General features: G+C 49.0%; 51 protein-coding genes and 1 tRNA gene (2 of these 52 running past the window's edge). 23 read left to right on the top strand and 29 right to left on the bottom strand.

What is annotated here, in order from left to right; all coding sequences use genetic code 11:
- From KUA49_RS06765 to holA, 15 genes are all read right to left on the bottom strand, one after another.
- On the bottom strand, positions 1-1251 hold the 5' end (the start) of the coding sequence (locus tag KUA49_RS06765; RefSeq protein WP_256624844.1) for an alpha-L-arabinofuranosidase C-terminal domain-containing protein. The gene continues 1398 nt to the left of window position 1, outside the view; 1251 of the gene's 2649 nt are visible here — the first part of the coding sequence; its start codon is at positions 1249-1251; its stop codon lies beyond the left edge, outside the window.
- A gap of 231 nt (positions 1252-1482) precedes the next feature.
- Positions 1483-2361, bottom strand: coding sequence for a bifunctional methylenetetrahydrofolate dehydrogenase/methenyltetrahydrofolate cyclohydrolase FolD (gene folD / locus KUA49_RS06760; RefSeq protein ID WP_218412736.1), 879 nt, complete (start codon positions 2359-2361; stop codon positions 1483-1485).
- 107 nt (positions 2362-2468) lie between these two features.
- Entirely contained in the window at positions 2469-3821 is a 1353-nt protein-coding gene (ffh, locus tag KUA49_RS06755) for a signal recognition particle protein (protein WP_218412735.1), read from the bottom strand.
- A gap of 77 nt (positions 3822-3898) precedes the next feature.
- Positions 3899-4450, bottom strand: a complete 552-nt coding sequence (locus tag KUA49_RS06750) for a hypothetical protein (RefSeq protein ID WP_203039892.1) — start codon at positions 4448-4450, stop codon at positions 3899-3901.
- A gap of 152 nt (positions 4451-4602) precedes the next feature.
- Complete coding sequence (locus KUA49_RS06745) at positions 4603-5976, bottom strand: NAD(P)-dependent oxidoreductase (protein WP_203051200.1); 1374 nt, start codon at positions 5974-5976, stop codon at positions 4603-4605.
- A gap of 104 nt (positions 5977-6080) precedes the next feature.
- The gene (locus KUA49_RS06740; RefSeq protein ID WP_218412734.1) at positions 6081-6875 is read right to left on the bottom strand and encodes a prephenate dehydrogenase/arogenate dehydrogenase family protein; all 795 of its coding nucleotides are present in this window, start codon (positions 6873-6875) and stop codon (positions 6081-6083) included.
- Positions 6876-6895: 20 nt separating this feature from the next.
- Entirely contained in the window at positions 6896-7963 is a 1068-nt protein-coding gene (locus KUA49_RS06735; protein WP_218412733.1) for a bifunctional 3-deoxy-7-phosphoheptulonate synthase/chorismate mutase type II, read from the bottom strand.
- A 22-nt stretch (positions 7964-7985) separates the two neighbouring features.
- Complete coding sequence (locus tag KUA49_RS06730; RefSeq protein ID WP_203039896.1) at positions 7986-9155, bottom strand: pyridoxal phosphate-dependent aminotransferase; 1170 nt, start codon at positions 9153-9155, stop codon at positions 7986-7988.
- 57 nt (positions 9156-9212) lie between these two features.
- Positions 9213-10046, bottom strand: a complete 834-nt coding sequence (locus KUA49_RS06725) for a prephenate dehydratase (RefSeq protein ID WP_218412732.1) — start codon at positions 10044-10046, stop codon at positions 9213-9215.
- A gap of 396 nt (positions 10047-10442) precedes the next feature.
- Positions 10443-10715: a hypothetical protein gene (locus KUA49_RS06720; protein WP_203051204.1), complete on the bottom strand. Its 273-nt coding sequence runs from the start codon at positions 10713-10715 to the stop codon at positions 10443-10445.
- 60 nt (positions 10716-10775) lie between these two features.
- On the bottom strand, positions 10776-11684 hold the full coding sequence (locus KUA49_RS06715; protein ID WP_218412731.1) for a dihydroorotate dehydrogenase: 909 nt from the start codon (positions 11682-11684) through the stop codon (positions 10776-10778).
- 55 nt (positions 11685-11739) lie between these two features.
- A complete protein-coding gene (locus KUA49_RS06710; protein WP_203039900.1) occupies positions 11740-12516 on the bottom strand; it encodes a dihydroorotate dehydrogenase electron transfer subunit in 777 nt (258 codons plus the stop codon).
- 417 nt (positions 12517-12933) lie between these two features.
- Positions 12934-14391, bottom strand: a complete 1458-nt coding sequence (locus KUA49_RS06705) for an IS1182 family transposase (protein WP_218413607.1) — start codon at positions 14389-14391, stop codon at positions 12934-12936.
- A gap of 279 nt (positions 14392-14670) precedes the next feature.
- A complete protein-coding gene (locus tag KUA49_RS06700) occupies positions 14671-15258 on the bottom strand; it encodes a helix-turn-helix domain-containing protein (protein ID WP_218413517.1) in 588 nt (195 codons plus the stop codon).
- Positions 15259-16281: 1023 nt separating this feature from the next.
- The gene (holA, locus tag KUA49_RS06695) at positions 16282-17310 is read right to left on the bottom strand and encodes a DNA polymerase III subunit delta (protein WP_218413518.1); all 1029 of its coding nucleotides are present in this window, start codon (positions 17308-17310) and stop codon (positions 16282-16284) included.
- Positions 17311-17474: 164 nt separating this feature from the next.
- Between holA and KUA49_RS06690 the strand changes: the two genes are divergently transcribed.
- From KUA49_RS06690 to KUA49_RS06675, 4 genes are all read left to right on the top strand, one after another.
- On the top strand, positions 17475-17933 hold the full coding sequence (locus KUA49_RS06690) for a type I restriction enzyme HsdR N-terminal domain-containing protein (RefSeq protein ID WP_218413519.1): 459 nt from the start codon (positions 17475-17477) through the stop codon (positions 17931-17933).
- Positions 17934-18182: 249 nt separating this feature from the next.
- Positions 18183-19436 carry a nucleotide sugar dehydrogenase gene (locus tag KUA49_RS06685; RefSeq protein ID WP_301331617.1) on the top strand — a complete coding sequence of 418 codons (1254 nt, stop codon included), beginning with the start codon at positions 18183-18185 and terminating at the stop codon, positions 19434-19436.
- 74 nt (positions 19437-19510) lie between these two features.
- Positions 19511-19978, top strand: coding sequence for a MaoC family dehydratase (locus KUA49_RS06680; protein ID WP_203051207.1), 468 nt, complete (start codon positions 19511-19513; stop codon positions 19976-19978).
- Between the two features lie 6 nt (positions 19979-19984).
- Complete coding sequence (locus KUA49_RS06675; RefSeq protein WP_218413520.1) at positions 19985-20845, top strand: DnaJ domain-containing protein; 861 nt, start codon at positions 19985-19987, stop codon at positions 20843-20845.
- Positions 20846-20965: 120 nt separating this feature from the next.
- On the opposite strand, the gene KUA49_RS06670 is transcribed toward KUA49_RS06675, so the two are convergent.
- The 10 genes from KUA49_RS06670 to KUA49_RS06625 all read right to left on the bottom strand — a co-directional run bounded on the left by KUA49_RS06670 (position 20966) and on the right by KUA49_RS06625 (position 31619).
- The gene (locus KUA49_RS06670) at positions 20966-21526 is read right to left on the bottom strand and encodes a DUF5675 family protein (protein ID WP_218413521.1); all 561 of its coding nucleotides are present in this window, start codon (positions 21524-21526) and stop codon (positions 20966-20968) included.
- Between the two features lie 36 nt (positions 21527-21562).
- A complete protein-coding gene (locus KUA49_RS06665) occupies positions 21563-24283 on the bottom strand; it encodes a hypothetical protein (RefSeq protein WP_256624937.1) in 2721 nt (906 codons plus the stop codon).
- On the bottom strand, positions 24265-24726 hold the full coding sequence (locus KUA49_RS06660; protein ID WP_256624938.1) for a hypothetical protein: 462 nt from the start codon (positions 24724-24726) through the stop codon (positions 24265-24267). The genes KUA49_RS06665 and KUA49_RS06660 overlap by 19 nt, the downstream gene beginning before the upstream one ends.
- A gap of 43 nt (positions 24727-24769) precedes the next feature.
- Entirely contained in the window at positions 24770-25303 is a 534-nt protein-coding gene (locus KUA49_RS06655) for a spore coat protein (RefSeq protein WP_218413522.1), read from the bottom strand.
- Positions 25304-25474: 171 nt separating this feature from the next.
- Positions 25475-25927, bottom strand: coding sequence for a hypothetical protein (locus KUA49_RS06650; protein WP_218413523.1), 453 nt, complete (start codon positions 25925-25927; stop codon positions 25475-25477).
- Positions 25928-26099: 172 nt separating this feature from the next.
- Positions 26100-27635, bottom strand: coding sequence for an ISL3 family transposase (locus tag KUA49_RS06645; RefSeq protein WP_318331687.1), 1536 nt, complete (start codon positions 27633-27635; stop codon positions 26100-26102).
- A 348-nt stretch (positions 27636-27983) separates the two neighbouring features.
- Positions 27984-28979 (bottom strand): hypothetical protein, encoded by a 996-nt coding sequence (locus KUA49_RS06640; protein WP_218412658.1) that lies wholly within the window; start codon positions 28977-28979, stop codon positions 27984-27986.
- Positions 28980-29414: 435 nt separating this feature from the next.
- Positions 29415-29873 (bottom strand): transposase, encoded by a 459-nt coding sequence (locus KUA49_RS06635; protein WP_118313496.1) that lies wholly within the window; start codon positions 29871-29873, stop codon positions 29415-29417.
- 140 nt (positions 29874-30013) lie between these two features.
- Entirely contained in the window at positions 30014-30394 is a 381-nt protein-coding gene (locus KUA49_RS06630) for a PD-(D/E)XK nuclease family transposase (protein ID WP_218412662.1), read from the bottom strand.
- A gap of 313 nt (positions 30395-30707) precedes the next feature.
- Positions 30708-31619 (bottom strand): Rpn family recombination-promoting nuclease/putative transposase, encoded by a 912-nt coding sequence (locus KUA49_RS06625; RefSeq protein ID WP_218412657.1) that lies wholly within the window; start codon positions 31617-31619, stop codon positions 30708-30710.
- A gap of 669 nt (positions 31620-32288) precedes the next feature.
- Between KUA49_RS06625 and KUA49_RS06620 the strand changes: the two genes are divergently transcribed.
- Entirely contained in the window at positions 32289-32909 is a 621-nt protein-coding gene (locus KUA49_RS06620; RefSeq protein WP_218412656.1) for an HU family DNA-binding protein, read from the top strand.
- Positions 32910-33019: 110 nt separating this feature from the next.
- A complete protein-coding gene (locus tag KUA49_RS06615; protein ID WP_203041174.1) occupies positions 33020-33115 on the top strand; it encodes a smalltalk protein in 96 nt (31 codons plus the stop codon).
- 91 nt (positions 33116-33206) lie between these two features.
- Here the strand turns inward: KUA49_RS06615 and KUA49_RS06610 are convergent, their stop codons facing one another.
- Together KUA49_RS06610 and KUA49_RS06605 are read right to left on the bottom strand one after the other, a co-directional pair.
- Positions 33207-34034 carry a zinc ribbon domain-containing protein gene (locus tag KUA49_RS06610; protein ID WP_218412655.1) on the bottom strand — a complete coding sequence of 276 codons (828 nt, stop codon included), beginning with the start codon at positions 34032-34034 and terminating at the stop codon, positions 33207-33209.
- 389 nt (positions 34035-34423) lie between these two features.
- The gene (locus tag KUA49_RS06605) at positions 34424-35281 is read right to left on the bottom strand and encodes a Nif3-like dinuclear metal center hexameric protein (RefSeq protein WP_218412654.1); all 858 of its coding nucleotides are present in this window, start codon (positions 35279-35281) and stop codon (positions 34424-34426) included.
- A 231-nt stretch (positions 35282-35512) separates the two neighbouring features.
- Here KUA49_RS06605 and KUA49_RS06600 point away from each other — a divergent pair, with 231 nt between their 5' ends.
- The 4 genes from KUA49_RS06600 to KUA49_RS06585 all read left to right on the top strand — a co-directional run bounded on the left by KUA49_RS06600 (position 35513) and on the right by KUA49_RS06585 (position 40620).
- A complete protein-coding gene (locus tag KUA49_RS06600) occupies positions 35513-36619 on the top strand; it encodes an agmatine deiminase family protein (protein ID WP_218412653.1) in 1107 nt (368 codons plus the stop codon).
- Between the two features lie 309 nt (positions 36620-36928).
- The gene (locus tag KUA49_RS06595) at positions 36929-37804 is read left to right on the top strand and encodes a carbon-nitrogen hydrolase (protein ID WP_203039921.1); all 876 of its coding nucleotides are present in this window, start codon (positions 36929-36931) and stop codon (positions 37802-37804) included.
- A 77-nt stretch (positions 37805-37881) separates the two neighbouring features.
- Positions 37882-38790 carry an AEC family transporter gene (locus KUA49_RS06590; protein ID WP_203051142.1) on the top strand — a complete coding sequence of 303 codons (909 nt, stop codon included), beginning with the start codon at positions 37882-37884 and terminating at the stop codon, positions 38788-38790.
- A 54-nt stretch (positions 38791-38844) separates the two neighbouring features.
- Positions 38845-40620, top strand: coding sequence for an outer membrane beta-barrel family protein (locus KUA49_RS06585; protein ID WP_218412652.1), 1776 nt, complete (start codon positions 38845-38847; stop codon positions 40618-40620).
- A 121-nt stretch (positions 40621-40741) separates the two neighbouring features.
- Here the strand turns inward: KUA49_RS06585 and asnA are convergent, their stop codons facing one another.
- The gene (gene asnA / locus KUA49_RS06580; protein ID WP_218412651.1) at positions 40742-41779 is read right to left on the bottom strand and encodes an aspartate--ammonia ligase; all 1038 of its coding nucleotides are present in this window, start codon (positions 41777-41779) and stop codon (positions 40742-40744) included.
- Between the two features lie 429 nt (positions 41780-42208).
- Between asnA and KUA49_RS06575 the strand changes: the two genes are divergently transcribed.
- The 3 genes from KUA49_RS06575 to KUA49_RS06565 all read left to right on the top strand — a co-directional run bounded on the left by KUA49_RS06575 (position 42209) and on the right by KUA49_RS06565 (position 46251).
- Positions 42209-42282: transfer RNA gene (locus KUA49_RS06575), tRNA-Arg, on the top strand.
- Between the two features lie 28 nt (positions 42283-42310).
- The gene (pepT, locus tag KUA49_RS06570) at positions 42311-43534 is read left to right on the top strand and encodes a peptidase T (protein WP_218412650.1); all 1224 of its coding nucleotides are present in this window, start codon (positions 42311-42313) and stop codon (positions 43532-43534) included.
- 455 nt (positions 43535-43989) lie between these two features.
- Positions 43990-46251 (top strand): cation:proton antiporter, encoded by a 2262-nt coding sequence (locus KUA49_RS06565; protein WP_218412649.1) that lies wholly within the window; start codon positions 43990-43992, stop codon positions 46249-46251.
- 253 nt (positions 46252-46504) lie between these two features.
- Here KUA49_RS06565 and KUA49_RS06560 read toward each other — a convergent pair whose 3' ends face one another.
- Complete coding sequence (locus tag KUA49_RS06560) at positions 46505-47311, bottom strand: DUF5715 family protein (RefSeq protein WP_218412648.1); 807 nt, start codon at positions 47309-47311, stop codon at positions 46505-46507.
- A gap of 136 nt (positions 47312-47447) precedes the next feature.
- On the opposite strand from KUA49_RS06560, the gene KUA49_RS06555 reads away from it, so the two are divergent.
- The 10 genes from KUA49_RS06555 to lpxA form a co-directional block, all read left to right on the top strand.
- A complete protein-coding gene (locus tag KUA49_RS06555) occupies positions 47448-48419 on the top strand; it encodes a PhoH family protein (protein ID WP_218412647.1) in 972 nt (323 codons plus the stop codon).
- Positions 48420-48435: 16 nt separating this feature from the next.
- Positions 48436-49386, top strand: coding sequence for a phosphoribosylaminoimidazolesuccinocarboxamide synthase (locus tag KUA49_RS06550; protein ID WP_119249312.1), 951 nt, complete (start codon positions 48436-48438; stop codon positions 49384-49386).
- A 10-nt stretch (positions 49387-49396) separates the two neighbouring features.
- The gene (ubiE, locus tag KUA49_RS06545; RefSeq protein ID WP_217764421.1) at positions 49397-50131 is read left to right on the top strand and encodes a bifunctional demethylmenaquinone methyltransferase/2-methoxy-6-polyprenyl-1,4-benzoquinol methylase UbiE; all 735 of its coding nucleotides are present in this window, start codon (positions 49397-49399) and stop codon (positions 50129-50131) included.
- A 12-nt stretch (positions 50132-50143) separates the two neighbouring features.
- On the top strand, positions 50144-50890 hold the full coding sequence (locus KUA49_RS06540) for a shikimate dehydrogenase family protein (protein WP_218412646.1): 747 nt from the start codon (positions 50144-50146) through the stop codon (positions 50888-50890).
- 59 nt (positions 50891-50949) lie between these two features.
- Positions 50950-52098, top strand: coding sequence for an AIR synthase-related protein (locus KUA49_RS06535; protein ID WP_089543523.1), 1149 nt, complete (start codon positions 50950-50952; stop codon positions 52096-52098).
- A gap of 17 nt (positions 52099-52115) precedes the next feature.
- Positions 52116-53225 (top strand): peptide chain release factor 1, encoded by a 1110-nt coding sequence (gene prfA / locus KUA49_RS06530; RefSeq protein WP_119249309.1) that lies wholly within the window; start codon positions 52116-52118, stop codon positions 53223-53225.
- Between the two features lie 56 nt (positions 53226-53281).
- Entirely contained in the window at positions 53282-54124 is an 843-nt protein-coding gene (gene pyrF / locus KUA49_RS06525) for an orotidine-5'-phosphate decarboxylase (protein WP_218412645.1), read from the top strand.
- Positions 54125-54482: 358 nt separating this feature from the next.
- Positions 54483-55517 carry a UDP-3-O-(3-hydroxymyristoyl)glucosamine N-acyltransferase gene (gene lpxD / locus KUA49_RS06520; RefSeq protein WP_218412644.1) on the top strand — a complete coding sequence of 345 codons (1035 nt, stop codon included), beginning with the start codon at positions 54483-54485 and terminating at the stop codon, positions 55515-55517.
- A 14-nt stretch (positions 55518-55531) separates the two neighbouring features.
- On the top strand, positions 55532-56914 hold the full coding sequence (locus tag KUA49_RS06515; protein WP_245398454.1) for a bifunctional UDP-3-O-[3-hydroxymyristoyl] N-acetylglucosamine deacetylase/3-hydroxyacyl-ACP dehydratase: 1383 nt from the start codon (positions 55532-55534) through the stop codon (positions 56912-56914).
- 159 nt (positions 56915-57073) lie between these two features.
- Positions 57074-57671, top strand: the 5' portion of a protein-coding gene (lpxA, locus tag KUA49_RS06510) for an acyl-ACP--UDP-N-acetylglucosamine O-acyltransferase (RefSeq protein WP_089543518.1). The gene runs 173 nt beyond the window's last position; only the first 598 of its 771 coding nucleotides appear in the window; it begins with the start codon at positions 57074-57076; its stop codon lies off the right edge, out of view.

The following is a 57671-nucleotide window of genomic DNA, read 5'->3' as shown; positions in this document are numbered from 1 at the left end:
TTTCTTGCCATCCATGCAGCGGGCATAGAGACTCACATCGTAGGCAGCACGCTTCACGGTGATGCCCTCCCAGCCTATATTATAAATAGGTGTCTCGCTCAGGATGGCATAATGTGGATTGTTCTGGCTCACACCATTCTCTGAAGAAACGACAGAGGCTGAATTCCCGGAAGAAGTGGCAGATGATGAACCCGCCTGCAAATTCAATCCCTGCCATGCCGTGATGGCATTCCAGCCTTTTCTTTCTCCGTTATACTCAAAGTCGCCATTCTGCAGCAGCTCGGCACAAAGACCACCATCGGCAGCACGACTGATATCCTCGAAGAAGATACCGATAAGCTTGTCTGAGATGCGATGCGATTTCTGAGCCTTGATCTGGAGCTGGGCAGAAACCTCGTTGCCGGCAGCCAGTTCCACATTCTTTTCTTTCAGATATGCCTGAAGCTCAGCTTCATTATGAGGCAGGAGTCTGCTGTTCTCTCTGTTTTCCTCAACAAGTGCCTTATGCCAGGCACGAATATAGTTGAGATGGATGGCAGGAATCTCGAAATCGTTGCCTTCCATCAACTTACCATTGATGGTAGCCGTATCACGCTGCCAGAGAATATCATCAGCGGTAGCTTCCAGCGAATCCTCCTCAAAGATACGGAAATCCTTGTCGGCATGCACATATCGCTTGCCCTTGGCTGTTTTCAGATAGATATCGAAAGAGCCGTCATCCATCTGATAGGCAGCCACATCCTTGATACCCTTCTCCTTCATGATAGGATAATCCTGAGGGCGCCAGGTAACCAAATCCTCTGAATAAGCCACGGCAAACTGAGGCGAACGGGTATTCACACTCCAGAGCGCACGCCAGGTGCCATCGTTCGCCTTCATCACAAACGGGCGATACATCTTCTTCTCGCTGCCCCACGGACCGTAGTCGCTGGCACAGAGCTGACCTACATCCACCCAGCGATCATCGTCGGTAAGATAAGCCAGATGCAAGCCCTGGTCTGCCGCAGGAGAATAAACAAAGATTTGGCAAGTGGAATCCTTACCCACGATTCTATAAGCCGGTACATCCTTATCTATAGGCGCACTAGCCACACTCGCAGCAGAAACATTCGCTCTAGCCGCATTCGCAGCAGCCGCAACCTTGTTTCGAGCAGCCACCTTACTGATTTGCTTCTTTACCGGAGTCAGCGCCACAGCTTGCGTCATAGCTAGCAATGCCGCCGAGAAGAGTAGATACTTTGGTTTCATCATATTTTCTAATTTAAATTATCAGATTTGTTTTTAGATTTCTATTGTTTCACCTTAATTATATATACATATTTATATATAGAGGATATGATATATATACGATTAAATATACATAAATACATACGCTTAATAAATAAACTATGCAAATATATGAAAAAAGGCAGGCTGCTTAACAGTAGCCTACCCCCACGAATCGCATAACAGTCTTTTCTACACTTTTGGGGCAGAATAGACCTATTTATAAACCTCTTTTTTTCCGGCGGCAAGGGTATTCTTCATCAAAGAACAGATAGTCATCGGTCCTACACCTCCAGGTACAGGAGTGATGAAAGAGCACTTCTCTGCCACCTCATCAAATTTCACGTCGCCATTCAGGCGGAATCCGCTTTTCTTCGATGCATCAGGCACACGGGTGGTACCCACATCGATAACCACGGCTCCCGGCTTCACCATGTCGGCAGTAACGAAATCAGGCTTGCCGATAGCAGCGATGATGATGTCTGCTTCGCGGCATTCCTCCTTCAGATGAGCCGAATGAGAATGGCACACGGTGACAGTGGCGTCGCCATACTGCTTCTGCATCATCAGCTGGGCCATAGGTTTGCCCACGATGTTGCTTCTGCCCAGGATAACGCATTTCTTGCCACTGGTCGGGATGTTGTAATGCTGCAAGAGGGTAAGGATGCCCAGCGGCGTGGCAGAGATGAAGCTAGGCATGCCCAGCGCCATGCGACCCACGTTTACGGGATGGAAACCATCCACATCCTTGCGATAGTCTATCGCCATGGTCACCTTCTGCTCGTCAATATGCTTAGGCAGAGGAAGCTGCACGATGAATCCGTCCACATCCTCATCCTTGTTCAGCCTGTCAACGCAGGCCAGGAGTTCCTCTTCTGTCACATCATCCTCATATCGAATGAGTGTCGACTTAAAGCCACATTTCTCGCAAGCCAAGACCTTGTTCTTCACATAGGTCTCGCTTCCTCCGTCGTGTCCCACGAGCACAGCAACCAGATGAGGTTGCTTTCCGCCCTGTGCCACAATCTGTGCCACCTCTTGGGCTATCTGTTCCTTGATGGCGGCTGCTGTCGCCTTTCCGTCGATTAACTTCATTTTTTCTTTAGTTTATAATTTATAGTTTATAGTTTATAGGGCATTCTTGCCTATCGCAAGTTTGCTATACGGCGAAACCGCTATAAACTATTAACTATCAACTGTTTCTACATTCCTGGCATCTTAGGCATGCCTGGCATACCCTTCATGCGGCTCATCATCTGGGCCATCTTGTTGCCTGTCATCATCTGCATCATCTTGCGGGTCTGGTCAAACTGCTTGATGAGCTTGTTCACCTCCTGGATATCAGTGCCCGAACCCTTAGCGATACGCTGGCGGCGGCTGGTATTGAGGATTCCAGGATTAGAGCGCTCCTTTGGAGTCATACTCTGGATGATAGCCTCTACACTCTTGAAGGCATCCTCAGGAATATCAACGTCGCGGATAGCCTTGCCCACACCAGGAATCATGGCAGCCAGGTCCTTGATGTTACCCATCTTCTTGATCTGCTGAATCTGATTGTAGAAATCGTTGAAGTCGAACTGGTTCTTGCGAATCTTCTTCTCCAGCTTCTTAGCCTCCTCCAGGTCAAACTGCTCCTGCGCACGCTCTACCAGGGAAACCACGTCACCCATACCCAGAATACGGTCGGCCATACGGGCTGGATGGAACACGTCGATGGCCTCCATCTTCTCGCCAGTACCGATAAACTTGATAGGCTTGGTAACCACGGTGCGGATACTGAGGGCAGCACCACCACGGGTATCACCATCGAGCTTGGTGAGAACAACGCCGTTAAAATCGAGGCGGTCGTTGAACTCCTTGGCTGTATTCACGGCATCCTGACCGGTCATGGAGTCAACCACGAAGAGGGTCTCGTCAGGATTCAGATGATTCTTCAGATTGCTGATCTCGTTCATCATCTGCTCGTCGATGGCGAGACGACCGGCTGTATCCACGATAACCACGTCGTTGCCGTTGGTCTTAGCCTGCTGCAAGGCATGGTCGGCGATAACGCAGACATCCTTGTTGTCTGGCTCGCTATACACAGGAACGCCCACCTGCTCGCCCACTACATGGAGCTGCTGGATAGCAGCAGGACGGTAAACGTCGCAGGCTACGAGCAATGGTTTCTTGCCCTTCTTGGTCTTGAGCAGATTAGCAAGCTTACCGCTGAAGGTAGTCTTACCAGAACCCTGCAAACCACTCATCAGGATGATTGCCGGGCGGTTCTCCAACTTCAAAGGAGCTTCCTCGCCACCCATCAGTTCAGCCAGCTCGTCGTGAACCAGCTTCACCATCAGCTGTCCAGGCTTCACGGCAGTGAGCACGTTCATGCCCAGCGCCTTCTCCTTCACCTTGTTGGTGAATTCCTTAGCCACCTTATAGTTAACGTCGGCATCGAGGAGTGCACGGCGCACATCCTTCATGGTTTCAGCCACGTTGATTTCTGTAATCTTACCTTCACCCTTCAAGATTTTGAAGGAACGTTCTAATCTATCACTTAAATTTTCAAACATTTCTTATTATTTCTTTTTATTTCGGCGACAAAGATACTACTTTTTTCTGAGAAAGCCAACAAGTTACCCGATTTTTTCTACTTTTCGGGCTCTTTCAGCTTGTAGTTCTTGCCCGTAGCCTTCTCGTAGGCAGAGACAATAGGGTCTTTGCGGTCCATTTCCTTAAAGATTCCCTTCGCTTTTTCCAGATGCTTCCTGTCGCGCTTGCCCTGCTTGTCCATCCAGCCGAAGGCGTCGAATCCGATGCCGCCTGGCGAGGTAGGAATGGAGTTCACCTGCTCCTGAATCAAGCCTTCCATGTCGTCGATATGCTGCTGGTTCTTACCCCACACGGTCACCTCGCCTATCTGCTTGGCTTCCGGCAGCAGGAACACGGTATCAGGCAGTTCCTTGTAGCGGATGGTAGCCTTCACGTAGCCGGGTTTCGACACGGTGGCCGAATCAAACTGATAGCGCATGTTCCAATAGCCGCGGTAATCGGTGCGTGCCCACTGGTTCTTGTCGGTATGAATCAGTGCTTCGCGGATAGGCACATGGTCTTCGGCGCTGGCGATGACGCAGGTTTTCTGCGCCTGTGCCATAGATGCCACCGACATCAGGCAGATGATAAAAAATATAATCTTCTTCATAATCTTTGCTTATTTTTGAGAAGGCAAAAATAACAAGAATCCTGCATTCTGCAAAATATTGCAATAGATATTAACCTGATTAAGCAGATATTAACCTCAGGAAGGATATCTGCATCATGAGATATCCTCCTGATTCATGTAATTACATGTAATTATACGCCTTCTTTTTCGATTCGTTTAGCTTCTTCAAGCAGCTTGATGGCATCCACATACTGGGCGATGCCCTGTGCCACTTCCTTGGCTGCCTTCATCGCCAAGACCACGGTCTGCGGACGGTGAACCACATCTCCTCCAGCAAAGACACCACGGCGGGTAGTCATACCGAACGGACGCTCCACCACCTTTACGTAGCCCTTCTCATCCACCTCGATACCTGCGGTGGTAGAAACGATGCGGTTGGCAGGACGGGAACCGATGGCGAGATAGATTCTGTCGAAGTTCTCAACTCTCTCTCCATCAGGAGTGTTCAGCACGCAGCTTCCCAGTCGGCCGTTCTTGCCCTTGAGGAAAGCCTCCACGGTGGTCTTCCACTCAAACTTGACGCCCTCTTTCACGGCATCCTCGTATTCACTCTGGATGGCAGGCATCTCTTCCTGGGTCTTGCGATAGAGCACGGTGACATCGGCACCCAGGCGGATGGCAGTACGCGCCGCATCCATCGCCACGTTGCCGCCGCCGATTACGCCCACCTTCTCTCCATCTCTCAGCGGCACCATGTCGCGGGTCAAGGCACCCTCGTTATAGGCACTCACGTTGTGCAGGAAATAGGTGCTCTGGCTCACACCATGCAGCGTAGAACCAGGGGTAGAATCCATGTTCTGAGGCACATTGGTACCCGTGCCCATAAAAATGGCATCGTAACCCGCACGGAAGAGGCTGTCGATGGTGACATTGTTCTCACCCACCATGCAGTTGGTGATAAACTGTACACCCAGCGCCTCAATCTTGCTTATCTCGTCGCGCACCACGCTCTTAGGCAGTCTGTATTCCGGAATACCGTACATCAGCACGCCGCCCGGCTCAGCCTGTCCCTCGAAGATGGTGACATTGAAACCCTGGCGGGCGAGATCACCAGCCACGGTAAGACCAGCAGGTCCCGAACCGATAACCGCCACGCGGCCACGCGTCTTCTGAGGCAACTTCTCTCTGGAAAGGTTCATCTTGGTATCGAAGTCAGCGATAAACTGCTCCAGCTTACCAATCTGCACCGGTTTTCCCTTCTTTCCCAGCACACAGTGTCCCTGGCACTGCTTCTCGTGCGGACAAACACGTCCGCAGATGGCAGGCAGGTTGCTCTTGGCGTTGATGATGCTCATCGCAGCACCCATGTTACCCATCGAGAGCTCGTGTACGAAGTCCGGAATATCGTTTTCGATAGGGCATCCCTTCTTGCACTGAGGAATCTTGCAATGCAGGCATCTCTTGGCTTCCTCAATCGCCTCGCGGGTAGTGAATCCCTCGTTTACCACCTGAAACATGCTAGGCTGTTCAGCTGTGTTATTCTGTTGATCAATCTGTTCACTCATAATCTACTACTCTTCTGTTGTCTTCCTGTATTTTCTTGTATCTTCTTGTATCTTTCCGGTACATTTCTTCTATCTTTCAGTATCTTTCCTGTACCTTCTTATTTCTACTGTCTAATCTCGATGTCTTCCTTCACGTGGTTTCTGATTTTGGTGAGGAAGAGTTTCATGCGCTTGGCATCCTTGTGGTCGATGATATCGATGAGTTCAGCCAGCTCTTCACGAATCTGTGCCACCTGTCCCGATGTATACGGGTTGAAGAGGATTTCCTGCAGCAGGTAGTCGTCTTCGTTCAGCACGCCCTTGGCTATCTGCATGTGGCGCTTGAAGGTGGTGCCCGGAGCATCCTGATGCTTCATCACGGCGGCGAAGGCAAAGGTGCTCACGAATGGGATACTCAGCGAGTAAGCCACCGTCTGGTCGTGCTCGTCGAAGGTATATTCATGAAGGCTCAGTCCCAGTTTCTGGTAGAGATCCTTGAAGAATATCTTGCCCATATAGTCGCCCTCCTGGATAATCACCGCATTCTCCTCGGAGAGCTGGTTCAGGTTGGCAAAGGTAGGACCAAACATCGGGTGGGTGCTCACGAATCTGAATCCACATTTGTCGTAAAATTCATGCAAGCCGGTCTTCACGGATGCGATGTCGCTGATGATGCAGTCGTTGGAAAGATGTGGCAGCAACTCCTCGAACGCCGGGATGGTGTATTTCACGGTCACGGCATTGATAACGAGTTCCGGACGGAACATCTCCACTTCCTCCATCTTGGTAAAACGATAGCAGTTGTAGGTGAAGCGCAGACGCTTGGCATCCTTTTCGTAAACTGCCACCTCGTGGTCGAAGCTGAGCAGGTCGATGAAAAAGCTTCCCATCTTACCTGCTCCCATGATTAATATTCTCATTTCTTCACTCTTCACTTAATTTATTTCTGATTCAGGATTTCCAACTGCTGGCGGACACTCTCCTCGTGGATGTGCTCGAAAATCTGAGCAGCGAAATCTGCACTCATGCCGCAGAGGGCAGCCTGTGCACCACGCTTGTCGAGAATCTCGTTATAGCGGTTGGTCTGCACGATGGTCATGTTGTGCTCTTTCTTGTAGGTACCAATCTCACGGCACACGCGCATACGCTTTGCCAGGAGATCCATCAGCTGGTTGTCGAGCTCATCAATCTGGCCACGCAACTGGTGCAGGCCCTCGGTAGAATAGTGCTCGTCACGAACCACGAGGAGACTCAGGATGTAATCTAAGACCTCTGGAGTAACCTGCTGCTTGGCATCGCTCCATGCATCGTCTGGATTGCAGTGGCTCTCTACGATGAGTCCGTCGAAGCCCAGGTCCATTGCCTGCTGGCAGAGAGGAGCAATCAGGTCGCGGCGGCCACCGATATGGCTAGGGTCGCAGATGATAGGCAACTGTGGTATGCGGCGATGCAGCTCGATAGGAATCTGCCACATTGGGAGGTTGCGGTAAATCTTCTTGTCGAAGCTTGAGAAACCGCGATGGATGGCACCCAGTTTCTTGATACCAGCCTGGTTGATGCGCTGCAGGGCACCAATCCAGAGCTCCAGGTCTGGGTTCACAGGGTTCTTCACCAGCACAGGCACGTCAACACCCTTCAGGCTGTCGGCCAATGACTGCATGGCGAATGGGTTGGCAGAAGTACGCGCACCCACCCAAAGAATGTCGATACCATACTTCAAGGCGAGTTCCACGTGCTCAGGAGTAGCCACCTCGGTAGCGGTGAGCATACCGGTTTCCTCCTTCACCTGCTTCATCCAAGGCAAGGCAGTCTCGCCATTTCCCTCAAAGCCTCCTGGCTTGGTGCGAGGCTTCCACACACCCGCACGGAACATGTGGCAGCCCTTGGCAGCAAGCTGCTTGGCCGTTGTCATAACTTGCTCCTCAGTCTCGGCAGAGCATGGGCCTGCGATGATACAAGGGCGTTCCTGGTCACTAGGAAAATTCAATGGTTCTAATTCTAATTCCATAGTCGTATATTTTTAAATTTCTTTATTTGTCAAATACCTTCTTGATTCTCTCCAGAGCCTCCTTCATCTTCTCATCCTTGGCGCAGAGGCTGATGCGGATATATCGCTTGCCGTTGCTTCCGAAGATGAAGCCTGGGGTGATGAAGACGCGTGCCTCGTGCAGAATCTTCTCTGTCAGGTCCTCCACATCGGCATATTTCTCAGGAATCTTGCCCCAGAGGAACATGCCCACCTGGTTAGGGTCAAACTGGCAGTCTAACACCTTCATGATTTCCTCGGCTATGTCGCGGCGGCGGCGATAGTTCTGGATGTTGTTCTCGCGGTGCCACTCGTCGGTGTTGTTGAGCATCGCCTCGGCAGCAGCCAGCTGAATGCCTCTGAAGCTTCCGTTGTCGATGTTGCTCTTCACCTTCAAAATCCAAGAGATGAAGGTCTTGTTGCTCGAAATCATCGCCACACGCCAGCCCGGCATGTTGTGGCTCTTGCTCAGCGAATTGAATTCGATGCAGCAGTCCTTGGCTCCAGGCACCTGCATGATGCTCATCGGATGTTCGTTGAGGATGAGCGAATATGGATTGTCGTTCACCACCACGATGTTGTGCTTCTGGGCGAAGGCTACCAGCTTTTCGTAGGTCTCGCGCTTCGCCACTCCGCCTGTAGGCATGTTCGGATAGTTGGTCCACATCAGCTTCACGTGGCTCAGGTCCATCTTCTCCAGGGCATCGAAGTCGGGCTGCCATCCGTTGTCCTCACGCAGGTCGTAGTAGGTAATCTTGGTACCCAGAATCTTGTTGATGGCGGTGTAGGTGGGATAGCCCGGATTCGGGATGAGCACCTCGTCGCCAGGATTGCAGAAGGCGAGCGTTACGTGCAGGATTCCTTCCTTGCTACCTATGAGCGGCTGTATCTCCGTAGCCCAGTCAAGGTCTACATCATACCATCTCTTGTAGAAACCAGCCATAGCCTTGCGCAGTTCCGGGATGCCCACCGTAGGCTGATATCCGTGTGCGTTTGGATTGTTGGCTACCTCGCAGAGCTTGTCGATGGTCTGCTTAGAAGGCGGCATGTCTGGACTTCCGATGGCAAGGCTGATGATGTCCATGCCCTCGGCATTAAGCTTAGCCACTTCCTTCAGCTTGCGGCTGAAGTAGTATTCCTGTATTTCCGTTACTCTATTGGCTGGTTGTATCATAATTCTTATTTTTAATTCTTATCTATTAACTATCAACTGTTAACTATCAACTATCAATTATTCTTTCTCCTCATATTCTCCCAACACCTTGATCTTCTTCACCAGCGGCGTGATGGCGTCGATGCTCTGGCGGTAGCGGGTCAGGTTGTCGAAGGTGAGATCCACGTAGAAGAGATATTCCCACTCATGTCCGATGTTCGGCAGCGACTGAATCTTGGTAAGATTGATGTCGTAGAAACTCAGGATGGTGAGCACCTTGGAGAGCGACCCCTTGTCGTGAGGCAGACTGAAGACGATGCTCGCCTTGTTTGCCTTCTCGATAGGACGGAGAAGAGCGGCCTTCTGCGGATTGCAGACCACGAGGAATCGGGTGTAGTTGTGCGGATTGTCGTGGATGTCCTCCTGCAATACCTTCATGCCGTACATCTGGGCGGCATACGAAGAGCAGATGGCAGCCCACCCATGCACTTTGTGCTGTGCGATGTAAGCCGCCGAACCGGCAGTATCCTCTGCCTCCACCGCCTTAAGGTCGGGATGGTTTGCCAGGAACTTGCCACACTGCATCAGGGCCACCGGATGGGAGTGAACCTCCTGCAGGGTGTTCCAGTCGTCATCAGGCAAGCAGCAGATGCTGTGCTCGATGTGAAGCTTGTGCTCGCCCACCACGGTGGTACCGCTCTGTCGGAGCAGCTCGTAGTTGTGGAGCAGGCTTCCAGCTATGGTATTTTCGATGGCGCAGATGCCGACCACCGTAGGGTCTCGCTTGATGTTCTCGAACACCTCCTCGAAGGTGGCGCAGCAAATCAGCTCTATCTGTTCGCCCTCAAAATACTGATGGGCAGTGATGTCGTGGAACGATCCCAACTCTCCTTGTATTGCTATTCTCTTCATTGCCGTATCTCTCTTTTTTTACGAAAAACGGTCCAACTCTTGATAGAGCGGGACCGTTTCGATGATTTCAAAGAATCTAATATCCTAAGTTGAAATTTACACGCAACTTCCCGCTTTACAATTGCTTGCAAAGTAAAAGTAATAGCTAAAAAAGTAAGCGTTCAACTTCTTCATAATTCTTATTTGTTTAATTTGTTATTCACTCATTGCTTCGAGTTTCGACCCCTAGAAGTCTCTACTCGTTTGCAAAAGTAATACTTTTCTTTGATACCGCCAAACAATTTGTCACTTTTTTCTTGAATTTCCTTATATTTTATGCTTTTCAGCAGTTTTTCAGCAAATTTTTAATAGAAAATCCCAAAAATCGGCAGAATTTTATCAGCATTCCTTCTGCAATTATCGGCAGTGCTCTCTTCCTTCAGCCTTAAACTCGCCGCTGAGTTCCCCTATTTTCTCGGGGTTCAGCTGCAGGTATCGCTGCATATCCTTCTGGGCTCCATCCTTGTCGCCCATCTGCATCAGCAGGTTTCCCCGCTTTAGCAGATGTTCGCTCAGAGCAGCCTTGATTTCGGCATTCTCGCCGTCGGCCTCCAGCTTCTTCTCCAGCTCCACCACCTGCTGCGTGAGGGTAGCCACCAGAAGAACGGGATTCATTTCATTCAAATCCATAACTTCTATCCTATTTATATTGATATATATGTCTTATTACTTATATATAATAATGTGGATTTACTTGATGGCTCCGATGATTTCCGTCACCGATTTGCAGCCGTGGGCATCCAGCCACTCGTTCATGCCGTCCTTCACCTTCTTGGTTACGGCAGGATCCAGGAAGTTGGCAGTACCGATTTCGATAGCTGTGGCACCACACATCAGGAACTCGATGGCATCCTTGGCGTTCGAGATACCGCCCAAGCCCACCACTGGGATGTTGACGGCATGAGCCACATCATACACCATGCGCAGGGCTACAGGCTTCACACAAGGACCGCTCAAGCCACCCGTGCGGATGCTCAGCAGCGGCTGGCGCTTCTCTATATCCACCGCCATACCCATCAGCGTATTGATGAGCGAAACGGAATCGGCACCCTCTGCCTCTACGGCACGGGCTATGTCGGCAATGCTGGTAACGTTAGGCGAAAGCTTCACGATAAGCGTCTTGTCGTACACCTTGCGCACAGCCTTCACTACGCTTGCCGCACCCTCGCAGGTAACGCCGAAGGCCATACCGCCATCCTTTACGTTAGGACAAGAGATGTTCAGCTCGATGGCAGGAATCTTCTCCAGCTCGTTTATGCGCGCCGCACACTCGGCATAGCTCTCAGGCGAATGTCCGCTCACGTTTACAATCATGTTGGTATCGATGTCCTTAATCTGAGGATAGATGTGCTCGCAGAAGTACTCCACGCCCTTGTTCTGAAGACCCACGCAGTTGAGCATACCCTGAGGCGTTTCAGCCATTCTAGGATAGTCATTTCCCTCGCGTGGTTCCAGGGTTGTACCCTTCACGATGATGCCTCCTATTTCCTCCAGAGGAACGAAATCCGCAAACTCCAATCCGTAGCCGAAAGTACCCGATGCTGTCATCACAGGGTTCTTCAGTTTCAAATCCTTTATATTTACACTTAAATCAGCCATAATCTTTCTAACTCAAATAATATTCTATTACATTTTTAGAGCATAAATGCTCGGATTAGATATCCCAGGTGAGCTGCTTGATGTTGATGACAGGGCCATCGGTGCAAACGCACTTGTGTCCCTCGGTGGTCTTCTCCACGCAGCAGAGGCAGGCACCCACGCCACACGCCATCTTGTTCTCCAGCGATACCTCGCACTCCACGCCAGCCTTCTTGGCAAAGCGCGCCACGCTCACCATCATCGGCTTAGGACCGCAGGTGGAAATCATATCAAACTGCTCGTTCTCCAGCACAGAGTGGTTGGTTACGAAACCCACCTCGCCGGCAGAGCCATCCTCGGTGGTGATGCATACCTTGCCTATCTTGGCAAACTCGTCGAGCTCCAGCAGGTCGGTATCCTTTCGGGCACCCAGCAGGAAGGTGACTTCAGCACCGAAATCCTTAATCATCTTACCAAAATAGAGGAGCGGAGCCACGCCTACGCCACCACCCACAAGCAGGTATTTCTGCTCCTTCCGGGTAGGCATCGTGAAGCCGTTGCCCAATGGCAGCATACAGTTGAGCGTATCGCCCGCCTGCAGTTTTCCGAGCTGCTTTGTGCCGTCGCCCACCATGGCAACGAGCAGCCAGAGCTGGTTCTTCTCGCGGTCTACGAAGTTGATAGAGATAGGTCGGCGAAGCATTGTCGTAGCCGAATGATCTACTCTTACTTCCACAAACTGGCCAGGCTTCATTTCTGGCAAAGGTTTCTCGTCGGTAAGCTTAATCAACACATGCTTGTCGCTAAGGCTTTCCACAGAAACCACCTTGAGGTCGAGAACATACTTTTTCATCTTTTCGATATTATTATTATTATAATGTTATTTACTCAAGTTTCGCAAGTGAGCTCCACACGCCCTGAAAGGGCAGAAGCTCCTAGCCCAGGGCAGCGCCCTGGGTAATCATGGACGCAAGTTTGTCGCCCTGTAAGGGCAAAAGCTTCAAAAGAATCAGGCAATTTACAAAGCTTTTGCCCTTACAGGGCGCCTTGTTGATTGCTATTATACCCAGGGCGATGCCCTGGGAGGGCACTGAAAAAGGTACCCAATTTTAAGTTGCATAGCTTGTTTTTGAACTTTAATTCTTGTCCAAGAAGCATTTCATCTTTTAAAAGTGGAATACTTTTTTGGACAGGAATATAGCCCCAAATAGCTTTCTATAGCCTTTCTGGCGCTTAATTCGGCAATATATAGAGGAATCTACTTCCCCCCTTATGCATTTTGCATCAATTTGATGATTCTTTTCACATTTGCAGCGAAAATAGTCAAAGCACCCTGCATTTCCATGCACGACAAACCGTATGACAGGGCTCTGTCATATCCTAAGACATTCTTAAGTTCGGAGTTCTTGGCTTCTATCTTGTATCGTTTCCTCTGAAGATTTATAAACTCTTCTGTTTTTTGATATTCGATTTGCTCCAACTGTTCATCCGATTTGATGGTAACCGCATATGTTTTTGTCTTGGCTCCTTCCTTGTAGCAACCTTCACGCAATGGACAGACCTTGCATTTGTCCACATCAAAATAATAGGTAATGCTGGAGTTTCTGTGACGCTTGTCATTTTTGCGATTATTCATCTCTTTCCATTTCGCCAGATGCCCTGCTGGGCAGACGTACAGATCTGCATCCTTGTTGTATTCAAAAGGGAGTTTGTTTGTTCGATTACCGTCAATTACAGAGCTTAAACGAGCAGAGAGGCGCATATTGTTTTCCTTTGCCATTTTGAGATTCTCCTTGCTGGAATATGCCTTATCTGCTACTATGGAATCAACTTCCATTCCTGCTTCCTCTGTCTTTTTTATCAATTCCGGCAATTGCTGTCCATCACCCTTCTCGCCGGAGGTGACGGTAGCTGCGGTGATAATTCTCTCATCGCTCATAGCTATATGCGTCTTATAGCCAAAGAATGAAGAATGCGCTGTTTTATGTCCTGTACGGGCATCTTCATCTTTTGATATTACGCCTCGGGTCTCTGCATCGGAAATGGTTTCTTTCAGCATGTTAAGACGTTCCTTGACTGCAGGCATATTGGCAGTTGCAGCGTCAGCTTCTACTGTTGCAACTATTGTTTTGGCAGCAGTCATGATAGAAGAATACTTCTTTTCTTTTGGAAGCTCAGGCAATTCCATGCTGTCATCTACAGAATCAACGACCTTGATTACGTCCTTGCAATAATACTCCAAACTCTTTGCTGCACTGATAGGGTTGGAACGAGAATGCGTATGGGTTGCATCAACAATGATGGTTCTAGACTTGAGGACACCAGCTTCTATAGCAATAGAAACAGTCTTCTTGATGAGAAGATCCAACAGGTCCATATCCTTCAGGCGAAGTCGACGGAATTTGGTCAAGGAACTAGGATTAATCAGATTAGTCTCCTCAGGAGTTAATCCCAAGAAGTACTTAAACGACATATCATAGCGAGTACGTTCAACAACATCAACATCCGATATGTTATAGATTACCTTTAAAAGAAGATACTTAAACATACGGATAGGACTCTCTGCTGTACGACCATTGTCATGACAATACTTGTCCTGCAATTCCTGGTATACGAAACTAAAGTCCACCAGGTCAGTAATCTGGCGGAGCAGGTTGTCTTTTGGGATAATCAAGTCATACAAACTTGAATAATCACTGAATGATATGGTCTGTTGTTGCTCTAGCATAATCCTTGTATTTTCCTACAAAGATACAAAAAATATTGCACATATGCAACTTTTGGGTACACTATTTCAAAGATCGAATGTTAAACTAACATAACCAATGAAGGGACTTTTTCAGTGCCCTCCCTGGGCTAGGAGCTTTTGGGCCTTCAGCCCGTACTTGAACCACTTGCGAAACTTCAATTATTTACTCATGTTATTGCAACCTTATTATATATTAGGTGCAAAGGTACTGCAAAAAATCGAATTTCACAAATCCGAGAGGAAGTTTTTTGCCCCGCCTTACTTCTTCGGCACAAAGGTCTCCCAGGTCTGGTCGTCGTAGAAGATGCGGATTTCCGTTATCCTGCGCTGCGGTTTGTCCACTATTTTAACCGCTGCATTGGCGATATTTTTAGGTGTCCTTTTTACACCGTGCATCTGAGGCTGGTCGAAGAGCGAGGGAGAAGCAGGAGAGGAATCCTGTCCGTCTGCCCCGAAATCGAGCGAAGGTTCCATGGTGCCGCCTGCCACGCCGCCTGCCCCCGGCATGCCGCCCTGAGCACCCATACCCGCTGATGCAGAAGCACCTCCATACATATCCAGCGAATCCTCGGTGCCCATGCCGCCAGCCCCCGCAGAAGCCCCGGATGATGATGCCGCGACACCGCCTTCCACCTTATTAATATACATAGGAGGAGTACCGAAAAGCAACCACTCGGTGTTCACCTGAGGGAACTTTTTCTTGATTGCATCCACGATGTCGAGCGTAGGTTTGGTACGGTCGTTGAAGATGTTGCTCAGGGTTGCTGTCGACTTTCCGATGAGCTGAGCGAAACTCTGCTGGTTGAGTTTCTGGTCCTCCATAATCTGTCTAATTCTATCTTTCATGCCACTCAAAATTTTCAGTTTATACGATGTTTCAATCGATGTTTTATTTCCGAACAGGGCGTTTTTTGCCCCATTTTTCTAAGATTTTACAAAGGTAAAGCAAAAATTTGGTTATACCAAACTTTTCTGCAAAAATTTAGTTTTTTAAACTTTACGTTTATGTTTTCAAATTTATAAACTACCATTTATAAATGTAAGTTTTCTGATTCGGATTTATATATCTGATTTTACTATTCTAAATTAGTTACAAAGCTTTTCTTGATGCAAAAGAAGTAAATCGCTGATTTCCAAAGCCTATTTTAGCCAAAAAGTAGGTATTTTAGGGGCGTATGCACTTTGATATGTCTATTTTTGAGAAAACAGATTGAAACTTGAAATAACTAAAATATATAACTCACTGGGGTTCACATACTTCCAAGTTTAAAATCATCAATGTATATTTATACATTTATACAACCAAATCATGATATTCACGTTTATGCTTATAAATCTGAACATCATTTACCTACATAAAGTTTTCTCTAATTTACTTTTATAAACTAAATCACCGATTTATATTTATTCTATTTATAATCATAAATTATAGATATATAAACCTTAAAGAATGCAAACGCTAAATTTTAGGGGTCAAACGATGGCAAATTTTTCCATTTTGAGCGTTTTCAAGCCCGCAGGCCGAGTTTTGGGCAAATTTGCGAGTATTGAAGGGAGTTATTTTCGATAACCCGTTGATATACACTATAGTTAGGTATGATTTCACCGAAATCAGGAAAATCGCCATCTAGATGAGAAAACCACGAAAACGAGACTCGACACGAGAGAAAAACAAAAAAAATAGCGCCAGTTTTCTCGTCAACGAACGCTATTTCCATCTCTTTTTGGAGGCTAAACGCCCTCCCCGATTCCAGATCATTTCATTTTCCAAACAAAAGGGAGAAGGAGCAAAAATCGCTCCCCCTCCCACCCTTCTTCGCCGACTCGTCAATAGCCGCAAACCGAGCCGGAAATGAAGTTGTTTTTTCACTAATGAAGGATGAAAAAGATGAGTTCCTTCATCAGTTCGCCAGCCGAAGTAAACGGATTATCGATGCCCTTGCTCTTCGCATCCACCTCCTTCATCTTCTCGATAATCTGCATCACCTTCACGCCGGAATAGTTTCTCATTCCCGTCAGATAATCGCGCACGCCCCAGGTTCCTTTCAAATCCAGGAATTTTGCGAACTCATTTTCGTTCTGCTTGTTGGGTGCATAATAGGCTATCATCAGATTCTGGAAGTAAGAAAAGAGCAACGGGAGAATCGCATAGAGCGAACCCGTCTTCGGGTTACTGTCAAAATACTTTATTATCTGATTTGCCTTGAAAACGTCGCGCTGGATGATGGCATTGCGAAGCTCGAAGGCATTGAAGTCTTTGCTCACGCCGATTTCCTTCTCCACCACGTCGGGGGTAACCCTGCGGTCGGAATCGCTCAGCGAGATGAGCAGCTTGTCGAGCTCCGATGTGAGACGGTGGAGATCGGCTCCGATGTGGTCGGCTATCATCTGCACTGCCTTCGGCTCTATCGTAGCCTTCCTTGCCTTCAGATAGGTCTCGATGAAGCCAGGCAGCTGCCGGTCGTAGAGTTTCTTGCTTTCAAAGACCACGCCCGCCTTTTCTGCTCGGGGCAGGAATTTCTTTCTTCTGTCTATCGTGCCGTTTTTATGACAAATCACGAGCACGGTAGACTTCACCGGCTTTTCCAGATACCGCTCCAGCGCCTCCAGGCTCTTCAGGTTCTGAGCCTCCTTCACTATCACCACTCTATACTCGGCCATCATCGGATAGCCCTTACACTGGTCCACTATCTGAACCGCCGTGGTATCCGCGCCGAAGAGCACCGTCTGGTTGAAATCACGCTCCTCGGGCTGCAGCACCGACTCCGCAATATAGTCGCAGATCTTGTCGATATAGAAAGGTTCGTCGCCCATTAGCACGTATACGGGCGCAAACTCGCGAGCCTTCAGCGATTTCATCACCGACTCGTAACTTATTGCACTTTTCTTTTCTGCCATTGATTTATTTTTTGTATCTTTGCAATGTTATTCAGATGCAGCCCCGGAGTCAGCCCATGAGTTTGCCCATGGCATGCCCCAGGAGGCCTGCATTTCCACCTGCAAAGGTACAAAAATAAATCGAACTATATATATAATAAGGTAGAGAAATTTAAAAAAGAGATATGATTCGCTTAAACTTGCCAACTTTCGACATCAAGGTTTCGGGCACCCGACAGCAGCCCAGAATCCTGGATGTGCTGCGCAGAAAATACGTGGCGCTCACTCCCGAGGAGTGGGTGCGCCAGCATTTCGTTCACTTCCTCATAGAGCACAAGGGCTATCCTGCCGGACTGCTTGCCAACGAGATTCAACTCAAAAGCGGCGACAAGGTGCTGCGTGCCGACAGCGTGCTCTATAGCCGCGACCTGAGCCCCCGGATGATCATCGAGTACAAGGCACCCCACATCCCCATCACTCAGAAGGTGTTCGACCAGATATCGGTATACAATCTTCTGCTCCACGTAGACTTCCTGGTGGTGAGCAACGGGCTGGAGCATTACATCTGCAAGATGGACTATGAAGGTAAAAAATATGTATTCCTTGAAGACATCCCCGAATACTCCGATTTATTGACAATATAAGAAAAATGGGCAGCAGGGCATCCCCTCCGTTTCCATCCCATTTTTCCATCATTATCGCCAAAACACCCCATTTATCCCCCTTCAAAATTCGCATATTTCCGGGCAACTGTACGGCTGCTCAGAAATACGCAAATTTTGGAGGGGCTTTTTTGCTGCAAATACAGTTATTTTTTAATAAAAATCAGCCCTACATTTTGTTTTCTACCTATTTATTATTATCTTTGCAGAAATTTTAAATTCAAAAAAGTAATGGCAACAGACAATATGAAAATAGCCGTAGCCGGAACAGGCTATGTAGGACTCAGCATCGCTACGTTGCTAAGCCAGCACCACCAGGTAGTGGCTGTGGATGTGGTTCCGGAAAAAGTGGAACTCATCAACAACAGAAAGTCACCTATCCAGGACGACTATATAGAGAAGTACCTGACAGAAAAGGAACTCAACCTCAAGGCTACCACCGATGGAGCAGAAGCCTACAGGGACGCCGACTACGTGGTAATCGCCACACCTACTAACTACGACCCCGTGAGAAACTACTTCGACACATCACACGTAGAAGAGGTGATAGAACTCGTAAAAGAGGTGAATCCCGATGCCATCATGGTTATCAAGAGCACCATACCAGTGGGCTACACCGAGAACATCCGCAAGAAGATGAACTGCGACAACATCATCTTCGCACCCGAATTCCTCCGCGAAAGCAAGGCCCTCTACGACAACCTCTACCCTAGCCGCATCATCGTGGGAAGACCCGAGGGCGACGAACGCCTCGACAAGGCAGCCCACATCTTCGCAGCCCTGCTGCAGGAGGGAGCCATCAAGGAGAACATCGACACCCTCTTCATGGGACTCACCGAGGCTGAGGCAGTGAAGCTCTTCGCCAACACCTACCTCGCCCTGAGAGTAAGCTACTTCAACGAGCTGGATACATACGCCGAAATGAAGGGACTCGACACCAAGGCTATCATCGACGGCGTGGGACTCGACCCGAGAATCGGCACCTTCTACAACAACCCATCCTTCGGCTATGGCGGCTACTGCCTGCCAAAGGATACCAAGCAGCTGCTCGCCAACTATGCCGACGTGCCTGAGAACCTGATCCAGGCCATCGTGGAGAGCAACCGCACCCGCAAGGATTTCATCGCCGACCGAGTGCTCAACATGGCTGGCTACTACGACTACGCCAACCAGAACAACTACAACGAGGCAGAAGAGAAGCCTTGCACCATCGGCGTTTACCGCCTCACGATGAAGAGCAACAGCGACAACTTCCGCCAGAGCAGCATCCAGGGCGTGATGAAGCGCATCAAGGCAAAGGGTGCCCAGGTGATTATCTACGAGCCGACGCTGAAGAACGGAAGCACCTTCTTCGGAAGTCTCGTGGTGAACAACCTGGAGGATTTCAAGCGCCAGAGCCATGCCATCATCGCCAACCGCTACGACAAGTGCCTGGACGATGTGAAGGAGAAGGTATACACCCGCGACATCTTCAGAAGAGACTGATTTGAGTTAATAGTTTATAGTTTATAGTTAAAAGCAGAAGACTGAAAATAACAAATTATTAAAATAGATAAAAAATGGCAAAGTTAGTTATCAATTCCTATGAGGAATTTGCTTCTCACCTGGGTGAGAAATTAGGAGAGTCAGAATGGTTGCAGATCGACCAGGATCGTATCAACAAGTTTGCAGACGCTACCCTCGACCCACAGTGGATCCACGTAGACGTAGAGCGCGCCAAGGTAGAAAGCCCTTACCACAGCACCATCGCCCACGGCTACCTCACCCTCTCGGTGTTGCCTTACCTCTGGCAGCAGATCATCGAGGTGAACAACATCAAGATGCTCGTTAACTACGGCATGGACGAGATGCGCTTCGGCCAGCCGGTAATCACCGGTTCACGCGTTCGCCTCGTGGCAACACTCCATGAGATTCAGAACCTGCGCGGCATCTGCAAGACCAGCATCAAGTTTACCATCGAGATTGAAGGCCAGCGCAAGCCAGCCCTTTCTGGCATCGCCCAGTTCCTCTATTATTTCGAGAACTAAACCGACATGGCGGCAGGAAAATGGATAGGAGGTTTCCTCGGTTTCATCACCGGCGGACCTCTTGGCGCCCTTGCCGGCTTTGCCCTGGGCTCACTCTTCGACCACGGCATGGACGAGGTGAACAAGCCGGGCAATGGCGGGGGCGAGGGCAATGAATACTCCAACGCCTACGAAGCCTACAGCGGCTACGGAAGAAGCCAGCAGGGCTACGGCCAGCAGCATGCCTACGAGGGCCAGCGCAACAGCTTCATGTTCTCGCTTCTGGTATTGTCTTCGTATATCATTGCCGTGGATGGCAAGATTATGCATTCTGAGATGGAGCTGGTGCGCCGGTTCCTGCTCCAGAACTTCGGCGAATCGGCCAAGAAGCAGGGCGAGGAGATACTTCTCAAGCTCTTTGAGCAGCAGAAGCGCATGGGCATGCAGCAATATCGCAGCGTGATACACGACAGCTGCCATCAGATTCGTGCCAACATGATGTACGAGCAGCGCCTGCAGCTGCTCAACTTCCTGGTGATGATAGCCCAGGCCGACAACGTGGTTTCTCCAGAAGAGGTTCAGGCCCTGAAGGAGATAGCCATCCACATGGGTCTGGAGCCATCGGATGTAGACCAGATGCTGGGCATGCATGGCGACAGCAGTTCATCGGCATCATCCGACACATCGCTTGATGATGCCTACCGCATTCTGGGCATCACGCCCGATGCCTCTAACGACGAGGTGAAGGCTGCCTATCGCAAGATGGCGCTGAAGCATCACCCGGACAAGGTGGCAGCCCTGGGCGAGGATGTGCGCCGTGCCGCAGAGAAGAAGTTCCAGGAAATCAACGATGCCAAGGATAAAATCTACAAGGCAAGGGGGATTTAACCTGGGATTTTTGTCAGCAAGTCAGTAGCCTGTTAAGGGCAAAAAGCATAAAAAACTAGAGGGTGTGTCAAAAGTACATGACACACCCTCTTTTTTATACCAGATGATTCTTCCAGAAATCTAGATGATGGTAATCCAGATGGATTCCTCCTTCTGCTGCGCCTCCTCCATCAGCTTCATCAGTCGGTGAAGCCAGATGCGGGAGTTCACCACCATACCCTTCAGCTTGTTCTCGCCCACCAGGATGCAACCCTGGGTATCGTCGGGATAGTTGCCGGCATGGATACGGATGCCCTCGAAATTCGGCACGCCCTGCAGATAGGGCAGCCACTGCCTGAACCTCGGCGACATCGTGACGAGCACCCGATAGGATCCTTCGGGGATGGCGGTGTGGCCCGGAATCTTTCTCGCCACCTTGCCACTCTCCCTGCCATACTTGCCCTTCTCCTCCTCGGGCTTCAATTCCACACCCTTCAGGTTGCGCCACGTAGGCTCCAGGGTGTCGCAGAAGTAAGCGTCCTTCGACAACTTCTGCAAGTCAAACTGATGAAGAAAACTTCTCTTGTCGCCCGCCTTCTTGCCCGAAAGCGCCTTGCGCTTCACGTCGGCATCGGGCAAGATATAGAGGCGGCCGATGGTATAAGAATTCTTCTTCGCTATACGCTCTAAAACTATTTCCATAAGCATTATGTTTTTATGTGTAATAAACCCAGTAAGCTAACTCAAATCCAGCCCGTCGCGTCTGTACTTAAGCTTCGTAAAACTGTGATAACTGTTATTGTGACTGTCATTGCTGCCACGTCTTATATATTTTCTGTATACCCAGGTAGCCAGCAGATGAGCCGTACCCTCTTTCGGCAGCCCCAAGGCATTACGTGCATCCACCACCTGCTGCTCGGTAAACATATCCGGCAGCGCCTGGAGAAGATTGGAAGGTCCGCGCTTGTTGGAATGCTCACCCCTGTTGGCAGAATTGCGGATATCCTCCTCGAAGAACCGCATCTTGCACCACAAGTCATAACGCTCGCTCCAGCGGACGAAATCCTCAATCTCCTCCTCCCATCTGTAGCCATTTGCCACATAAAGCACACAAGCCTTCAGATAGGCAATCACATTGGCACGGAAGGTGAAATTCTCGTAGATTCTGTTCTGCATAACCTGCGAAAAATCAGCATTCTCCTCACTCAGTTTATCTGCCAAGGCGTATGCTTCCGGGCATTCTATCAACCCCGTGGCAGCACAGAGGTTCTCGATATACGGCTTCAGCTTCTTTCTAAACTGATCGTCGTAGTTGCCATACACAGGAACTCTCTCGCCGATTTCTCTTTCGGGAATCGTACAGAAATTGATTCTGCTCAGCGGTCCGTCGGTCAGCACTTTTGAAAAGTAACGCTGTCCCTTCTCGATGGTGGTGGAAGCATTCCAGTTGAAGCGGATGGTAACACGCTCGGTAACACTCTGAAGTCCGACTCTTGTTTGTCCATAGATATTACCCGGGTCAAAAGCAAGACACATAATTCGGAAGTGCTGATTTCCAATACCCCTCAAGGCATCAAACTGATCTATTTCGTTAAGCGAAGTATAGAGGAAGTGCTCTTTAGCCTCTGCTGTACGCATCACGAAAGCCGGATTAGTCATGTCGGCATCAATCTCTTGAATAATGAGATTGTCTGGACGCTTGCGTTTATCCTTGTTGGATCCCTTGCGCATCATCTCTTCCTTCCACTCCTTTTCACGCTGCAGGTTTTCCATGTCGCGCTTACGGATATCCTCCATAATCATCGAAATCGGCATCTGCACGCAGCTTTTACCAGCACCTGTACCAGCTAACAGACAGCACATTAGGGTAGCTTCATGCTCCACATTATCAATGTATCTGAATCTTGTTTTCCAGAGGTGCGTGGCCAGAGGAGGGAAGATGGCGCAAGCCACGGCAGGCTTGTAGATATCAGGAGACTGGGATACCAGGAGCTCTACGAGCTTGGGAAGTTTCTTGGGCATGGGTGGAGCTGGTGGATATTCATCTTCGCCATCATTACCTTGAGCATTGAGGTTTGAGCTTTTAACTTTAAACTGTAAACTGTCAACTTGCTGAATGGCCTGTTTCTCTGCCGTGGCATTGATGCGGATCACATCACGAGAGAACGGCTTCGAACTGTCACCATATTTTGCATAGAAATCATGAATCAGCTGATGGCAGTCACGCTCCTCGTAATAGCTAGGCATCTTCTTTGCCACCACCTTCATCAGCTCATCCTCTCCCATTACTCTAGAAGCTCCTGCGCTCATAATAGCGAGCAGGGAAGAATGACGGGAACCGATGGTATCGATATCCATTCCCTGCAATCCCGCCGCCTCCTTGAAGAGTTCGAAAGCTATGAGATTCTTCTCACTAGCTTCTTGGATTGCCACTCCGCCAGCATTCTGATTATCTCCAGCAGGGCTGAGATGAGAATCATTAACACGATGGCTATCACCAGGTTGGGCAGGCTGAACAGCAGTGCCAGCATAAACAGCGTTATCGCCGTTAGTGCCCTGAAATCGATTGTATTCACTTTGAACATGGTCATTACTTTGAACTTTGAGATTTGAACTTTGAACTTTATGATTATTATTAACTTTTAACTCTAAATTATTAACTTTCTGAAGGCTATTAACTTTTAACTCTAAATTATTAACTTTCTGAAGGCTATTAACTTTTAACTCTAAACTATTAACTGCGTTAGCCACACCCCTGCCATCAATCGTCAGCCCCCTCTTCAGGAAAGCCTCTCTTCTCAACGAAATCTCCTCTGCGGGCAGCACCCCATACCACTCCTTAGAGCGGTAAATCTCGGAATCCTTATCCGTGATAAAGATGATTCTCTCGGGCGTGATGCAGCTCTTGTCATAGGGAATCCCCGAAGCCTCGCAATACGCACGCTGCGTCTCCTCGATGGTCATCCCCACCGGCATTCGGATATCAATATGCAGCTTCTTTCTGGCCGAATACTCCAGATGCAGCAGCATGCCTTTCCAGATGGTGTCGCTGCAGTTCAGCTCACGAGCCTTCTCCAGCGCCTTCTCCACATACTCCGCATCATCCACATCCACGGTGGTCTGAAACAGGAAACTCTCGGGATCAGCATCGCCCTGCGAACGGTGGTTGTTTCTGAAGCAGGAGTAGTGGATGGCTCTGAAAGGCAACTGCTTCTTCAGTTCCTCCCTAGCCTTCGCCAGCGCCTTCTCATACTTCTCATCCGATGCCTTCGAAGCATCCTGAGCATTCTGAGCATTCACACCAGCTATCGGTTTCTCGCCACGAATCTGCCCTATCACCCCCTTCAACCACGGCTGGGCTATCAGCTGGTCGTACACCGCCAGGGGCTGGGAAGAGTTGATTCTTCCCATGTTGCCCTTGCGTGCAGGGTTCAGCGCCATTACTTGTACTCTTCCCATGCAATGTCCTCCTTAAACTTCTTAACCTTACCTCTCATCTCCAGCACCTCTTTGTAAAGGTACTTCATGATGTCTGCCTTGTTCATCTCCTTCGGGAAGGAGAAGGAGGCAAACACACGCTGCGGCGAAGTTCTCAGGGCGCCATGCGAGGTATGGAAAATCTCCGTATACTTCTTCTCGCCCGTCTGAGCATACGGCTTGAAATCGAGCTGGTCGCCGAAATCACCACCGCTGCACACCAGTCTGCCCGGAATCACCTTCGGATTATCCGAGATAATCTCCGCATCGTTCCATGGCGACTTGCGGATAGCAATTTTACCACTCTCGTCAGTAATAATACTGGCATCCACCTTCTGGGCGTTCAAAAGCGCCTGCTTTGCAGCCTTGGCTGCATCCTTAGCCATTGCAGCCTGAGCTGCAGCGTCAAAACTAGTCTTACTCATAATAAATATATTCAAAAGTTTAGAAAGTATATATATAAAAGTTTTAGAAAGCATGTATTAATCCAAAAAGCTGGTCGTTGATGATGAGCATCCCCGTCACATCCATATAGATGTTGATAGGCTCCAGGATGGTGTTGTCTGAAATCATCACCACGCCTTGTGCCGCATGAGTCATCGACATCACAGGGTCGTTCACACACTTCTTCACATACCCCAGCACCCACTTGGCAGCCAGTTTTTCTGTGGCGCATTCAGCATCCACCATGTCGGCAACCAACTTCTCGTCGCAGAAGTTGAAATTAGCAGCCACGTTCTTCTTTCTGTGTGCGGCTTCCACACCCATGACCTCATCGCTGTAGAAGAGGTTGTGCTGGTTCTTCTTCGCAGGCTTCATCACCACATTGAAGTTTTTCAGTTCTCCCTCTGAGTCGGCAATAACCTCGAAGAGTTGCTGCGCCGTCTTCACGAAGATTTTCTTCACATCGAAGAGGTCGTAGTAAATTCTGTCCTCTTCCACCACCACTCTGAGCTTTCCGTACTGCGGATGCTCAAAAATATAAGGAATCAGTTCTTTCATATCTGATACTTATTTTATATGATTGAGGCTGCGACCATTCGCCAAATTCCATACACCAGAAGTGGTACCAGGTTTCCGGATACAGAAAAGCCCCGCAACCAGCTTTATCAACTGATTGCGGGGCAAAGGTACGGCGAATTTTTGGTTCCTGCTTGGTAGTCGGTTGGTAGGCTACCAACTGGTATTACCCAATACTTCGCTCCAATTTCTTATAATAAAGCTTTGCAGCTTTAGTATCACAATGCTTCTGGTAAGCACTCTCCATTGCACCTTTGTCACAATGCCACAAGTCTGCAAAAGGCTTCCACATGCACTTTCTCTGTACTTTTCCAGACAGAAATGCAACAATTCGCTACGCTCAGTCCACGACTGGTTCTTCAAGGCATAGGATGCCTTCAGGATACCAGCTTCTGCAAGCTTATCCAGCAAGTCCTTCATCTCTTGAAAGTCTAAGGACTTTGGCAATACGGGCTCATCAGTACAAGTTACATTAGTATCTTCACTATCAAGAGAATTCTCCATTTCTCCTACCACATTCTCCAAGGCATAAACCTCGGTCTTTAATCTTTTTATCTGCATTTTCAGGTTTTTGATACCTGTCAAGATTGTTTCCTTGTTGTTCATTATCGAAATTCTATATTAATAAATTCCGACTTTGATGTTTTGTTCCGCATAAGGCCTCACACCGAAATAATACATTTATATCGGGCACCCCCTTCGTAGGAATGCGCTGCAAATATACGACTATTCGGCGAAAGCATTGTTTTAGTTTGGTTCTTCTCAAATTTTGGTACATTTATGTATCTAAGTTTGAGGAGACCTTTATCTGCAAAAGAGAAATCGATGCTCTTCCACCCATAATTCGCTTTGCGGTCTTTATCTTGTTGACCGAACCTTCAAGGATTCCATTGTTCAATTTGCTAGCAATAGAATTATTGATGGCGGAATAGTCCTTAATCAGTCCTTTGGCAAACTTTTCCATTTTCTCATTACCACATCCTATGACCATGTTAATCCATTTGTACAAGTTCATTTTGACCTCTCCGCTCAAAATGCCTTGAAATGTTGTTATATAATAGGCTAAATCGGTAATATGCAAGTCCTGCAGAAACAATCTGACTGTATCAGTCTTGGTTTTCCAGTTGAAGTGAACTATTGAATTCCAAAGGTCATACTCTTCGCTCCTGATAGTTGCCTTTGCAAGAAATGCCTTGTAGGCATCATCGTATGCCTTCCAGTCTTCCTTCCATTTTTCTCTCAGTAGAAAAAGAAGTCTTTTCAGTATTTCTTTCTTCTCTGTAGAATGTAACCCCTTGGTAACCACAGAGTAATCCAATGACTTTTTACAGAGAATCCTGTTTGTAATAGATTCTATGGCTTTGTAAGCCCTTAGTTGCGTTGGGTTGAGCAAGTCCTCATATTTGGTGTTCCTTAGCTTTCCCATCTTAAATCCATCAAACCCTGTTTTGTCATGGATTTCACTCAAAGTCAGTCCTTGCCTTGCATAAAGATCCATGAAAGTGTTCCATTCAGCCATTTTCTTGATTCTTCTTGTATCCTTGCACATCGATTCCAAGACTGCATATATGCTGGTATAAAGCCAACCTCTACTTATTTGTGGCTTAATGGGACCAACTAGACCTTGAGTCAGCAACTCCATTCTCTTATGCAAAAACTCCTGCAGAATCTTTGGAAAGACTGCGCTCGTCAAGTCTTCAATGACATGGAATTTGTCTGTGATAGCATGTGCTGATGGGGCTCCTTGCTTGATAGCCTTAATGAAGCATCGTCCCCTATCACGAGTGATAGTATCGACTTTCTTGTATTGTTTCAAGACATTTGCCACAATCGAAGAATCTCTAGAGTCTATCAGTTCCAAAATCTCGCCTGTGTCATGGTCTACGATAACACTGCCATAGGTATGTCCCTTTCTCTTGGCAAAGTCATCTATGCCTATATTCCTGGCAGTCCTGTCTGGAAGTCTTTGGATCTTTTTCAAATGATTTATGCAAGTATTTGGACAGCAGGTGATTCCCATCTTTCTCATGACCTTGGAGGTCGACACAGATGACATATGTATATGAAGCTGGTTCATCAACTCTATGCATCTTACACTGAATCTTGCATATTTGTTTAGCCACTTCGTCTGTTGCTCTACAAATATATGTTTATCAGACTGGCAGTAAAAACGGCGCATGTAAAGGGTGAGAACAAACCGTTTACACCCTAAAGGACACATCGTGACCGTTCTCTTTTGCCAGCCACGGGTATGAGTGGTTTTCTGGCCACAACGGTCGCAGAAGGCATGGGTAGCCGTACTCACGAGAACCATTTTGAGTTCCGTGGAAGAGAAGTCACAACTTGTGATAAAAAAGCCATCTATGGCAGGAAAAATGTCCATAAGAAGTTTTTCTCCGGCCATAGAAGCATTTATATCGGATTTTATTTGGTTGTTCCTTATCTTTTTTATAATTTTGCATCTGTTAGCGATTGTATCCATTGTAAGTCATATTTTATGATCACTTTAAACTTACATATTTTTGGAGACAATCGCTAATTTTTTATATTAAACTTTCTCAAAAATATTGCTCCTTCATATAAAAATTGGGGCTTTGTACTAAAATTTGAGAAGAACCTTTAGTTTTACTTGCAGAATTTATGGACTTTTCAATAGTATCCTTTAACTGCCTGGAAATGAACGCTTTATTTCATCGATAAAATGCGTAATATCTGCCAATCCCACATTTTTGGCATGAGACAACAGTTGCGCCTCATTTTTTGGGTTTTTATCATTAAACAATTTTTCAAGAATCAACTCAACACTATCACCAATATTTGTGATCTTGTCACCTCTATGATCTACCAGCCAGCCAGCTTTCGCCATACCTTCCAGCACAACAACAATTCCCGTCTTCTTACCATCTTTAATATAAATATTGGAGTGATTGATGCGGGCGTTACGACCGCTCATTTTATGGTCATCTATGATTTTCGAAATGCGTTTTTTCGGGGATAGTCTATTGTATGTTTTTCTCATATAATTCTTAATCTCTGTATTTTGTTGAGAACAGTCCAGGTCACCCACTGCAACAATAAAACGAAAATCATCTCCTGTTAAACCATACTCATTTGGAAAATAAGGATTATACGAGAGAGAGTCAAAAACGGCACAACTAAAATTTTCCGTAAAATAAACATAGCTTAGTACAATATAAATAGTTTCGGTAGCTGCCAGTATTCTGTTCTTGCATAGAATAGAGTTCTTGTCATATTTATCAGATTCATCTTTTCCCCATATCTCTTCATATAAGTTGCAAAGTTGTAAGGGTACCTTTCGCATGCAGAACACAATAGAATCCGAATTCTTTTCTCCCTTTGGTATCATACCTAATATTTTATCAATAAATTTCATGATAAAATAGAAAGCTACTTCAGAACAGTCATCTTCACTCATAGATACAGCATCTATAGATATATACCCGCTTTTGGCAACATTAGCACAACGAAGTACCTTTTCGTAGTACTTGAATATAGGGTTGACCTCAAAATACTCATTATGAATAAAGAAGAGATCCTCCTTGCTCAGTCCCAATCTAAGCTTCTCTTCTACTTCCTCTCCAAATTCCTCCATCAATTTTTCTGCTGATTCTTCGTCGTTCAATTTACTTGCTTTCATAAGTTATTTGTTTTTACGTTAATATTTTATTTGTTAATTCTATATTTTCAGACATAAAAAAGTCCCGTCTCCAACAAGTGAAAACTCGTCAGAGGCGGGACCTTCATTTATCTTTTGAATGCAAAGGTATAACAAAAATCTTAAATCTCCAAATGTTTTTAAGTAAAATATCACCAAAACAGCATTTCTTCTTTTTAAATGTATACCAGCTACTCTCCGTATTTTCTTCCGCCAACACGTTTCAGCAAGCCTTTCTTTGCCGACAAAGATAGGCTATTTTATTGAAATTGACAAATATTTAACTCAAGTTTCGCATGTGGTTCAAGAACGGGCTGAAGGCCCAAAAGCTCCTAGCCCAGGGCATCGCCCTGGGTATAATGGCAGCCAACAAGGCGCCCTGTAAGGGCAAAAGCTTTACAATATCACGCAGCCTGCCTAATCCCGGAATACGAAATTCTCATCATATTCCACATTATATAATTGCAAGAACGCTCTATATTCCTCTGCAAACGAATGCTTTGTGTGATGCTCTTTCTGATTGGCAATGTATTGTAATGTTTTATCCACAACTGATTGGCTGATGGAATAGGCAGCATAACCACCCTGCCATGCGAAAAAATGATAATACGCAGGGTCGAGATTCTTAATCCATCTGCTGCTATTTCGCTTAATCTCCTCCACTATCTGGGAAATCGTGACGTCTTTGGATAAAATGAACAAGACATGAACATGATCTCCTACACCACCTGCCTTTATCTCGGCACATCCCGTAGTCTTAACAAGTTTACCGATATAATTATGAAGTCGCTCCAAATCATTTTCACGGATTTTGGGGCTCGTGGTTTTGATGTGGAAAATCAAATGGATATAAATTTTTGATAATGATTGTGCCATAATTGTAAAGCTTTTGCCCTTTCAGGGCGTTGGTTTATATATCATTAATACCCAGGGCGATGCCCTGGGCTACGAGCTTCTGCCCCTTCAGGGCGTGTGGGGCAAGCCGAAAGGGTGCAGCCGAATTTCAATGCCAGTTCTTATTTCCTCATTTTCTGAATTTCCTCCAGAGGAAGCTCGGTGGCCGTTGATACTTGCGCTTCAGAAAGACCCATTGACAAAAGGCGGTAAGCTGTGTCTATCTTTTCTTTAGCAATACCATTTTCCTCGCCTTCAACATAAGAGCCATAAAGGCCAGAGTAGTAATCATCGGCAGCCTTAATACTCTCATCGTATTTTTCCTGCTCCTCACTACTCAAGCAACGAACATCTGCCAATTTTGCAAGATGATCGAATATCTTCTTCTGCGCCGTAAACGGCAATCTTTCCAATACTTCCATATATTTCAATACATAAATCCATTTTTCAAAACCAGTCTCGCATTCTTCCTCACTCTTATCAAAGAAGGGAAGAGAAAGAATGTTACGTCCTTGATTTGAAACTCGCCTTCAAACAAGTCGTTCAAAAAATTAGCAAGTTTTCTTGCTCCTGTTCGCCCCCTTTGGGGACGATTGGAGAGAGTATTGCAGCTATCCGCAGGTTCCATTCCCTTCGGTCATTCCACCAGCGGTTATTGAAAGTTGGCCCCCTTCGGGGACCGGAGGTTATTTGCGAAACTTGAGTACTTTATAAAGCTTTTGCCCCTTCAGGGCGCAGGGCGAAATGCGATGATACCCAGGGCGATGCCCTGGGCTACGAGCTTCTGCCCCTTCAGGGCGTGTGGGGCAATAGAAATTACATCAACTGCTGCATCTGGCTCTCCGTCAACCCCGTTATCTCCATGACCGTTGCTGCATCCATGCCTTTTGCCAGCATATTCTTAGCAATCTCAATACTTCTTTGGCTTTTGCCTACTTCTTCGCCTTTTGCCATGCCCTTTTCCATGCCTTTTGCCATGCCTTCTTCCATGCCTTGCTTTATGCCTTTTTCCATGCCTTGCTGATAGCTGTCGTACTGAAGGGTTCTCTCCACACTTACCGCATCCCAAAACTTATCATAGGCTCTGAGTTCGGCATCTGTAAAGCCGGAAGTTTTCAACTCCTCTACGGCTTTTCCTATCTCCGGGTCACGAAGCAGATCGGAAGGAACCTCCTGCGTATTGGCATTGATTTCCGTCAGGAAACGGAGCCACAATACCATCATGCGCTTGTCGGAGATGGAATGAGGAGTGAACTTAGGAAGCTCTATGAAGGTGAAATGCAAGCCTTCGATTACCTTGTTGCTATCCTTGTCGTGCACGATGCGATAGTTGTGGATGAATTCAGGAGTATCACGCTCGAAGATGTCATTCACAAGATTCAGAGAATAAACAGGCTGTAGAGCACAGTATCTTTCTCCCTTTTTAGCCTGACTCACGTAGAGCTTGGAGGCATTGAACAGTACTCGCTGCTTGAAAGCGTTAGACCATTCCATCTGCATCTCTACGCAAAATTTCCTTTCTCTGGCATCAGTGCAGAGCACATCTACTATCGTATTCTTGTGGCCTTCCAGTTCGGGCACAAGTTCCGTTGGCAGATACTCTATCTCGTGTATCTGCTCTTCTTCGCTGAGTGGCAGAAGGGCGTTCAGGAGGCTGATCAGTCTTTTAGGATGATTGCCGAATATCTTCTTGAACGTAAGGTCTGCCTTAGGGTCTAAGTACTTCATAACCTTTCTGTTTTAAAATGATACGGTTCTATTTTTAAATGCTACCGCAAAATTACGCTTTTATTTTGAAACATGCAAGAAAAAAGGGAGAAAAAATCCCATTAAAAATATCACGAGCCAAAGCAAATTATCAAAAAGAGTTTTACAATCTTATTTTTCATTCGTATTCTGGAAAAATCAGATGCAAGCAAAAACAAGCTATCACAATAACAGTTATCACAGTTTTTTAAAGGGCATTCTATACCGAAGGTAGAATTGTTAATTATTTTAACTATAGATATAATATATAATATAAATATTATATATTATATCTATAGTTAGTTTTTGGTTGAGATTTGGAAAAGTGGTTTGAAAAACTGTGATAACTGTTATTGTGATTGTTTGAGGTGAGAACTCATAGTTTTTCCCTCAGCAAAACTATGTTCTCTTTCTTGCTAAAATATGAGTTAGCTTTATTAACGAAATTCGGAATCAGGGGCTGCTGAAAATCAGTCCTTATCGCCACCCGAAATTTGGTGGTATCAGAAAAAAGCCGTATCTTTGCACCGTCATTCAGAAGAAAGGCGCCTGATGACCAGTTAAGGGAGCCATAGGATTCTTTCGGGGATTCTGCTGATGACAAAGAGAACAATAATCATTAATCACTAATCATTAATCACTAAAAAGCTTATGGGACAAGGAAACATTAAGTATCGTAAAGTAAAGCGTACCCCTCAGACGGGTGAGAACGCTGGTAAGGAACTCTGGTATGCCACCGTGGTGACCGACAGAGAGATGAACTTCGAGGAGTTCGTGGATCACATTTCATCCCACAACTCGCCTTACAGCCGCGGCACCGTGCACGGCGTGATGATGGATATGCTCGACTGCCTGAAAGAGCTTATCCTCGACGGCAAGAGCGTGCGTCTGGGCGACCTGGGCCTCTTCTCCATCGGCATGAGTTCGCGTGGTGAGGTGAGCAGAGACAAGGTTACTTCGGCTAGCGTGGAGGGCATCCATCTGCTAGTGAAAAATACCAAGAACTGGAGTAACAGTGAGCTGAAGAAACTCTGCAAGATTACTGCCTACGACGCCCGTGGCGGCGAAGAGACCGATGGAGGAACCACTGGTGGTGGAACCAACGGCGGTGGCAGCGGCAACACCCAGGGAGGCGGCAGCGACAACACTCAGGGTGGCGGCGGAACCTCGGGCGGCAACACCAGCCAGGGTGGCGGAACCGACAAGGGTACTACTGGCGGAGGCGACAAGGGCGACAAAGGCGACGGCGATTCTGCTGACGTAACTATCTAGAGCAAGCCCCTTCGGGGGCTACTCTTTCATCCTATCACATCTCGAAAAAAAATTAACCACCAATCACTAATCATTAATCACTAATCATTAATCACTAAAAAGAACTGCCTATGAAGAAAGAAACATGGAAGACTGTTATTCAGATTTTAATCTCTATCCTGACTGCCGTAGCCACTTCGCTCGGAGTCACGAGTTGCATGAGTTAAAAAAGTTGTAGAAAAAACGAAAAAAAGAGGGTGTGTCATAAGTTCATGACTCACCCTCTTTTTTTATATATTTATCTTCTTATCCAGAATATTATTCTCCATCCTCAGCCTTCTTGCGGCGAGAGATGCGCTTGCGCTTTGGCTTCTCCTCTGCGGCTGGAGTCTCAATCTTTACACCTGCCAACTCTGGGTCGATGAGGATACGGCCGCAATACTCACAAGGGATAATCTTCTTGTGCATCTTGATATCCAACTGGCGCTGAGGTGGAATCTTGTTGAAGCAACCACCACAGGCATCACGCTGCACGTATACGATGCCCAGTCCGTTGCGGGCACCCTTGCGGATGCGCTTGAAGCTGGCGAGCAGACGTGGCTCAATCTTCTTCTCAAGCTCAAGAGCCTTCTCTGTAAGGCGCTCCTCCTCCTCACGGGTCTCTGCCATGATGTCCTCAAGCTCAGAACGCTTCTCAACCAATCCGTGCTCACGGTCGGCCTTCTGCTCCTCAGCCTTGTGAAGGTCGTACTCACGCTCACGCATCTTTGCCAAGCCCTCGCGAATCTTCTTGTTGCAAAGCTCGATTTCCAGCTCCTGGAACTCGATCTCCTTGCTCAGAGTGTCGTACTCACGGTTGTTGCTCACGGTCTCCAGCTGGCTGTGATAGCGCTCCAGGCTAGCCTGGGCGTCAGCAATCTCTGCCTGCTTCTGAGCCACTGCGTGGTCGAACTGCTCAATCTCACGCTGGATGTTCTCGATGCGGGTGGTGAGACCTGCGATGTCGTCTTCCAAGTCCTGAACCTCGAGAGGAAGCTCACCTCTCAACTCACGATTCTCGTCAATGCCTGACAAGGTTACCTGAAGCTGGTAGAGAGTCTTCAACTTCTCTTCTACCGTCAAATCTGTAGGATCTTTCTTTGCCATAATTTCTTGATTTTATCTTTAAACCTTTATTTTCTTTTTTACTGAAGTTTCGCAAGTAGCATTCTACCGTCCCCGAAGGGGGCGAATGTGAATAACCGCGGGTGGAATGCCCGAAGGGAATGGAACCTGCGGATAGTTACAGATACTCTCTTATCGTCCCCGAAGGGGGCGAACAGGAGCAAGACTGGATGTGGTTCGCCCCCTTTGGGGACGCTTTCTCCCTACTATTGGTTGTCCGCAGGTTCCATGACCTTTGGTCATTCCACCAGCGGTTATTGAAAGTTGGCCCCCTTCGGGGACCGGAGGTTACTTGCGAAACTTGAATTTTTTATTATTATTTTGATGCATTTTGTGCGCACCGGGGTTTAGGCACGGCCAAGCATCCCATCCTATAAATAGATGATAGGATTGGTGTTGATTTCCGAGATGCAGCATTTGGCATCGGGAAAATTCTCGAGGATGATGCTGCGGAAGATTTCGCTGGTAAACTGCTCACTCTGATAGTGACCGATGACGCAGATCTGAATCTCCTGATCGTGCCCGAAATACTCATGATAGCTCATCTCGCCCGTGATGAAGGCATCCGCCCCGGCGGCTATCGCATCGCCCAGAAGGAACGAACCCGAACCGCCACAGAGTGCCACCTTGCGGATAGGACGGCGCAAGAGCTGGTTGCACTGCACGCACTCCACGCCGAAACGCTGGCGCAAGAGCAGCACCAGGTCGTCGGCAGCAATGCCCTCGGCAAAATGATTCTTCACCTCTTCCGAAAGCTTGCCAGCCCGGGCAGCCTCCTGGATATCCTGGTCTGAGATTTCTCCCATCACACCGTTTCCACCCTTCACACCATCCACTTCCTTCTCGCCGCCGAAGAACTGGAGGTTCTTCAATCCCAGCTTCTCGGCTATCTTGAAGTTCACGCCGCCCTGGGCAGCATCCATGTTGGTGTGCATGGAAACTATCGTTATATCATTCTTGATGGCCTTCACCACCGTGCGCTGCACGTAGTTCTCGTCCGAGATTCTCTGCAGCTTGCGGAATATCAGCGGATGGTGGCTCACGATGAGATTGCAGCCCTTCCGGAGGGCCTCATCCACCACCGCCTCGGTGACGTCAAGACACAACAATGCCCCTGACATTTCTACCGCCTCTGTCAATCCAACTTGCAGGCCGGCATTATCATATCCTTCCTGCAAGGGCAGAGGCGCGTAATGTTCAAGGGCATCAACTACTTGTTTTATTTTCACGCTCCTAATATGTCTTATTCTTAAATTTAGGCTGCAAAGTTAAGCATTTCTCATGAAATTAGCAAGAGTTTCACTAAAAAATTTCAAAAAATTATGGAAGTTGCCGTTTTTTTTATTATTTTTGCACCTATAATTCGCTAACTCTTCTTCCAGAAGGGAGAAAGAACGGACTAAACTATGCAACCCACACAAGGGCTGGCTATATAAATAAATAATAAAAATTGAAAGCTTATGTATCAATCAGCATTACCTTGCGATTTCGCACTTCCGGCAGAATGGGAGCCTCAGAGCGCCATTATGCTGACCTGGCCACATGGTGGTACAGACTGGAAACCCTATCTCAGGCAGATAACCAACACTTATCTGGAACTTGCCGACATCATCACCCGCTACGAGCAGCTGCTTGTGGTTACTCCCATCGTGGAGAGTACACGCAGAATGCTCGCCGAACGGCTCTCGGAGGGCCAGATGAACCGCGTACACCTCTACGAGATGGACACCAATGATACATGGGCGCGCGACCACGGTCCTATCAGCATGGTATCGAGAGGCAGGCGCAACTCGCATGTCATCCCTATCCATCTGCTCGACTTCAAGTTTAACGGATGGGGCGAGAAATTCGCCTGGCAGAAGGACAACGCCATCAACCTGCAGCTCTACTACCAGGGTGCCTTTGATGCGGCGATGGAGAACCACCAGGGATTCGTACTTGAGGGCGGAAGCATCGAGAGCGACGGAAAGGGCACCATCTTCACCACCTCGCAATGCCTGCTGGCACCCCACAGAAACCAGCCTTTCACCAGGGAGAATATCGAAAGTCTGCTCAAGACGTTCTTCTTCGCCAAGCAGGTGGTATGGCTCGACCATGGCAACCTGGTGGGCGATGATACCGACGGGCATATCGACACCATCGTGAGGGTGGCTCCGCACGACACCTTATTATATGTGGGCTGCGACGACCCTGAGGATGAGCAGTATGAGGATTTCCAGGCGCTGGAGAAGCAGCTGAAGAAGCTGTTCAACTACGAGGGATATCCTTACCGCCTGCTGAAGCTGCCGATGCCGGATGCCATCTACGACGAGGGCGACCGGCTGACTACGGAGAAGGGCAGCAAGGGCGACCGACTGCCTGCCACCTACGCCAACTTCCTGATTCTGAACGGTGCGGTGATTTACCCTACGTATAACCAGCCGGAGAAGGACGAGGAGGCGAAGCGCCAGATTCAGCTTGCCTTCCCGGACAGAGAGGTGATAGGCGTGGATTCGCTCACCATCATCCGCCAGCACGGCAGCATCCACTGTCTCACCATGCAGCTGCCTGCGGGGGCTATCAAATAAAGTATTCAAGTTTCGCAAGTAACCTCCGGTCCCCGAAGGGGGCCAACTTTCAATAACCGCTGGTGGAATGACCGAAGGTCATGGAACCTGCGGACAACCAATAGTAGGGAGAAAGCGTCCCCAAAGGGGGCGAACCTCATCCAGTCTTGCTCCTGTTCGCCCCCTTCGGGGACGATAAGAGAGTTTCTGTCACTATCCGCAGGTTCCATTCCCTTCGGTCATTCCACCCGCGGTTATTCACATTCGCCCCCTTCGGGGACGGTAGAATGCTACTTGCGAAACTTCAATAAAATAAAAAAACAAAATTTCATGAAATTAGGATTATTACAACTACACATCACGGCGGATATCGCCGATAACAAGACGCGCCTCGCCGAGGGCATCATCGACCTGGCTAAGCGTGGCGCTGAACTCATCGTTTTGCAGGAACTCCACAACTCGCTCTACTTCTGCCAGGTAGAGGATGTGGAGAACTTCAACCTTGCCGAACCCATCCCGGGGCCATCTACCGAATTCTACGGCAAACTGGCGAAGGATCTGGGCGTGGTAATCGTTACATCGCTCTTCGAGCGCCGTGCGCCGGGCCTCTATCACAACACGGCGGTGGTGATTGAGAAGGATGGAACCATCGCCGGAAAATATCGCAAGATGCATATTCCGGATGATCCTGCCTACTACGAAAAATTCTACTTCACCCCTGGCGACCTGGGCTTCAACCCGATACAGACTTCAGTGGGCAAGCTGGGCGTGCTGGTTTGCTGGGACCAGTGGTATCCCGAGGCTGCCCGCCTGATGGCACTGCAGGGTGCGGATATCCTCATCTATCCTACTGCCATCGGCTATGCCACCTACGACACCGAGGAGGAGCAGCAGCGCCAGCGTGAGGCGTGGACCACGGTGATGCGTGGTCATGCCGTGGCTAACGGTTTGCCTGTGGTGGCGGTGAACAGGGTTGGCTTCGAGCCGGACCCTAGCGGTCAGACCGAGGGCATCCAGTTCTGGGGCAGCAGTTTCGTGGCAGGTCCTCAGGGCGAGCTCCACTATCGTGCGAGCGACAAGGAGGAAGAGAGCCTGGTGGTGGATATCGACCTGAAGCACAGCGAGGATGTGCGCCGCTGGTGGCCATTCCTGCGCGACCGCCGCATAGAAAACTACGGCGATATCACCAGGAGATTCATTGATTAAGATAGATGGAGATTGATTGAGATTTTCGATAAAAAAGGTATACCTTTAAGGTATAAGAGATTAGAATTTCAGGATAGATGGAAAATTTAGAGGTGATGGTGGTGTTATTCATCATCGTGATTTTGGGTTACGTCGCCTGCAAGCTGGGCTATATGGGCGACAAGTTTGACAAGAAGCTTTCCAGCATCGTGGTAGATATCACCTGCCCCCTGCTGGTGCTCTCGTCGGTGATGGGAGAAGAACTGCCCGACCGCACGCTCATCCTCCCGCTTCTGGGCATAGGTTTTCTAACCTATATCCTGCTGCTGGTGTTCGGTTTCGGGGTGCCCCGCCTCATCAGCAAGAACCATGATGACCAGGGAATGATAGGTTTCGCCCTGATGTTTGCCAACGTGGGCTTCATCGGATACCCGATAGTTTCGAGCATCTTCGGTCCGAAGGCGATATTCTATGCTGCCCTGCTCAACATGCCTAACACGTTTTTCATCTTCACGGCTGGCGTGATGCTCATCAAGGGCGAATACAGTGTGAAGCAGTTTAACCCCAAGGTGTTGCTGAGTCCGGCGCTGATAGCGGCAGCCGTGGCGGCTCTGCTGGTGGCTCTGGGGGTTCATACGCCCGATGTCATCGCCCGTCCTATTACGATGGTGGGCAACGTGACGGTGCCTGCTGCGCTGATGATTATAGGAAGCAGTATGGCGAAGCTGCCCGTGAGGGAGATTATCGGAAGTCCGAAGGTTTACGTGGCTTCTGTGCTCCGCCTCGTGGTGGTTCCGCTTAGCCTTTACTTCTTCTTCAAGGTGTGCGGCGTGAGCGACGTGGTGAATAATATCAACACGGTGGTGATAGCGATGCCTGTGGCAAGCTTCGGCACGATGTTCTGCCTGAAATACGGCAGGAACCCGTCGCTGATTACGGAAATGACTTTCATCACTACCCTGGGAAGCATCATCACCATCCCCCTGATAACGCAGCTTTTCAGCTAGGAAAGGAAGATAGGAATAAACAATCAATATAAAGAAAAGAATAGAATGAAAAGAATGAAGAGAAAAAACATAATGAAAACCAGCCGCCTGTTACTACTAGCCTTGGCACTAGGAGGTGCCAACCAGCAACTGGCGGCAGCACCGATAGAACATATCGGCGACCGATATATGATTCATGTTCCGGAACTGGAACTCACGGGCGAGGAATCGCTGCTCGACGTGCTGATGATGTGTCCCGAGGTGATGACCCTGGATGGCAACAACATCATCGGCGGTGACCCCTTTGCCAATCTATATGGAAAATTCGTAATCCGTATCGACAACCAGGAATACGGACTGGATTACGCTACCCTGCTCCATCATTTCAAGGCGAGAGAAATAGAAACCATCAAGGTTTGCCAGAACGCTGAAGTGATGAAGGGCTGCAGCAGTCTGAAAAAGGTGATTGACATCACGCTGAGAAAAGGCGAGAATGGCGTGAGCGGAAGAGTGGGATTCTTCGGCGATACCTACGGCGGAGGCAAGGGCATCGTGAGCGTGCTGAGCCAGCAGCAGAAGCTGCGCATCCTGAGCCACGTGGAGGGCAGCATGCAGCGGTCTTCTTTTCATCCTCAGGGGGCTTATGCGGGCGATAACGGCAGCACTTCCATCAACCATTATTCGCACGAGGGTGCCAAGCTGAATATCCTCTGGACTCCTACAGAGAAGGATGTGCTGGAGGTGGATGCGATGCAGACCTATACCCGCAATCATTTCTCGGGCGATGCAGCCGATTTCGTGCGTGCCTACCATCTCCAGGCGGATTATACCCGAACCCTGGGCGAAAACGGGTCGAGCATCCTCTTTACTCTGGGTGCTGAGAATATCAGCGACCAAGGGGGAGGCAGTGCATCTCCCTACCGCAATCATTCCACCTATCCCTTCATGGTGGTGGAATATGCCACGCCTGTATTCTCGCAGAATCTCTGGATTACAGCCGGTTTCGAGGGCGGACTTTCCATAGAGAAGAATTGCGTGAAGGGTTATACCAACCATTCCAACTATCAGGATCTCTATGGTCAGATAGACTATCACATCGGTAAATGGGGATTCATGGTGGGCGACCGCTATCGCACCATCCACTTCCATCCTAAGCAGCTAAAGACGGAAGAGAAGTGGAAGAACACCACGCACAACCACAGCTACACGCTGAGCATCTACCACCAGTTTACCCCTGGCAACACGCTGCAGGGCACCTTCTGCCGCCGCATCTTCAACCCCGACTTCGGCGATTTCATTACGGCGGGCGACATGGAGGGGGCGTGGAAGCCTGCATATACGGCGGATATCAGCGAGCGCCTGGCTTATGTGGCGGAGCTGAAATATACCTACAGCAAGCCGAATCTGGTGGTGAGCACCTCGGTGAAGAACATCCATCAGGATTTGCCGGGCGTGGATAGAGACAACACGCTGGGCATAGGTACCACTGCCTTCTGGCACAAGGGTATTCTGCGACTGACGGCTGGCTTCAACTATTTCTGGGAAAAGGCTGAGGTGTTTGAAACGGATATCAAGCCGCAGGGAAAGACTCAGGAATACAGCCACTTTGCGGTTTTCAAGCTGGCTCCCCAGCTTTCGCTGCCTTCGGGCTGGCGCCTTGCATCGAACATGATATGGTGTACCCGCAGGCATACCATCACGCCAAACTATACTCCTGCCAACCTATATGCTGAGATGGGGGTATACAAGACGATTAACAGGCACTGGACGCTGGAGGCCAGATATCATGATATAGCAGGGCAGCATTTCGGCAACAGAGCTGCTATGCTTGGAGGCACTTATTATTTCTAAACAAATTATTTCTATACAAAACAATAATCCCGGTTTTCCTATTGCTAGGAGAACCGGGATTCTTCAATATAAATTGAAGCTGTTATACTGATACAACCTCATTATGCTGATATGACTCAAATCAAATTAAAGGCATTCCTGCCTCTTCGCACTCCTGGCGCATCTCCTCAGGCCAGATACTAGCCTGAATCTCGCCGATGTGCGCCTTGTGGAGCATCACCATGCACAAGCGGCTCTGACCGATACCGCCGCCAATGCTCAATGGCAATTTATCATTCAGGAGCTGCTGGTGGAAATAGAGCTTCTCTCTATCTTCCTTGCCCTCCAGCTTCAGCTGGCGCAGCAGGCTCTCCTTATCCACACGGATACCCATGGAACTCAGCTCGAAGCTTCTGCCCAGCACAGGATACCAGATAAGAATATCACCATTCAAACCCACCTTGCCGTTCTCTGCCATGGTGCTCCAGTCGTCATAGTCGGGGGCACGGCCGTCGTGCTTCTTTCCGTCGCTCAGCTTTCCGCCGATGCCCTCAACGAATACGGCGCCATATTTCTCGCAGATGGCATCCTCGCGCTCCTTCGGAGTCTTATCAGGATACATATCGAGCAAATCCTGCGCATGGATGAAATGAATCTCCTTAGGCAAGAATGGCTTGAGCTGAGGATAGTGCTCGCAAGTGAGGAACTCGGTGCGGAGGATGGCGGCATAGATGCGGCGAACGATGTCCTCGAGGAATGCGATGGTGCGGTCTTCCTTGGTAATCACAGCCTCCCAGTCCCACTGGTCTACATAGAGCGAGTGCAGGTTATCCAGCTCCTCGTCGGCACGGATGGCGTTCATATCGGTATATACGCCATATCCAGGCTCCACCTCGTACTCGGCGAGGGTGAGTCGCTTCCACTTGGCGAGGGAGTGAACCACCTCGGCCTTGGCATCACCCAGATCCTTGATAGGGAAAGTTACAGGGCGCTCCACACCATTCAGGTCATCATTGATTCCCAAGCCCTTCATCACGAAAAGAGGGGCTGTTACTCGGCGCAGGCGCAACTCTGTGGCAAGGTTCTGCTGGAAGAACTCCTTTATCATCTTGATACCCATTTCGGTCTGGCGCATATCCAGCAGCGCCTTGTAACCTTCGGGTTTTATCAGTTTACTCATTTTTAGTATTTATTATTGTTTTCGTTTTACTGTTTTATACCGTTTTATACCGTCCCGTTTCCGAGACTTGTCTTCTTAAAGACGGTGCAAAGGTACAAAATAAAAATTAAACTGCAAGCTTTTTCCCGAATTTTTTCTCAAAATGATAGCATTTTTCTTTCTTTTCTATCTTTTTGCCTTGTTTTCTTCTTGTTTTTCGCGAATTTTCTCCCTTCATCTTCTGTTTTCAATCTTTTTTCGCCATCTTTCTCCCTTCACCGTCTGTTTTCATCTCTTTTTCATCTCTTTTTCATCATCTTCTTCAGAATTCTTCAGAAAAAGTGGCAAGAATATTTGGCGGTTTCAAATTAAATCACTAACTTTGCACTCGTATATGTTTCATTTATGTACCGGGATGGCTATTCCGGCGGATAAAAAGCGTATAAAAATGGTCTCGTAGCTTAGTTGAATAGAGCAGCAGATTCCGGTTCTGGAGGTCGTGGGTTTGAGTCCCACCGAGATCACTACTACATTATTATAATAATTAAGAACATGGACTTAGTAGAACGTTTTATAAACTATACAAAATTCGACACACAATCGAGCGAAGACTCCGAGAGTGTGCCTAGCACGGCAAAACAGCTTGAGTTTGCCAAGTACCTGAAGCAGGAGCTTGAGGATGAAGGCCTCAGCGACGTAGAGATGGACGACATGGGCTATATCTACGCCACCCTGAAAGGAAATACCAAGAAAAAGACTCCAACCATCGGCTTTATCTCTCACATGGACACCAGTCCGGATGCCAGCGGAAAGGATGTGAAGGCGCGCGTCATCAAGAACTACGACGGCGAGGACATCGAACTGAGCCCGGGCATCATCAGCAGCGTGGAGAAATTCCCTGAACTCAAGGCACACAAGGGCGAGGACATCATCGTTACCGACGGAACTACCCTGCTCGGAGCTGACGACAAGGCGGGCATCGCAGAAATCGTTCAGGCGATGTGCTACCTGCGCGACCACAAGGAAATCAAGCACGGCGATATCCGCGTGGGCTTCAATCCTGACGAGGAAATCGGTATGGGTGCTCATCATTTCGACGTGGAGAAGTTTGGCTGCGACTGGGCGTACACCGTAGACGGCGGCGACCTGGGCGACCTGGAATACGAGAACTTCAACGCTGCGGGCGCCAAGGTGTTCATCAAGGGCGTGAGCGTGCACACAGGCTATGCCAAGGGTAAGATGGTGAATGCCAGCCGACTTGCCGTGGAGTTCCAGAACATGATTCCGGAAGCTGAGACTCCTGAGCATACCGAAGGTTATCAGGGCTTCTACCACCTGATCGGCATCGAGAGCCGCTGCGAGGAGGCAAAGCTGAGCTATATCATCCGCGACCACGACAGAGAGAAGTTTGAAGACCGCAAGGACTTCATCGAGGACTGCGCGAAGAAGATGAACGAGAAATACGGCGAGGGTACGGTGAGCGTGGCCATCCAGGACCAGTATTACAACATGAAGGAGAAGATTGATCCTAACATGCACGTGATTGATATCGTGCTGCGTGCGATGCAGGAGAGCGGTGTTCCTCCACGCGTGGAGCCTATCCGTGGCGGTACCGACGGAGCGCAGCTCAGTTTCAAGGGTCTGCCTTGTCCAAACATCTTCGCCGGCGGCGTCAACTTCCATGGTCCTCACGAGTTCGTGAGCATCCAGGTGATGCAGAAGGTGGTGGATACCATCGTGAAGATTGCGGAAATCACAGAAGAATTTAATGATTAGTTTATAGTTAATAGTTTATAGTTTATAGGACATTCATGCTGCAAAGCAGAGTTCTTATTTACTATAAACTATTATTTTTATCAGCTTCACCCCTACTTTAAGCTAGTTTGCCTATACGGCGAAGCCGCTATAAACTATAAATTATTCAAGTTTCGCAAGTAACCTCCGGTCCCCGAAGGGGGCCAACTTTCAATAACCGCTGGTGGAATGACCGAAGGTCATGGAACCTGCGGACAAACTAATAGTAGGGAGAAAGCGTCCCCAAAGGGGGCGAACCACATCCAGTCTTGCTCCTGTTCGCCCCCTTCGGGGACGATAAGAGAGTATCTGTGACTATCCGCAGGTTCCATTCCCTTCGGTCATTCCACCCGCGGTTATTCACATTCGCCCCCTTCGGGGACGGTAGAATGCTACTTGCGAAACTTCAGTAAATTATAAACTATAAATTATAAACTATGGCAGAAATTCCCTTTTTAGTAAAAGACCTCGCCCTCATCCTGATGGTGGCTGGCGTTGTTACCCTCATCTTCAAGCGGCTCAAGCAGCCCCTGGTGCTGGGTTACATCGTGGCGGGCTTCCTCGTGTCGCCCCACATGCCCTACACCGTATCGGTGATGGACGAGACGGATATCCAGACCTGGGCAGACATCGGTGTCATCTTCACCCTCTTCTCGCTGGGCTTGGATTTCTCCTTCAAGAAAATCGTGAAGATGGGTGCCTCGCCCGTCATCGCCTGCATCGTCATCGTTTTCTGCATGATGATGCTGGGCATCAGCGTGGGCCACGGATTCGGATGGGACCGGATGGACTGCATCTTCCTGGGCGGTATGCTCGCCATGAGCTCTACCACCATTATATATAAGGCGTTCGACGACATGGGACTCAGGCAGCAGAAGTTTGCCTCCATGGTGATGAGCGTGCTCATCCTGGAAGATATCCTTGCCATCGTGATGATGGTGATGCTTTCCGCCATCGCCGGAGGCAGCAATCCGGATGGCGAGCAGATGATTTCCTCGGTATTGAGGATTGGTTTCTTCCTGGTGCTCTGGTTCATCGTGGGCATCTTCGCCATCCCGCTCTTCCTGCGGTCGGTGAGGAAGCTCATCAATGGCGAAACCCTGCTCGTCGTTTCGCTGGGCCTCTGCTGCGGCATGGCTGTATTATCCACCAAGGTGGGGTTCTCCAGCGCCTTCGGAGCCTTCGTTATGGGCAGCATCCTTGCAGAAACCATTGAGGCTGAGAAGATTATCAAACTGGTAGAACCGGTGAAAAATCTCTTCGGAGCCATCTTCTTCGTGTCGGTGGGTATGCTGGTAGACCCCAAGATATTGGTGGAATATGCCGTTCCTATCCTCGCCCTGGTGGGCACCATCCTGGTGGGACAGGCTATATTCGGCACCTTCGGATTCATGCTGGGCGGCGAATCACTGAAGTCGGCGATGCGCTGCGGTTTTTCGATGGCTCAGATTGGTGAGTTCTCGTTTATCATCGCTTCGCTGGGTCTGTCGCTGGGGGTTATCAGTAACTTCCTCTATCCGGTGGTGGTAGCGGTATCCGTGATTACCACCTTCCTCACGCCCTACATGATTCGTCTGGCTCTGCCTTCCTATCAGCAGATGGAGAAGCATCTGCCCTGCAAGTTCATCAACATTCTGAACCATTTTGCGATGAGTCATCCTTCTACGCAGCAGCAAAGCAAGTGGAAGTCGCTCATCCGCCAGATGGCCATCAACACCGTGGCCTACTCCATCCTTTCGGCGGCAACCATCGCCATGATGTTCACCTTCGTGCTGCCGCTGATGCGCAATCTGCTGCCAGGCTGGCAGTTGCACTGGTATGCCAACGCCCTTACGGGTCTGCTCACGGTGGTACTGATTTCGCCTTTCCTGCGCGCCATCGTGATGAAGAAGAACCACAGTCCGGAATGGAAGCGCCTGTGGGTGGAAAGCAGCATCAACCGCATCCCGCTGCTCTTCACCATCGTGGTGAGATACATCATCGCCCTGGCGTTCATCTTCTACATCATCAACTATCTCTCGCGCTTCACCAATGCGCTCATCGTCTGCATCGGAGCCGTGGTGGTACTGCTGATGGTGGCATCGCGCCGCATCAAGAAGCGCAGCATCGTGATGGAGCGCCTCTTTATCCACAACCTGCGTTCGCGCGATATTGCCGCCCAGGTGAACGGCGAGAAGCGACCGCTCTATGCGGGTCATCTGCTGGATAGAGATATTCACATCAGTGAGATTGAGGTGCCGGAGGATAGCACCTGGTGTGGCAAATCGCTGAAGGAGCTTCATCTTCGTGAACGTTTCGGCATCGACATGAGCAGCATCCGCCGCGGTTCGCAGCGCCTGAACATTCCGAACGGTGACACGGTGATTTTCCCTGGCGACAAGCTTCAGATCATCGGCAACGACGACCAGAATCACAAGTTTGCCCAAGCACTCACCTCGGAGCTTGCTCCTGAGGATGTGGATATAGAAAAGAGGGAGATGAAGCTGCGCCAGCTCATCATCAGCGGCGGCAGCGAATTTCTGGGAAAGACGCTGATAGAAAGCGGAATAAGGGATAAATATAATTGTATGGTGGTAGGACTGGAAGAGGGCCGGGAGAACCTGACCCGTGTTCTGCCTACCCGAGTATTCAAAAAAGGCGATATCATCTGGCTGGTAGGCGAAGAGGCTGACCTTCAGAAGATTCAGGAAAAGAGTTAAATTTTTGTCCCACATGTTCTGAAAGGAAAGAAGCAGCACGCCCTGAAAGGGCAGAAGCTCCTAGCCCAGGGCAACGCCCTGGGTAAATACGCAGACACAACAACGCCCTGTAAGGGCAAAAGCTTCTCATATTCAAAGCTTTTGCCCTTACAGGGCGACTTCGTAGAGATGGGCTTAACCCAGAGCGTTGCCCTGGGCTAGGAGCTTCTGCCCTTTCAGGGCGTGTGGGGCTTACTTGAGAAAAATCAGAAAATTATCTCACAGTGATATGGAAGCAACCCTGATGCACCTCGTATTTAATATAGCAGCGGTTCTTCTCACGGAAATCCCTCAACACCTCGCTGAACACCCACTTCAAGGTATCATTCTGAACCTGGCGGCGAGGCTGGTCCTTGGTCTGAATCTGCTTGTATCTGTTGTAGCAGATATCGAACGTGGTACCATAAAGATGGCACGAATTCTCGGTGGCATTACCATTACGGGTTCTGAGTTTCGCCACATCATCCTTGGTACGCAAGATGCTCGTTACAATAATCTTATGCAGCGGAATACCCTTAATCTGCAGGGAATCGAAATACGCCCTGCCTATATCCTGCAGCAACACCGAAGCCTTAGGCACCAGATAAGGAATACTGTTGTTCAGCTTATCCACATAAAAAAACGGATTGCTGCCCACATACACCAGTTTGCCCTTGCTATGCTCCGCCTCCTCACGATTCTGAACCGGAGCCACACCATGCTGGTTGGCAGCCAGAATCTGAACATCCTGCTGGTCAGGGAAAGTATTGCCGAAATGAGGCACCGAGAAAATGCGGTGCTTCACCTCCTTGCCATCCTTATCGAAGAAAATGGAAGCCATGCCCGCCATCGCCGTATCAGGCGCAGCAGAGAGCTCATCCTTCTTCATCGCTTTTAAGGAATCCACTTCCGCAGAATCCTGTCCCTTTTCATTCTTCGCCAATCTCGGCTCGGCCACGCTTGGAAACACCAGGCGAACCAGCGCCAGCAGCAGCACAACCACTACAAAACCTTGCAAATATCTATTCTTACTTATCTTCATATCTAAAAATTTCTTGCAAAGGTAACAAAATCTATCGAAATATTTGCTCATTTCAAGGAAAAGTAGTAATTTTGCAGCGTTATATAACATTATTTAGAACATTTAAGGTTGCAAACCATTTAGAAAGATAAAGATTTTGATAGAGAAACATATTATACTCGAAGATGTAGATCCAGTGATGTTCTACGGTGTAGGCAATGCCCACCTGCAGATGATTAAGTCACTGTATCCTAAGTTGCGTATCGTGGCACGCGACAACGTGCTTCGTGTGCTTGGCGACGAGGAAGAAATGGCTAAGGCAGAAGAAGACATCGAACTGATGCGCAAGCACTTAGCTAAATATAACATGCTTAACGAAGAAGATATTCTTGATATAGTAAAAGGAAAACAGACCAAGGCTGACTCCGTGAAGGGAGTACTGGTTTACAGCATCAGCGGCCGACCAATCAAGAGCCGCAGCGAAAACCAGCAGCAACTCATCGAGGCTTACGAAAAGAACGACATGGTATTTGCCGTGGGTCCTGCCGGAACCGGTAAGACCTACCTCAGCATCGCCCTTGCCGTGAAAGCCCTGAAGGAGAAGACCATCAAGAAAATCATCCTCTCACGCCCTGCCGTGGAAGCCGGAGAGAAACTCGGATTCCTGCCAGGCGACATGAAAGATAAAATTGACCCTTACTTGCAACCGCTCTATGATGCGTTGGAAGACATGATTCCTGCCGTGAAACTGCAGGACATGATGGAAAAGCACATCATCCAGATAGCGCCCCTCGCCTTCATGCGCGGACGCACACTCAGCGACGCCGTCGTCATCCTCGACGAGGCGCAGAACACCACCTCACAGCAGATTCGCATGTTCCTCACCCGAATGGGCATGAACACCAAGATGATCATCACCGGCGACCTGACCCAGATAGACCTGCCAAGAGAGCAGCGAAGCGGACTGAAGGAAGCCCTCAAGATTCTAGACGGCGTGGAAGGCATCGGAGTAGTGAAGCTGGGACAGAAGGACATCGTGCGCCACAAGCTCGTAACCCGCATCGTCAACGCATACGACAAGTATGACAAGGAGAGAGCGGAAGCACGGGAAGCTCAAAAAACAAATTAATTATAAATTAAATAAAATGAAAGCATTAACAAAGACAGATTTCCATTTCGATGGACAGAAGAGTGTTTACCACGGTAAAGTACGTGATGTGTATGACATTAACGACGACATCCTCGTGATGGTCGCTACCGACAGAATCTCAGCGTTCGACGTTGTTCTGCCTAAGGGTATCCCATTCAAGGGTCAGGTGCTCAACCAGATTGCAGCTAAGTTCCTGGACACAACTACAGACATCTGTCCAAACTGGAAGTTGGCTACTCCAGACCCAATGGTTACCGTAGGTTTGAAGTGCGAAGGTTTCCGTGTGGAGATGATCATCCGTTCTATCCTCACCGGTAGTGCATGGCGCGACTATCAGAAGGGCTGCCGCGAGATCTGCGGTGTGAAGTTGCCAGACGGTATGCGCGAGAACGAACGTTTCCCTGAGCCAATCATCACCCCTACCACAAAGGCTGATGAGGGTCACGACATGAACATCTCTAAGGAAGAGATCATCGCCCAGGGTATTGTTAGTGCAGAGGATTACGCCGTGATGGAAGACTACACACGCCGCATCTTCGCCCGTGGTCAGGAAATCGCTGCCAAGCAGGGCTTGATTCTCGTAGATACCAAGTATGAGTTCGGCAAGCGCGACGGCAAGGTTTATCTCATCGACGAGATCCATACTCCAGACTCTAGCCGCTACTTCTATGCCGACGGTTACGAGGAGAAGTTTGAGAAGGGTGAGCCTCAGCGCCAGCTTTCCAAGGAGTTCGTTCGCCAGTGGCTCATCGAGCACAACTTCATGAACGAGCCAGGTCAGACTATGCCTGAGATTACCGACGAGTATGCAGAGAGCGTATCAGACCGTTACATCGAGCTGTACGAGCACATCACAGGCGAGAAGTTCGACAAGGCTGCAGAGGAAGGCGACATCGCTGCCCGCATCGAGAAGAACGTAAGCGAGTGGCTTGCAGCACACAAGTAAACTATATATAATGTATAGACAAGAACAGATTAAGCCCTACGAGGGCACAGGAGAAAAGGGAAAATTGGTAGAGGAGATGTTTGATAACATCGCCCCTACCTACGACACCCTGAACCACCGACTCTCGTGGGATATCGATAAGGGATGGCGCAAGAAGGCAATCAGGCGTCTTGCGCCCTTCTCTCCAAAGACAATGCTCGACATCGCCACCGGAACCGGCGACTTCGCCATCCTATCCGCACAGATGCTGCATCCCGAAAAACTCATCGGTGCCGACATCTCGCAGGGCATGATGGAGATAGGAAGACAGAAGGTGAAGCAGCTGGGACTGGACCACGTGATCCGCTTCGACAAGGAAGACTGCCTCCACCTCTCGTACGAAGACAACACCTTCGACGCCGTGACCGCCGCCTTCGGCATCCGCAACTTCCAGAACCTGGACCAGGGACTCCGGGAAATGTGCCGAGTACTCAAAAAGGGCGGACATCTCTGCATCGTGGAGCTCACCACCCCCGTCAGTTTCCCAATGAAGCAGCTGTTCCACATCTACTCACATACAGTGTTGCCCATCTACGGCAAGCTGATATCGAAAGACCAGAGCGCCTACAGCTATCTCACGAAGACCATCGAGGCATTCCCGCAGGGAGAGACGATGATGGAGGTGTTCAGGAAGGCAGGTTTTGAAAAGGCAGAGTTCACAAGACTCACCTTCGGCATCTGCACCCTTTATTTTGCAACCAAATAAAACAAAGATATTATGGATAAGTATGGACTCATAGGGTACCCCCTAGGACATTCGTTCTCAAAGAGTTACTTCAACGAGAAGTTTGAGAACGAGGGCATCAATGCCGAATATATCAACTTCGAGATACCAAGCATCGGGGATCTTACAGAGATACTCGACTCCAATCCCGAGTTGAAAGGTCTCAACGTAACCATCCCCTACAAGGAGAAGGTGATCAGCTATCTTGATTCCGTAAGCCCGGAGGCTAATGCCATCGGAGCGGTGAACGTGGTGAAGATAGAGCACAAAGGCGATGAAACCATCCTCAAGGGATACAACAGTGATGTCATCGGATTCACCCAGAGCATAGAGCCTTTCATCGAATCTTATCACAAGAAGGCGCTCATCCTGGGTACGGGCGGTGCATCGAAAGCCATCAACTACGGTCTGAAATCACTCGGACTGGAGACGGTGTTCGTGAGTCGATACGAGCGTCCAGGTACTATCCAGTACGAAAAAATCACTCCTGAGGTCATCAAGGAATACAATGTCATCGTCAACTGCACTCCAGTGGGCATGTATCCTCATGCAGACGAGTGCCCTCCGCTGCCTTACGAGGCGATGGATACCCACACGCTGCTCTACGACCTCATCTACAATCCCGACGAAACCCTCTTCATGAAGAAGGGAAAAGAGCATGGAGCCACAGTAAAGAATGGTTTGGAGATGCTCTTGTTGCAAGCCTTTGCATCATGGGATTTCTGGCACCAGGAAAAATAAGCATATCATAAAGTTCAAACTTCAAAGTTCAAAGTAAGAATATGAGTAACAATAGATATATGATGCGCGGTGTAAGCGCAGCAAAGGAAGACGTTCACAACGCCATCAAGAACATCGACAAGGGTATCTTCCCACAGGCATTCTGCAAGATTATACCTGATATCTTGGGCGGTGACCCAGAGTATTGCAACATTATGCACGCCGACGGTGCAGGTACCAAGTCAAGCTTGGCCTACATGTACTGGAAGGAGACCGGCGACCTCTCTGTATGGAAGGGTATCGCTCAGGATGCTATCGTGATGAATACCGACGACCTGCTCTGCGTGGGTGCCGTAGACAACATCCTCGTTAGCTCTACCATCGGCCGCAACAAGATGCTCATCCCTGGCGAGGTGATCTCGGCTATCATCAACGGTACCGACGACCTGCTCCACGAGATGCGCGAGATGGGTATCGGCATCTATCCTACAGGTGGTGAGACTGCCGATGTAGGCGACCTGGTTCGTACCATCATCGTTGACTCTACCGTTACCTGCCGCATGAAGCGCAGCGATGTTATCGACAATGCCAACATCCGTCCAGGCGATGTTATCGTAGGTCTTTCTTCTACAGGTCAGGCTACATACGAGAAGAAGTACAACGGCGGTATGGGTAGCAACGGTTTGACTTCTGCCCGCCACGATGTATTCGCCAAGTATCTCGCTGAGAACTATCCTGAGAGCTATGACCACGCCGTACCTGACGAGTTGGTTTACAGCGGCAAGTATAAGTTGACCGACGAGGTTGAGGGTTCTCCTATCAACGCCGGTGAACTGGTACTCTCTCCTACCCGCACCTATGCCCCAGTAATCAAGAAGATTCTGGATGAGCTTCGCCCAGAGGTTCACGGTATGGTTCACTGCACAGGTGGTGCCCAGACCAAGGTTCTGCACTTCGTAGGCGAGAACTGCAAGGTAGTGAAGGACAACATGTTCCCTGTACCTCCACTCTTCAAGGCTATCCACGACTGCTCAGAGACAGACTGGAAGGAGATGTACCAGGTATTCAACATGGGTCACCGCATGGAGATCTACGTTCGCCCAGAGGTAGCCGAGAAGGTCATCGCCATCAGCAAGAGCTTCAACATCGATGCTCAGATTGTGGGTCACATCGAGGAAGGCAAGCGCAGCCTGACCATCAAGAGCGAATTCGGAACATTCGAATACTAAAAATAGAATTAAAATTAATGGATAATAACAACATATTACAGAAGCTAGAAGGCTTAGAGAGCCGATACGAGGAAGTAAGCACCCTCATTACCGACCCTGATGTCATCGCCGACCAGCCACGCTACGTGAAGCTGACCAAGGAGTGGAAAGACCTTGGCGACATCATGGACGCACGCAAGCGATACATCAACTGTCTGAACAGCATCAAGGAGGCTAAGGATATCCTCGCCAACGAAAGCGACCCTGAAATGAAGGAGATGGCGCGCGAGGAACTCAACGAGAACGAGGCTCTGCAGCCTAAACTTGAAGAGGAAATCAAGATTGCCCTGGTTCCTAAGGACCCAGAAGATGCCAAGAATGTTCAGATGGAGATTCGTGGCGGTGCCGGCGGCGACGAGGCTGCCCTCTTCGCCGGTGACCTCTTCTCTATGTATAAGAAATATTGTGAGTCTAAGGGATGGTCTGTCAGCGTGACATCTGTCTCTGAGGGCGCTGTGGGTGGATACAAGGAAATCGACTTCGCCGTAAGCGGAACAGACGTTTATGGTACATTGAAGTATGAGTCTGGTGTTCACCGTGTTCAGCGTGTGCCAGCTACTGAGACTCAGGGCCGTATGCATACCTCAGCCGCTACCGTGGCTGTATTGCCAGAGGCAGATAAGTTCGAGGTGAACATCAACGAGGGTGACATCAAGTGGGATACCTTCCGAAGCTCAGGTGCTGGTGGTCAGAACGTGAACAAGGTGGAGTCTGGAGTTCGCCTCCGCTATCCTTGGAAGAACCCTAACACAGGCGAGGTAGAGGAAATCCTCATCGAGTGTACTGAGACCCGTGACCAGCCAAAGAACAAGGAGCGTGCCTTGAGCCGCCTCTATACCTTCATCCACGACCGTGAGCATCAGAAGTATGTTGACGATATCGCCAGCCGCCGCAAGAGCCTCGTATCTACCGGCGACCGCAGTGCGAAGATTCGTACCTACAACTTCCCACAGGGTCGTGTTACCGACCACCGTATCGGTTACACCACCCACGACCTCAATGGTTTCCTGGCTGGTAACATCCAGGATATGATTGATGCCCTGACCGTGGCAGAGAACGCAGAGAAACTGAAAGAAACAGAATTGTAAAACCCTTATTCATCGTTCCGATTATCGGAGCGATGAATCATCGTAAATACCATATTATGAACAGAAAAGAACTTGTAGAGCAGATTTTCGCCAAGAAGAGCTTCTTGTGCGTAGGTCTTGACACAGATATCAATAAGTTGCCAAAGTGCATCACAGAGAGTGAAGACATCCAGGGCGCTGAAGCCGAGATGATGTTTAAGTTCAACCAGGCTATCATCGACGCTACCGCTCCTTACTGTGTGGCTTACAAGCCAAACCTGGCTTTCTATGAGAGCCGTGGCATTGACGGCATGATTGCCTTCGAGAACACCATCAAGTATCTCAAGAGCCACTATCCAAACCACTTCATCATCGCTGATGCTAAGCGTGGCGACATCGGCAACACCTCCAAGATGTATGCCCAGACTTTCTTCGAGGAGTACAACCTCGATTCAGTAACCGTAGCTCCTTACATGGGCGAAGATTCTGTCAAGCCTTTCCTCGAGTATGAGGGCAAGTGGGTCATCCTCCTGGCTTTGACCAGCAACAAGGGTAGCCACGACTTCCAGCTCACAGAGGATAAGGAAGGCGAGCGTCTCTTTGAGAAGGTTCTGAAGAAGAGCCAGGAATGGGGCAACGATGAGAACATGATGTACGTAGTAGGTGCTACCCAGGGCCAGATGTTCGAGGACATCCGCAAGGTGGCTCCTAACCACTTCCTCCTTGTTCCAGGCGTAGGTGCCCAGGGCGGCAGCCTCCAGGAGGTTTGCAAGTATGGCATCATCAAGGATTGCGGTCTGCTCGTCAATTCATCCCGCGGCATCATCTACGCCAGCAATGGCGAAGACTTCGCCGAGGTAGCAGGTCAGAAGGCAAAGGAGCTGCAGGAGCAAATGGCAGCAGAGCTTGCTAAGTTATAAGCTGGCAGCACGCCCTGAACCAACGGTCACCGGCCGAAGGGAAAGGTAAAGGGCAAAAACCGGCAAGCAAGTCTCCCGCTAGGCGTCCCGGCGGATTTGAAATCCGCCGTAAAAAAAGGTTCGACCTCTTAAACCGGGGGATTTGCAATCCCCCACAAAAATAAGATTTTAGGCGCAAAGTATCTTGAAAAAGACGCTTTGCGCCTTAAAAATACCTATTTATAGGCGAAAAAAGCAAAATATTACGAAAGAATGACAAGTATTTAAATCTTTTTTGCTATTTTTGCAAACAAAATGTGTTTCCTAAAGAAAATCTTACCAGGAGACTCAAGTAGAACAAACTAGAAGATAGATAAATATGGAATTTACCGCATCGCAAATAGCCCAGTTCGTTCAGGGCCGTGTGGAAGGTGATGAGAATGCAAAAGTCAACACCTTCGCCAAAATTGAAGAAGGTAAGGAAGGCGCTATCTCGTTCCTTTCAAACCCTAAATATACTCACTTCGTGTACGACACGAAGTCTAGCATCGTACTCATCGATGAAACCGTGGAGCTGGAACACCCAGTCAGCGCTACCCTCATCCGTGTGAAGAATGCCTACGAATGTGTGGCTAAGTTGCTTCAGATGTACGAGTCTATGAAACCTAAAAAGACTGGCATCGACCCATTGGCCTTTGTTTCTCCAAAGGCTAAGGTGGCAGAAAACGTCTATATCGGTGCTTTCGCCTATATCAGCGATGGCGCAGAGGTAGGCGAAGGTAGCCAGATTTATCCTCACGCCTACATCGGCGAGGGTGTGAAGGTGGGCAAGAATGCCCTCATCTACCCTCACGTAACCATTTATCACGGCTGTAAGCTCGGCGATAACGTGACTCTCCATGCAGGTTGCGTCATCGGTGCTGATGGCTTCGGCTTCGCTCCAGGTCCTGATGGATATGACAAGATTCCTCAGATTGGTATCGTAACCATCGAGGATGATGTGGAGATTGGTGCCAACACTTGCGTTGACCGCTCTACCATGGGCTCTACCTACGTTCGCAAGGGCGTGAAGCTCGACAATATGGTTCAGATTGCCCATAATACCGACATCGGTGCCAACACCGTGATGTCTGCACAGGTGGGTGTAGCCGGCAGTACCAAGGTAGGCGAATGGTGTATGTTTGGCGGTCAGGTAGGTCTCGCCGGTCACATCACCATCGGCGACAAGGTGTTCCTCGGAGCACAGAGCGGTGTGCCAGGCAGCCTCAAGAGCGGCCAGCAGCTCATCGGTACTCCTCCTATGGAGCAGCGTGCTTACTTCAAGTCACAGGCCATCTTCCGTCGCCTGCCTGACATGTACAAGGAACTCAACGACCTGAAGAAGCAGATTGAAGAATTAAAGAAAAATAAATAAAACTATATATAATTATGTCAAAACAGAAGACACTGAAAGGTAGCTTCTCTCTTTGCGGCAAGGGATTGCACACAGGCTTGAGCCTCACCGTGACTTTCAATCCTGCACCAGAGAACACCGGTTATAAGATACAGCGCATCGACCTCGAAGGCGAGCCTATCATCCAGGCTGTGGCTGAGAACGTCGTTGAAACCCAGCGTGGCACCGTACTCGGCAAGGGCGATATCCGCATCTCTACCATCGAGCACGGTATGTCAGCACTCTATGCTCTCGGCATCGACAACTGTTTCATCCAGGTAAACGGTCCTGAGTTCCCTATCCTCGACGGCTCTGCATCCATGTATGTAGAGAAGATTCAGAGCGTGGGCATCCAGGAGCAGAATGCAGAGAAGGACTACTATATCATCCGTCATAAGATTGAGGTGAAGGACGACAACGGTTCTGTCATCACCATTCTTCCAGATGAGGAGTTCAGCATCACGGCGATGTGTTCTTTCGAGAGCAAGTTCATCAACAGCCAGTTTGCTACCCTCGACAAGATGGAGACCTACGTTGACGAGATTGCTTCTGCACGTACCTTCGTATTCGTTCGCGATATCATGCCATTGCTCCAGGCCAACCTCATCAAAGGTGGCGACTTGGACAATGCCATCGTTATCTACGAGCGCCAGGTAGAGCAGGCTCAGCTCGATCAGCTCGCCGACCACCTCAAGGTGCCTCACATGGATGCCAACAAGTTGGGTTACATCCAGCACCGCCCATTGCAGTGGGAGAACGAATGTACACGCCATAAACTGCTCGACATCATCGGCGATATGGCGCTCATCGGCAAGCCTATCAAGGGTCGCATCATTGCAACCCGTCCGGGCCACACCGTGAACAACAAGTTCGCCCGTCTCATGCGCAAGGAGATCCGCAAGCACGAAATCCAGGCTCCTATCTACGATCCAAACGAGGAGCCAATCATGGATAACATCCGCATCCGCCAGCTCCTGCCTCATCGCTACCCAATGCAGTTGGTTGATAAGGTCATCGCTATGGGTCCTACCAGCATCGTGGGCGTTAAGAACGTAACCAGCAACGAGCCATTCTTCACCGGTCACTTCCCTGAGGAGCCAGTAATGCCAGGCGTTCTCCAGGTAGAGGCGATGGCACAGTGTGGCGGTCTGCTCGTATTGAACCAGCTGGAAGAGCCTGAGCGCTGGAGCACTTACTTCATGAAGCTCGACGACGTGAAGTTCCGCAAGAAGGTGGTTCCGGGCGATACCCTCCTCTTCCGTGTGGAGTTGCTCGCACCCGTGCGTCATGGCATCAGCTCTATGAAGGGCTACATGTTCGTAGGCGACCAGGTGGTGGCAGAGGCTACTTTCACTGCACAGATTGTTAAGAACAAGTAATAACCAGTTTATAGTTGATAGTTTACAGTTTATAGTTTACAGTTTATAGTTGATAGCAGCTACACCTTTTTAGCAAGATGCCAAGGCGGTTTATGCTATAAATTATAAACTCTAAAAACTGCTGTAAACTATAAATTATAAACTTTAAACTAAATAGAAATGAATCAGATTAGTCCATTAGCGTTTGTTCATCCAGAGGCAAAACTCGGTGACAACAACATTATCGGTCCTTTCTGCTATATCGACAAGGACACCGTTTTGGGCGATAACAACGTATTGCAGAACAGCGTTACCATCCACGTGGGCGCTCGTATTGGCAACAATAATGAATTCTTCCCAGGCGCCAGCATCTCTACCAAGCCTCAGGACTTGAAGTTCAAGGGCGAGGTGACAACCTGCGAGGTAGGCGACAACAACAGCATCCGTGAGAACGTTACTATCTCTCGTGGTACTGCCTCTAAGGGCAAGACCGTGGTAGGCAGCAACAACCTCCTGATGGAGACTGTTCACGTGGCTCACGACTGCGAGTTGGGCAGTGGCTTGATTATCGGTAACTCAACCAAGTTTGCCGGCGAGGTGGTTGTAGATGACAACGCCATCGTCAGCGCCAACGTTCTCGTTCATCAGTTCTGCCACATCGCAGGCTACGTGATGATCCAGGGCGGTTGCCGTTTCTCTCAGGATATTCCTCCTTATATCATTGCCGGCAAGGAGCCAACCCGCTATTGCAGCATCAACCTCATCGGTTTGCGTCGCC

The sequence above is a fragment of the Segatella copri genome, from assembly GCF_019249655.2.
In the GTDB taxonomy this organism is placed as follows: Bacteria; Bacteroidota; Bacteroidia; order Bacteroidales; family Bacteroidaceae; genus Prevotella.
Note: the sequence above shows the minus strand (reverse complement) of the source record. Positions and strands in the feature narration are given on the sequence as shown.

Coding starts and splice junctions, on each gene's coding strand:
- folD (WP_218412736.1), bottom strand. CDS start 2,361: ATGAAGTTAATCGACGGAAAGGCGACAGCAGCCGCCATCAAGGAACAG.
- ffh (WP_218412735.1), bottom strand. CDS start 3,821: ATGTTTGAAAATTTAAGTGATAGATTAGAACGTTCCTTCAAAATCTTG.
- KUA49_RS06750 (WP_203039892.1), bottom strand. CDS start 4,450: ATGAAGAAGATTATATTTTTTATCATCTGCCTGATGTCGGTGGCATCT.
- KUA49_RS06745 (WP_203051200.1), bottom strand. CDS start 5,976: ATGAGTGAACAGATTGATCAACAGAATAACACAGCTGAACAGCCTAGC.
- KUA49_RS06740 (WP_218412734.1), bottom strand. CDS start 6,875: ATGAGAATATTAATCATGGGAGCAGGTAAGATGGGAAGCTTTTTCATC.
- KUA49_RS06735 (WP_218412733.1), bottom strand. CDS start 7,963: ATGGAATTAGAATTAGAACCATTGAATTTTCCTAGTGACCAGGAACGC.
- KUA49_RS06730 (WP_203039896.1), bottom strand. CDS start 9,155: ATGATACAACCAGCCAATAGAGTAACGGAAATACAGGAATACTACTTC.
- KUA49_RS06725 (WP_218412732.1), bottom strand. CDS start 10,046: ATGAAGAGAATAGCAATACAAGGAGAGTTGGGATCGTTCCACGACATC.
- KUA49_RS06720 (WP_203051204.1), bottom strand. CDS start 10,715: ATGGATTTGAATGAAATGAATCCCGTTCTTCTGGTGGCTACCCTCACG.
- KUA49_RS06715 (WP_218412731.1), bottom strand. CDS start 11,684: ATGGCTGATTTAAGTGTAAATATAAAGGATTTGAAACTGAAGAACCCT.
- KUA49_RS06710 (WP_203039900.1), bottom strand. CDS start 12,516: ATGAAAAAGTATGTTCTCGACCTCAAGGTGGTTTCTGTGGAAAGCCTT.
- KUA49_RS06705 (WP_218413607.1), bottom strand. CDS start 14,391: ATGCTAGAGCAACAACAGACCATATCATTCAGTGATTATTCAAGTTTG.
- KUA49_RS06700 (WP_218413517.1), bottom strand. CDS start 15,258: ATGAAAGATAGAATTAGACAGATTATGGAGGACCAGAAACTCAACCAG.
- holA (WP_218413518.1), bottom strand. CDS start 17,310: ATGGCAGAAAAGAAAAGTGCAATAAGTTACGAGTCGGTGATGAAATCG.
- KUA49_RS06690 (WP_218413519.1), top strand. CDS start 17,475: ATGATTCGCTTAAACTTGCCAACTTTCGACATCAAGGTTTCGGGCACC.
- KUA49_RS06685 (WP_301331617.1), top strand. CDS start 18,183: ATGGCAACAGACAATATGAAAATAGCCGTAGCCGGAACAGGCTATGTA.
- KUA49_RS06680 (WP_203051207.1), top strand. CDS start 19,511: ATGGCAAAGTTAGTTATCAATTCCTATGAGGAATTTGCTTCTCACCTG.
- KUA49_RS06675 (WP_218413520.1), top strand. CDS start 19,985: ATGGCGGCAGGAAAATGGATAGGAGGTTTCCTCGGTTTCATCACCGGC.
- KUA49_RS06670 (WP_218413521.1), bottom strand. CDS start 21,526: ATGGAAATAGTTTTAGAGCGTATAGCGAAGAAGAATTCTTATACCATC.
- KUA49_RS06665 (WP_256624937.1), bottom strand. CDS start 24,283: ATGGGAAGAGTACAAGTAATGGCGCTGAACCCTGCACGCAAGGGCAAC.
- KUA49_RS06660 (WP_256624938.1), bottom strand. CDS start 24,726: ATGAGTAAGACTAGTTTTGACGCTGCAGCTCAGGCTGCAATGGCTAAG.
- KUA49_RS06655 (WP_218413522.1), bottom strand. CDS start 25,303: ATGAAAGAACTGATTCCTTATATTTTTGAGCATCCGCAGTACGGAAAG.
- KUA49_RS06650 (WP_218413523.1), bottom strand. CDS start 25,927: ATGAACAACAAGGAAACAATCTTGACAGGTATCAAAAACCTGAAAATG.
- KUA49_RS06645 (WP_318331687.1), bottom strand. CDS start 27,635: ATGGTTCTCGTGAGTACGGCTACCCATGCCTTCTGCGACCGTTGTGGC.
- KUA49_RS06640 (WP_218412658.1), bottom strand. CDS start 28,979: ATGAAAGCAAGTAAATTGAACGACGAAGAATCAGCAGAAAAATTGATG.
- KUA49_RS06635 (WP_118313496.1), bottom strand. CDS start 29,873: ATGGCACAATCATTATCAAAAATTTATATCCATTTGATTTTCCACATC.
- KUA49_RS06625 (WP_218412657.1), bottom strand. CDS start 31,619: ATGAAGTACTTAGACCCTAAGGCAGACCTTACGTTCAAGAAGATATTC.
- KUA49_RS06620 (WP_218412656.1), top strand. CDS start 32,289: ATGGGACAAGGAAACATTAAGTATCGTAAAGTAAAGCGTACCCCTCAG.
- KUA49_RS06615 (WP_203041174.1), top strand. CDS start 33,020: ATGAAGAAAGAAACATGGAAGACTGTTATTCAGATTTTAATCTCTATC.
- KUA49_RS06610 (WP_218412655.1), bottom strand. CDS start 34,034: ATGGCAAAGAAAGATCCTACAGATTTGACGGTAGAAGAGAAGTTGAAG.
- KUA49_RS06600 (WP_218412653.1), top strand. CDS start 35,513: ATGTATCAATCAGCATTACCTTGCGATTTCGCACTTCCGGCAGAATGG.
- KUA49_RS06595 (WP_203039921.1), top strand. CDS start 36,929: ATGAAATTAGGATTATTACAACTACACATCACGGCGGATATCGCCGAT.
- KUA49_RS06590 (WP_203051142.1), top strand. CDS start 37,882: ATGGAAAATTTAGAGGTGATGGTGGTGTTATTCATCATCGTGATTTTG.
- KUA49_RS06585 (WP_218412652.1), top strand. CDS start 38,845: ATGAAGAGAAAAAACATAATGAAAACCAGCCGCCTGTTACTACTAGCC.
- asnA (WP_218412651.1), bottom strand. CDS start 41,779: ATGAGTAAACTGATAAAACCCGAAGGTTACAAGGCGCTGCTGGATATG.
- pepT (WP_218412650.1), top strand. CDS start 42,311: ATGGACTTAGTAGAACGTTTTATAAACTATACAAAATTCGACACACAA.
- KUA49_RS06565 (WP_218412649.1), top strand. CDS start 43,990: ATGGCAGAAATTCCCTTTTTAGTAAAAGACCTCGCCCTCATCCTGATG.
- KUA49_RS06560 (WP_218412648.1), bottom strand. CDS start 47,311: ATGAAGATAAGTAAGAATAGATATTTGCAAGGTTTTGTAGTGGTTGTG.
- KUA49_RS06550 (WP_119249312.1), top strand. CDS start 48,436: ATGAAAGCATTAACAAAGACAGATTTCCATTTCGATGGACAGAAGAGT.
- ubiE (WP_217764421.1), top strand. CDS start 49,397: ATGTATAGACAAGAACAGATTAAGCCCTACGAGGGCACAGGAGAAAAG.
- KUA49_RS06540 (WP_218412646.1), top strand. CDS start 50,144: ATGGATAAGTATGGACTCATAGGGTACCCCCTAGGACATTCGTTCTCA.
- KUA49_RS06535 (WP_089543523.1), top strand. CDS start 50,950: ATGATGCGCGGTGTAAGCGCAGCAAAGGAAGACGTTCACAACGCCATC.
- prfA (WP_119249309.1), top strand. CDS start 52,116: ATGGATAATAACAACATATTACAGAAGCTAGAAGGCTTAGAGAGCCGA.
- pyrF (WP_218412645.1), top strand. CDS start 53,282: ATGAACAGAAAAGAACTTGTAGAGCAGATTTTCGCCAAGAAGAGCTTC.
- lpxD (WP_218412644.1), top strand. CDS start 54,483: ATGGAATTTACCGCATCGCAAATAGCCCAGTTCGTTCAGGGCCGTGTG.
- KUA49_RS06515 (WP_245398454.1), top strand. CDS start 55,532: ATGTCAAAACAGAAGACACTGAAAGGTAGCTTCTCTCTTTGCGGCAAG.